Source organism: Acinetobacter sp. B-6 (assembly GCF_056930735.1).
This window is the reverse complement of the sequence record NZ_JBXPBY010000012.1, coordinates 112,699-155,396: the sequence shown is the minus strand read 5'-3', so window position 1 is coordinate 155,396 and position 42,698 is coordinate 112,699. Positions and strand designations below refer to the sequence as shown.

General features: G+C 36.6%; 44 protein-coding genes (1 of these 44 running past the window's edge). 34 read left to right on the top strand and 10 right to left on the bottom strand.

Features of this window, described 5'->3' with window-relative positions:
• Positions 1-84 precede the first annotated feature (84 nt).
• Complete coding sequence (locus tag AC1Z3T_RS15630; protein ID WP_100886000.1) at positions 85-555, top strand: hypothetical protein; 471 nt, start codon at positions 85-87, stop codon at positions 553-555.
• Positions 556-563: 8 nt separating this feature from the next.
• On the top strand, positions 564-845 hold the full coding sequence (locus AC1Z3T_RS15625) for a TIR domain-containing protein (RefSeq protein ID WP_100885999.1): 282 nt from the start codon (positions 564-566) through the stop codon (positions 843-845).
• Positions 846-1,215: 370 nt separating this feature from the next.
• Here AC1Z3T_RS15625 and AC1Z3T_RS15620 read toward each other — a convergent pair whose 3' ends face one another.
• Positions 1,216-4,572, bottom strand: a complete 3,357-nt coding sequence (locus AC1Z3T_RS15620) for a DEAD/DEAH box helicase (RefSeq protein ID WP_100885998.1) — start codon at positions 4,570-4,572, stop codon at positions 1,216-1,218.
• Between the two features lie 194 nt (positions 4,573-4,766).
• Here AC1Z3T_RS15620 and AC1Z3T_RS15615 point away from each other — a divergent pair, with 194 nt between their 5' ends.
• The 4 genes from AC1Z3T_RS15615 (at position 4,767) to vapC (ending at position 7,898) form a co-directional block, all read left to right on the top strand.
• A complete protein-coding gene (locus AC1Z3T_RS15615; RefSeq protein ID WP_100885997.1) occupies positions 4,767-5,930 on the top strand; it encodes an acyl-CoA dehydrogenase family protein in 1,164 nt (387 codons plus the stop codon).
• Positions 5,931-6,004: 74 nt separating this feature from the next.
• A complete protein-coding gene (locus AC1Z3T_RS15610; RefSeq protein WP_100885996.1) occupies positions 6,005-7,174 on the top strand; it encodes an acyl-CoA dehydrogenase family protein in 1,170 nt (389 codons plus the stop codon).
• A gap of 74 nt (positions 7,175-7,248) precedes the next feature.
• Complete coding sequence (locus AC1Z3T_RS15605; RefSeq protein WP_435366217.1) at positions 7,249-7,506, top strand: antitoxin; 258 nt, start codon at positions 7,249-7,251, stop codon at positions 7,504-7,506.
• Positions 7,503-7,898: a type II toxin-antitoxin system tRNA(fMet)-specific endonuclease VapC gene (gene vapC / locus AC1Z3T_RS15600; RefSeq protein WP_100885994.1), complete on the top strand. Its 396-nt coding sequence runs from the start codon at positions 7,503-7,505 to the stop codon at positions 7,896-7,898. The genes AC1Z3T_RS15605 and vapC overlap by 4 nt, the downstream gene beginning before the upstream one ends.
• Before the next feature lie 235 nt (positions 7,899-8,133).
• Here the strand turns inward: vapC and AC1Z3T_RS15595 are convergent, their stop codons facing one another.
• Complete coding sequence (locus AC1Z3T_RS15595; protein WP_228153631.1) at positions 8,134-8,466, bottom strand: hypothetical protein; 333 nt, start codon at positions 8,464-8,466, stop codon at positions 8,134-8,136.
• Between the two features lie 90 nt (positions 8,467-8,556).
• Entirely contained in the window at positions 8,557-9,156 is a 600-nt protein-coding gene (locus AC1Z3T_RS15590; RefSeq protein ID WP_034708510.1) for a TetR/AcrR family transcriptional regulator, read from the bottom strand.
• A 167-nt stretch (positions 9,157-9,323) separates the two neighbouring features.
• Between AC1Z3T_RS15590 and AC1Z3T_RS15585 the strand changes: the two genes are divergently transcribed.
• From AC1Z3T_RS15585 to AC1Z3T_RS15555, 7 genes are all read left to right on the top strand, one after another.
• Positions 9,324-11,114 carry an acyclic terpene utilization AtuA family protein gene (locus tag AC1Z3T_RS15585; RefSeq protein ID WP_100885993.1) on the top strand — a complete coding sequence of 597 codons (1,791 nt, stop codon included), beginning with the start codon at positions 9,324-9,326 and terminating at the stop codon, positions 11,112-11,114.
• 88 nt (positions 11,115-11,202) lie between these two features.
• The gene (locus AC1Z3T_RS15580) at positions 11,203-12,114 is read left to right on the top strand and encodes an SDR family oxidoreductase (RefSeq protein ID WP_005031233.1); all 912 of its coding nucleotides are present in this window, start codon (positions 11,203-11,205) and stop codon (positions 12,112-12,114) included.
• On the top strand, positions 12,111-13,724 hold the full coding sequence (locus AC1Z3T_RS15575) for an acyl-CoA carboxylase subunit beta (RefSeq protein WP_004830334.1): 1,614 nt from the start codon (positions 12,111-12,113) through the stop codon (positions 13,722-13,724). Before AC1Z3T_RS15580 ends, AC1Z3T_RS15575 begins: the two co-directional genes overlap by 4 nt.
• Positions 13,725-13,823: 99 nt before the next feature.
• Positions 13,824-14,981 carry an acyl-CoA dehydrogenase family protein gene (locus tag AC1Z3T_RS15570; RefSeq protein WP_100885992.1) on the top strand — a complete coding sequence of 386 codons (1,158 nt, stop codon included), beginning with the start codon at positions 13,824-13,826 and terminating at the stop codon, positions 14,979-14,981.
• Positions 14,982-14,998: 17 nt separating this feature from the next.
• Positions 14,999-15,832 (top strand): enoyl-CoA hydratase/isomerase family protein, encoded by an 834-nt coding sequence (locus AC1Z3T_RS15565; protein WP_100885991.1) that lies wholly within the window; start codon positions 14,999-15,001, stop codon positions 15,830-15,832.
• Between the two features lie 91 nt (positions 15,833-15,923).
• Positions 15,924-17,864, top strand: coding sequence for an acetyl/propionyl/methylcrotonyl-CoA carboxylase subunit alpha (locus tag AC1Z3T_RS15560; protein WP_100885990.1), 1,941 nt, complete (start codon positions 15,924-15,926; stop codon positions 17,862-17,864).
• A 154-nt stretch (positions 17,865-18,018) separates the two neighbouring features.
• Positions 18,019-18,684, top strand: a complete 666-nt coding sequence (locus tag AC1Z3T_RS15555) for an RluA family pseudouridine synthase (RefSeq protein WP_004830330.1) — start codon at positions 18,019-18,021, stop codon at positions 18,682-18,684.
• Between the two features lie 592 nt (positions 18,685-19,276).
• Here the strand turns inward: AC1Z3T_RS15555 and AC1Z3T_RS15550 are convergent.
• Together AC1Z3T_RS15550 and trhA are read right to left on the bottom strand one after the other, a co-directional pair.
• On the bottom strand, positions 19,277-20,587 hold the full coding sequence (locus tag AC1Z3T_RS15550) for an MFS transporter (RefSeq protein WP_009586286.1): 1,311 nt from the start codon (positions 20,585-20,587) through the stop codon (positions 19,277-19,279).
• Positions 20,588-20,724: 137 nt separating this feature from the next.
• Entirely contained in the window at positions 20,725-21,369 is a 645-nt protein-coding gene (gene trhA, locus AC1Z3T_RS15545) for a PAQR family membrane homeostasis protein TrhA (RefSeq protein WP_005031225.1), read from the bottom strand.
• Between the two features lie 101 nt (positions 21,370-21,470).
• On the opposite strand from trhA, the gene AC1Z3T_RS15540 reads away from it, so the two are divergent.
• Complete coding sequence (locus AC1Z3T_RS15540; protein WP_100885989.1) at positions 21,471-22,718, top strand: class I SAM-dependent methyltransferase; 1,248 nt, start codon at positions 21,471-21,473, stop codon at positions 22,716-22,718.
• 148 nt (positions 22,719-22,866) lie between these two features.
• Here the strand turns inward: AC1Z3T_RS15540 and AC1Z3T_RS15535 are convergent, their stop codons facing one another.
• Complete coding sequence (locus tag AC1Z3T_RS15535) at positions 22,867-23,553, bottom strand: hypothetical protein (protein ID WP_009586298.1); 687 nt, start codon at positions 23,551-23,553, stop codon at positions 22,867-22,869.
• A 110-nt stretch (positions 23,554-23,663) separates the two neighbouring features.
• On the opposite strand from AC1Z3T_RS15535, the gene AC1Z3T_RS15530 reads away from it, so the two are divergent.
• The 5 genes from AC1Z3T_RS15530 to AC1Z3T_RS15510 all read left to right on the top strand — a co-directional run bounded on the left by AC1Z3T_RS15530 (position 23,664) and on the right by AC1Z3T_RS15510 (position 26,825).
• Entirely contained in the window at positions 23,664-24,095 is a 432-nt protein-coding gene (locus AC1Z3T_RS15530; protein ID WP_009586291.1) for a GNAT family N-acetyltransferase, read from the top strand.
• 26 nt (positions 24,096-24,121) lie between these two features.
• The gene (locus tag AC1Z3T_RS15525; RefSeq protein WP_058968524.1) at positions 24,122-25,030 is read left to right on the top strand and encodes a pyridoxal-phosphate dependent enzyme; all 909 of its coding nucleotides are present in this window, start codon (positions 24,122-24,124) and stop codon (positions 25,028-25,030) included.
• A gap of 71 nt (positions 25,031-25,101) precedes the next feature.
• Positions 25,102-25,761 carry an HAD family hydrolase gene (locus tag AC1Z3T_RS15520; RefSeq protein ID WP_009586285.1) on the top strand — a complete coding sequence of 220 codons (660 nt, stop codon included), beginning with the start codon at positions 25,102-25,104 and terminating at the stop codon, positions 25,759-25,761.
• Complete coding sequence (locus tag AC1Z3T_RS15515) at positions 25,758-26,441, top strand: hypothetical protein (protein ID WP_100885988.1); 684 nt, start codon at positions 25,758-25,760, stop codon at positions 26,439-26,441. Before AC1Z3T_RS15520 ends, AC1Z3T_RS15515 begins: the two co-directional genes overlap by 4 nt.
• On the top strand, positions 26,442-26,825 hold the full coding sequence (locus AC1Z3T_RS15510; RefSeq protein ID WP_058968519.1) for a hypothetical protein: 384 nt from the start codon (positions 26,442-26,444) through the stop codon (positions 26,823-26,825). It begins immediately after the preceding gene.
• A gap of 12 nt (positions 26,826-26,837) precedes the next feature.
• Here AC1Z3T_RS15510 and AC1Z3T_RS15505 read toward each other — a convergent pair whose 3' ends face one another.
• Together AC1Z3T_RS15505 and AC1Z3T_RS15500 are read right to left on the bottom strand one after the other, a co-directional pair.
• A complete protein-coding gene (locus AC1Z3T_RS15505) occupies positions 26,838-27,704 on the bottom strand; it encodes a patatin-like phospholipase family protein (RefSeq protein ID WP_100885987.1) in 867 nt (288 codons plus the stop codon).
• Between the two features lie 7 nt (positions 27,705-27,711).
• The gene (locus tag AC1Z3T_RS15500) at positions 27,712-27,975 is read right to left on the bottom strand and encodes a hypothetical protein (RefSeq protein ID WP_100885986.1); all 264 of its coding nucleotides are present in this window, start codon (positions 27,973-27,975) and stop codon (positions 27,712-27,714) included.
• 421 nt (positions 27,976-28,396) lie between these two features.
• Between AC1Z3T_RS15500 and AC1Z3T_RS15495 the strand changes: the two genes are divergently transcribed.
• The 13 genes from AC1Z3T_RS15495 to AC1Z3T_RS15435 all read left to right on the top strand — a co-directional run bounded on the left by AC1Z3T_RS15495 (position 28,397) and on the right by AC1Z3T_RS15435 (position 39,755).
• Entirely contained in the window at positions 28,397-31,036 is a 2,640-nt protein-coding gene (locus AC1Z3T_RS15495) for a type VI secretion system Vgr family protein (protein WP_100885985.1), read from the top strand.
• Between the two features lies 1 nt (position 31,037).
• Positions 31,038-31,586, top strand: a complete 549-nt coding sequence (locus AC1Z3T_RS15490) for a DUF4123 domain-containing protein (RefSeq protein WP_100885984.1) — start codon at positions 31,038-31,040, stop codon at positions 31,584-31,586.
• Complete coding sequence (locus AC1Z3T_RS15485) at positions 31,586-32,191, top strand: hypothetical protein (RefSeq protein WP_100885983.1); 606 nt, start codon at positions 31,586-31,588, stop codon at positions 32,189-32,191. The genes AC1Z3T_RS15490 and AC1Z3T_RS15485 overlap by 1 nt, the downstream gene beginning before the upstream one ends.
• Before the next feature lies 1 nt (position 32,192).
• Positions 32,193-33,497, top strand: a complete 1,305-nt coding sequence (locus tag AC1Z3T_RS15480; protein ID WP_100885982.1) for a hypothetical protein — start codon at positions 32,193-32,195, stop codon at positions 33,495-33,497.
• Positions 33,498-33,517: 20 nt separating this feature from the next.
• Complete coding sequence (locus AC1Z3T_RS15475; protein WP_100885981.1) at positions 33,518-34,237, top strand: hypothetical protein; 720 nt, start codon at positions 33,518-33,520, stop codon at positions 34,235-34,237.
• A gap of 54 nt (positions 34,238-34,291) precedes the next feature.
• Positions 34,292-34,900 (top strand): transporter, encoded by a 609-nt coding sequence (locus AC1Z3T_RS15470; protein ID WP_100885980.1) that lies wholly within the window; start codon positions 34,292-34,294, stop codon positions 34,898-34,900.
• A gap of 20 nt (positions 34,901-34,920) precedes the next feature.
• On the top strand, positions 34,921-35,643 hold the full coding sequence (locus AC1Z3T_RS15465; RefSeq protein ID WP_483396769.1) for a hypothetical protein: 723 nt from the start codon (positions 34,921-34,923) through the stop codon (positions 35,641-35,643).
• A 34-nt stretch (positions 35,644-35,677) separates the two neighbouring features.
• Positions 35,678-36,361: a hypothetical protein gene (locus tag AC1Z3T_RS15460; RefSeq protein ID WP_463719777.1), complete on the top strand. Its 684-nt coding sequence runs from the start codon at positions 35,678-35,680 to the stop codon at positions 36,359-36,361.
• Positions 36,362-36,645: 284 nt separating this feature from the next.
• The gene (locus AC1Z3T_RS15455; RefSeq protein WP_228153628.1) at positions 36,646-37,134 is read left to right on the top strand and encodes a hypothetical protein; all 489 of its coding nucleotides are present in this window, start codon (positions 36,646-36,648) and stop codon (positions 37,132-37,134) included.
• Positions 37,112-37,837 carry a hypothetical protein gene (locus AC1Z3T_RS15450; RefSeq protein WP_100885979.1) on the top strand — a complete coding sequence of 242 codons (726 nt, stop codon included), beginning with the start codon at positions 37,112-37,114 and terminating at the stop codon, positions 37,835-37,837. The genes AC1Z3T_RS15455 and AC1Z3T_RS15450 overlap by 23 nt, the downstream gene beginning before the upstream one ends.
• Positions 37,838-37,864: 27 nt before the next feature.
• Positions 37,865-38,458 (top strand): hypothetical protein, encoded by a 594-nt coding sequence (locus AC1Z3T_RS15445; RefSeq protein WP_100885978.1) that lies wholly within the window; start codon positions 37,865-37,867, stop codon positions 38,456-38,458.
• A gap of 43 nt (positions 38,459-38,501) precedes the next feature.
• Entirely contained in the window at positions 38,502-39,209 is a 708-nt protein-coding gene (locus tag AC1Z3T_RS15440; RefSeq protein WP_100885977.1) for a hypothetical protein, read from the top strand.
• 168 nt (positions 39,210-39,377) lie between these two features.
• Positions 39,378-39,755 carry an SseB family protein gene (locus tag AC1Z3T_RS15435; protein WP_009584712.1) on the top strand — a complete coding sequence of 126 codons (378 nt, stop codon included), beginning with the start codon at positions 39,378-39,380 and terminating at the stop codon, positions 39,753-39,755.
• Here AC1Z3T_RS15435 and AC1Z3T_RS15430 read toward each other — a convergent pair.
• Positions 39,744-40,670 (bottom strand): tRNA dihydrouridine synthase, encoded by a 927-nt coding sequence (locus tag AC1Z3T_RS15430; RefSeq protein WP_174762195.1) that lies wholly within the window; start codon positions 40,668-40,670, stop codon positions 39,744-39,746. The two genes, AC1Z3T_RS15435 and AC1Z3T_RS15430, sit on opposite strands and share 12 nt — an antisense overlap.
• Positions 40,671-41,038: 368 nt before the next feature.
• Here AC1Z3T_RS15430 and AC1Z3T_RS15425 point away from each other — a divergent pair, with 368 nt between their 5' ends.
• Both AC1Z3T_RS15425 and AC1Z3T_RS15420 read left to right on the top strand, forming a co-directional pair.
• Complete coding sequence (locus tag AC1Z3T_RS15425) at positions 41,039-41,671, top strand: hypothetical protein (RefSeq protein ID WP_100885976.1); 633 nt, start codon at positions 41,039-41,041, stop codon at positions 41,669-41,671.
• A gap of 1 nt (position 41,672) precedes the next feature.
• Entirely contained in the window at positions 41,673-41,873 is a 201-nt protein-coding gene (locus AC1Z3T_RS15420) for a hypothetical protein (RefSeq protein ID WP_100885975.1), read from the top strand.
• 86 nt (positions 41,874-41,959) lie between these two features.
• On the opposite strand, the gene AC1Z3T_RS15415 is transcribed toward AC1Z3T_RS15420, so the two are convergent.
• Positions 41,960-42,698, bottom strand: partial view of a cytochrome C assembly family protein gene (locus AC1Z3T_RS15415; RefSeq protein ID WP_004830303.1) — the 3' portion only. It continues 71 nt past the right edge of the window; the window shows 739 of its 810 coding nt (coding positions 72-810); the start codon falls outside the window, past its right edge; the stop codon is at positions 41,960-41,962.

Genomic DNA, 42,698 nt, shown 5'->3' with positions numbered 1-42,698 from the left:
GTCATCGCCAGCTTTTAATTCTTAAAACACCCTCAACTTAGTTGAGGGTGTTTTACTGTTATAAGAAAAGAAAGGAATAGCTATATGCTTCTTTTTTATAAAAATACAAAAAAAAGAGATAAAGACAAAATAAAATATGAAGATGAATTAGATAATCAACTTATTAAACAATTGCATGAATCTACACTGAAGATTAGTGAGCAATGTTTCGGCTACAAAAAATTATGTGTTGGTTTAATTGGAATAGTATTAACAGCTTTATTGAAATTGGGAAGTAGTACTTCTTGGCTAGAAAATAGTATTATAATTTTTGTACTATGTACAGGTTTTTGGATTTGTGATGTGATCGCATACTATTATCAAAAAGTTAATCGGTATAAGATGGCTAAACTTAGTAAAAATATCAAAAGTAGAAATGAAATCAATGATACCGAAATTTTGCAAAAGCAACCTGCTTGGGTTGATTCATTTTTTAATGCATCAATGGGACTATATTATTATATTATGATTATTGTAATATTATTTTCAGGTTTTAATTTGTTTAGGTGTGTCTAAAAGTAATAATGAATATTTTTATTAGTTATACTACTAGGGATGTCTATGTTACAAAGGCTTTCCTAAAAAAAATAGAGACTTTTTTTTCTAATTATGGAAAGGTATATATTGATATTTTGCATAATCAATCTGAAGATAAACAACACTATGTAGAGGAACAACTGAAGAATTCAGATATTCTTTTTATATTAGAAACAAAATCAATTAATCAATCCGATTGGGTAAAGCGAGAACTTTTACTTGCACGACAATTAAATATACCAATTATAAGTTTAAAATTTCATAGCTAAAAGTTAATTCCGAATATCTAGTACTTTTTATAAGTAAAAGAAAACCCCATCATCCTGATGAGGTTTTCTTCGTATTGGTGAGTTAGATATGACTCCTGTCGAATCTCACGTTCCTGATGCTCAGACGTTTTGTTATTGTTATTTTGTCTGGGAAACTTCCTGTTCCCGATAACAATAGAATAGGTGACTTTTGATTGGTCGCATATTCGCTAAGTTCGGCAGGAGTTGTAGGTAAATGCTTACATTGAACGGATTAGAAAATTGCTGTTAACCATTTAAATAAGCATTTACTCGTGGATATTATGCAAAATTCCATGCTGAATGAAAGCATTGGCTAGATAAAAAGTAATGCTTAACTAGGTATTTAGCTTCAATCCAACAAGCTCATGACATCATCTTCAGACAATTTCACTTCATTTTCATGATCAATACTCAGTACAGATTTGGCAAGATCAGCTTTATTTTTCTGTAAGGCTAAAATCTTTTCTTCGATACTTTGGTTGGTAATCAGTTTATAAACAAAGACAGGTTTGTCTTGACCGATTCGCCATGCACGATCTGAAGCTTGATCTTCAGCAGCAGGGTTCCACCATGGATCAAAGTGAATTACAGTGTCCGCAGCAGTCAGGTTTAGTCCAACGCCACCCGCTTTTAAACTGATCAGGAAAACAGGAATTTCTCCTGATTGGAATGCAGTAATCACTTCATCACGTTTTTTGGTTTGTCCTGTCAATTTTACATTTCGAATATTTAATGCTTTTAAATGTTCTTCAATCAGTTGAAGCATGGTTGTGAATTGAGAAAAAATTAAAATCTTGCGTCCTTCTTCAGCCATGCCTTGGACCATTTCTAATAAATGATCCAACTTAGCAGATTCGACATTTTGATTTTTAATTTGATCAAGCTGTAAAAGGCTAGGATGGCAACATACTTGTCGAAGTTTGAGTAAGGCACTCAAGATCTGGATTTGACTACGATGAAAACCTTTGGCTGCAATGAGTTCTCGGATATTCTTTTGCATTGTTGCACGAACAGCCTCGTAGAGTTTAGATTGCTGTTCATTCATGTCAATATTGACTTCAATTGTGGTCTTTTCTGGAAGTTCTTTGGCAACTTCTGTTTTTAAGCGGCGCAACATAAATGGTTTAATACGTGAAACAAGCTTAACTTTTGTTGGAATATCAGCATGCTTTTCAATAGGATTTCGATATTTTTTATTAAATAACTCTTGGCTATAAAGAAAACCAGGCATAAGGAAATGGAATAAAGACCATAATTCACCTAAGTGGTTTTCCATCGGTGTTCCAGTCAAACACAGACGATGTTTAGCCTTAATTTGACGAACTACTTGAGATGCTTTAGCCCGTGGATTTTTGATGTTTTGTGCTTCATCCAGAATCAGTAAATGGTACTGGTGTGGCAATAAAAATTCTTCATCACGACCAATTAATGGGTAGGTACTTAGTACCACATCCGCATTGTTAATATCTTGAAAATATTCCAAGCGATCTTGACCTTGAAGGACTAAAACCTTTAATTCAGGGGTGAATTTTTCAGCTTCTTTACGCCAGTTATGCATTAAAGATGTGGGTGCAATAATCAAGGCTGGGCGTTGTTTCAATCGCCCCGCTTGTTTTTCTATCAGGATATGAGCAAGTGTTTGAGCTGTTTTACCTAAGCCCATGTCATCGGCGAGGATACCGCCATGTTCAGTTTCACGTAAAAACTGTAACCATGCTAAACCTTGCTGTTGATAAGGGCGTAACTCTCCTTGAAAGCCTTCAGGTGTCGCAATTTGATGTTGATAACTACTTTGCAACTTCTCAGCAAATATTTGTAAACGTTCGCTACTTTGCCACGGCATGCCCAAATGATGTTGTAAATCCAAAAATTGTGCAGCATCGTATTGGTCTAATGAGGCAGACTCAGGATGGCGTAAAATTTCTTTCAGATAAATCAAAATAGGTTTGATGTCCTGAACCTTTAACGCCAATTGAGACTGAGCTTCTTTTAAATGAACAATGAGAAAACTTTCATCCTTCATTTGCACAATATAATCATCTTCTAAGAGATGAGGATTATGTTGAATGGCGTAGCCCAATAAGTCGATTAGATTATAAGTTTGACCATGTACATCTTGAATGGTTGCACCAACATTAAACCAATCTTGCTTTTTTTCAGATTCGGTTAAAGATAACTGCAAATTTTGTGTGGCGCGTAAGTTGAATTGGCTATCGGCAGTGTGCTCCACTTTCCAACCGAGAAGTTCAATTTTATTTTCAGGAATCAGTTGATCAATCCATGCTGTAGGATCTGCACAAATAATTGATTTTTCAGTAATGTTATCAAACGCAGGTCTCTTGCTTTTCGGTATTTTGGTGATCCATTGTAGGGATGGAATAGCGTCCATTAAGGTCGCAATATATTGTTTTTCTATGACAAGATCACGTTGTTGTCGTACCGTTTTTTGTTGGACGTTACTGACAAAACATTCATCTGGAAAACCAGCTTTGATTCTTCCAGCTTGGTATTCAAATTCGATTTCTGCAAAAGCATAGTGGTGCATATGACCTAAGCGATCATATTGTGGATGCGTACCAAAGCGTAAAATTGGCGTTGGTTTGCCAGTTAGGATATCTACATTTTGTGTAGATTGAGCTTGTGGAAAATCTTCAAAACATGAATAAGGTTGGATGGCTTGTTGAAATTCAGGCATAAGTTCAACAGGCATCTGAGGCATGTTCAGCAGTTCTTCAATCATTTCACTAGAATATGAAGATTCAAGCGCACCCACTTGGTTTTTGAACAAATCTAAATAGCTTAAAGGGTGAGAATGAATAATATAAATATGTTGTGCATGTTCATCGGTAATTTCTAATTGTTGATCATCAAAAAAATGTGCTTTTAATTTTTCAGTTTGTTGCTCAGGTTTAGATTGCCAATTAAATTCGATTTTATAGTTCTGTTCAGACCAAGTTAATGCGGGTCTTTGTACATCCAGTCCATAACAATCACCACTCAAAATTGCAGTTTTAAGATGTTCCTGATAAATACCCGAAATATCCCATGATGAAGGATAAAAATGGGCATTATTGAAATTTAACTTTGCAAAAAAATAGAGGTGACTAAAGATTTTCTTTTCTTCTGGACTGACTTTTAGGCGTTCATTAAGCACATTGTCATAACTGGTATACAGAGCTGTATCACGAATTTTTCCATCTTTATTATGGCGAGCTTTATATACGCAAAGTTGCAGTTGAGCCGAATTATTTTTGGCTTGAAAAATATATACCAGTTGATGCGGTATTTTTTTTGTGGCTGGCTGAATCTGAGCCAATTGTTGTTTAAATTGATTTAACCAAGCTTTTGCTGTGCCATGTGCAGTTTGATTGGCTGTTGCTGAAGTTTGCTCTGAATGGTTTAAATTTTGTCGACTCAGTGCATTCGACATTTCTTGATCATAAAAATAACGGGCTAATGCTGCCGCATGTTTACAATCATAAGCTACAGGACAACTACAGTCGGTATCGACGATCTGATTTTTTAACGGATTATAAATAACTGCCGTCTCATAATAGTCGGTCCCTTGAACTTGTGCCTCTATCACTAAATTGTCACGGTCAGGATAAATTTCTAGAGATTTAAGATCAATTTTTTTGACATAACTCAAGCTTCGTTGAATAGTTGCCGGGCTAAAACGAGATAAAAATTGATTCAGTGTCGCCATTATTTCTAGAGCTAAAAATTAAAATGAAATTATTAAGAGTGTAACGGATTTTTGAAATGGAAGCTGAAATTAATACATGAGTTTTCAGCAAAATTGACATGTTTTTAATTATAAATTGATCATTTCTGCAACTTTAAATGCTTTAAAATCTGTCAGTATAAGTTTTTAAAAATAATGCTGGGAAGCACATCAAGATGAAACATAACCTAATTTACTATACAGATCAGCATTTTGCCTTTGCAGACTCAGTTCGTAAGTTTGTTCAAAAGGAGTTAATGCCACATATCAATGAGTGGGAAGAAGCTGAAATATTTCCAAAAGAACTTTATCAAAAAGCAGCTGAAATTGGTTTGTTAGGTATAGGTTTTGATGAACGCTATGGTGGAATACCTGAAACAGATGCTTTTCATGTCCTTTTATCTTCCATTGAACTTGCTAAAACTGGTTCAGGCGGTTTGTGCGCTTCTTTATTGTCACATTCAATTGGCGCACCGCCGATCAATCATTTTGCTTCAGACGAAATTAAAGAAACGGTACTGACGCAGATTTTAGCAGGTGAAAAAATCTCTGCTTTAGCCATCACTGAACCATCTGGGGGCTCAGATGTCGCGGCGTTGAAAACCAAAGCACTACGAGATGGTGATGATTATATTGTGAGCGGGGAAAAAACGTTTATTACTTCGGGCATTCGTGCAGATTACTATACGGTCGCTGTACGTACGGATGTAGATGCCAAAGGTCCAAATGGTATTTCTATGTTATTGATTGATGCGCATAGCAAAGGCATTAGCAAGTCAAAATTGGACAAAATGGGGTGGTGGGCTTCAGATACTGCGCATTTACATTTTGACCAAGTCCGTGTTCCAGCACATCATTTATTAGGTGCTGAAAACATGGGGTTTTTGGTGATTATGAATAACTTTAATATGGAGCGTTTTTTTCTTGCTGCAAGTAGTTATGGTTTTGCACTAACTTGCTATGAGGAGGCCTTGGAATGGGCACGAGAACGTAAAACCTTTGGCAAGCGTTTGTTAGATCATCAGGTGGTTCGTCATAAACTTGTGGACATGGCGACTCGTCTTACCACCACACTGGCTTTATTGGAAGATACAGCTTATCGTCTGGGAAAACCTGAAATGCAGGGCAATGAATTGATTGCTCAAATCTGTATGCTAAAAAATGTGGCAACGCAGACCATGCAATTTTGTGCAGACGCAGCTGTACAAACTTTGGGTGGGATGGGGTTTATGCGTGGAACGAAGTCTGAACGTATTTATCGTGATGTTAAAGTGAATATGATTGGTGGAGGCGCAGAAGAAATCATGAAAGATCTCGCCAGTCGTCAATTGGGCTATTAGAATTTGAGTAATTGGTTAAGATAGTATTGTATGGAAAATAAAGTGTTATAAAAATAAACAGGGAACAACAAGAGATGGATCATTTAAATAACCCGATTTACTACACCGCTGAACATCGTGCATTTGCTGATAGTGTGAAGAAGTTCGTGGAAAAAGAAATTAGCCCTTATGTCAATGAATGGGATGAGGCGGGAAGCTTTCCACGAGAACTTTATCAAAAAGCTGCATCCATAGGACTACTGGGTTTAGGGTTTGATGAAGATCATGGCGGAATACCAGACGCAGATGCATTTCATGTGTTCCTTGCAGCAGTTGAAACAGCTAAAGCGGGTTCAGGCGGAGTACATATCTCACTGATGATTCATACCATTGGAACGCCTCCGATCCATTATTTTGCACAGCCTCATATTCGTAACCAAGTGATGCCACAAATTATTGCAGGCGAGAAAATTTCTGCGCTGGCAATCACTGAACCTACTGGTGGTTCAGATGTTGCTGCCTTACAAACTAAAGCGATACGAGATGGTGACTTTTACCTGCTCAGTGGAGAAAAAACCTTTATTACTTCAGGCATGCGAGCTGACTATTACACCGTTGCTGTAAGAACCAATCCAGAAATAAAAGGTGCCAATGGAATTTCGATGCTATTGGTGGATGCGCATAGTGAAGGTATTAGCAAATCTTCGTTAAAGAAAATGGGGTGGTGGGCTTCAGATACTGCCCATTTGCATTTTGATCAGGTCAAAGTACCTGTAGAAAATCTTCTAGGAGAAGAAAACGCAGGTTTTAAAGTAATTATGAAAAACTTTAATATGGAGCGTTTTTGGTTAGCTTCTATGGCATATGGTTATGCGCTGGTATGTTATGAAGAAGCTTTACAGTGGTCGAAAGATCGAAAAACTTTTGGTAAACGCTTGGTTGATCATCAAGTGGTACGTCATAAACTGGTGGATATAGCAACGCGTTTAACCTATACACGTGCACTGTTGGAAGATACAGCTTATCGTATGGGTAAAGCTGAATTACAGGGAAGTGATTTAATCGCACAGATTTGTATGTCGAAGAATGTTGCAACACAATGCATGCAATTTTGTGCAGATGCCGCGGTACAGACGCTTGGTGGAATGGGCTTTATGCGTGGAACGAAGTCTGAGCGAATCTACCGTGAAGTGAAGGTTAATATGATTGGCGGTGGTGCAGAAGAAATCATGAAGGATTTGATCAGTAAGCAGTTGGGGTTTTGATAACTGGCTTTAAATGATAAAAACTTACAACTAAAGGCTTTGATTAAAAAACAACCATGTTATGATATATATCAATGGTTGTTACCAATTGGAGTTGTCTTATGGAAGTTGCAAAAATTTTTCAATCTGGACGTAGTCAGGCAGTTCGGTTACCTAAAGCATTTCGTTTTGAGGGAAAGGAAGTTGTGGTTAAACATTTTGGCAACGGTGTTTTATTATTACCCTTAAAGAATCCTTGGGAAATTATGCAAGAGGCAGTATTGGAATTCGAAGATGATTTCCTACTAGAACGAGAAGAACAAGGTGTCCAAAATAGAGAGGAGTTATTGTGATTTACTTGCTGGATACCAATATCTGTATTTATGTTATCAATAATAAACCAGCACAGGTTTTTGAAAAATTTAAACAATATCAACTAGGTCAATTAGTAATTTCCAGTATTAGTGCTTCGGAGTTGGCTTTTGGGGTAGAAAAGTCTGGATCCCTTCGAAATAAAAATGCTTTGGACAAGTTTTTAGCACCTTTAGATATTCTTCCTTATGATGAAAATGCAATTTGGCATTATGCAAAATTAAGACAAACATTGCATGCTAAAGGACAACCCATTGGTAGCTTAGATATGTTAATCGCAGCACATGCATTAGCCTTAGACACTATTTTAGTGACAAATAATATGAAAGAATTTGAGCGGATTGAAGGACTAAAATTAGAAAATTGGATTTGATTGTTTGTATTCTGAGATCATTATTTTTCTCTGTAAGTTCAATAATATGTCTGTTATGATTCATTATTATCGCGCTAAAATCGAAAGCAGTATATTGCGGATCCGATATAGCTTTTTGTATGCCATACTTGTTTTAAATGTATTGAAAAAGATTTTTGCTTTGTAAACCTAATCTGATGTTTTGAGTTAAATGACTAAAATCTATGAATGCATGGTAAATGTTCTAATTGAAAATTTAACCAATGCTGAATCCCCAATAACAAATCGTCGTTGCATGAATGTCGAGGTTATCTTCTAAAAGCTGAAGAATTGTGTTCCATTGCTGATCTGAATCAAGCGTTTTAGAAGATTCCTCAAACGATTGTAAGATCGTTTCCATCAGTGCAAATTTTTCGTCTTCATTGAGTTCATTTGAAAGATAAGCATCTATAAATTCATCAATACGATTTGGGTCAGCAACCTCATATTCCCAATCTTGCATAAAAGCATCATAGGGTAAATTAAAGCGTTGAGCCAATGCGTGAATTGCCGAAGCGGTAATGTATCGTTGAGAGTATGTTTTAAACATTATTTTTGTCGGTTTTATCATGAAAACAAAACTTATTTTATTTCGAATTTCAAAAAAATAAGAAATTGACGCAGAGAAATCAACCAATATTTATTTCAAAGCCATACTTAAAACGGTTTCAGTCAATTCATCCATTGTCATTTTACCGTTGGGTTTATACCACGTCACTGTCCAAGCAATTGCACCTCCCAATAAGCGACGCCAAATAAAAGCATCATGTTGGACTTTATTGAGTTCACGTAGCTTTTCAATCACAGTCAGCCAAATGTCTTCATAAGCATTGCGAAGTTTAAGCAACTCATCCTGTCTTGATTTAGATAAAGCAAACCATTCATAAACCAGAACAGCCATCGCTGAACCTGTATCGCCGCTAATAGAGATCAGTTCAGCTTTGATTAAGTGTTTCAATTGTTGCTCAGGATCATCTGATATTTTAATCGCATCCAGCAGACGAGCATGATTATAAATAATGGTCTGTTGCATCACATGGGCAAGAATATCATCCTTACTTTTAAAATGATGAAACAAGCTACCTGATTGAATTCCAATAAAATTGGCTAACTCACGCACAGTTGTTTTGGCATAACCTTGTTTGTGAAAAAGATAGGCAGCACCCAGCAATAAACGACCTCTAGGGCTGTCATCAAAACAGGCAATGGGTTGAATATCATTGATTGAATTAGCGATCATCGGATCATTTTTTTCCATAAAGTTAAGCCATTTTTTTATTGTTTGAAATGCGTTTTAACACATTTGCCAATTCAGGATAACATTTTGCACTTTACAAACCAAGCGCTTGCTTGGTAAATTGATGCATAAATTTTATTCAGAACAATCAAAACAAGATAGGTGTGAAAATGGACGATCAGCGTATTGTGAAAATTGGATGTGCCTCAGGTTTCTGGGGCGATACCAATACTGCCGCATTTCAACTGGTACATATGTCTGACATTGATTACCTTGTGTTTGATTACCTTTCTGAAATCACGATGTCAATCATGGCAAAAGCGATGATGGTCAATCCTGAGCATGGCTATGCTTTAGACTTTGTTAGTCGCGTGATGACACCATTACTTAAAAAAATCAGCGATAAAAATATTAAAGTGATCAGCAATGCAGGTGGTGTGAATCCTTTGGCTTGTCGTGATGCTTTACAAAAAGTGATTGATGCTCAAGGCTTAAATTTAAAAATTGCTGTGGTATTGGGAGATGACTTACTCGCTCAACAGACCACTTTAAAAGCACAAAATATTCAAGAAATGTTTAGTGGAGAAAACTTACCCGATCAGCTTGCAAGTTGTAATGCCTATCTCGGTGCAATTCCAATTCGCGATGCTCTTGATCAAGGCGTAGATATTGTGATTACAGGACGGGTGGTGGACTCTGCTGTCGTACTTGCACCCTTATTGCATGAATATCAATGGTCTTTTGATGATTATGACAAACTTGCCCAAGGTGCTTTGGCTGGTCATATCATTGAGTGTGGTGCGCAATGCACAGGGGGGAATTTCACCGATTGGCGTTTGGTCCAAGGTTTTGACAATATGGGATTTCCGATTGTTGAAGTTAAATCCGATGCCTCATTCATTGTAACTAAACCCAAAGGTACAGGGGGGCTGGTTTCGACTGCGACAGTTGCTGAACAAATTGTTTATGAAATCGGTAATCCTCAAGCCTATTTGCTACCCGATGTCACTACGGATTTTAGCCAAGTAAAATTACAACAACTGGAACAGGATCGGGTTTTGGTTATTGGTGCAAAAGGTAGAGCGCCCACTCAGCAATATAAGGTCAGTGCAACTTACCCAGATGGATATCGGGTGTTGGTAAGCTTTTTGATCGCAGGGCGTGAAGCACCAGAAAAAGCTCAGGTGATTGCAGATGCGATCCTTAATAAATGCGAACGTGTTTTAGCTTTACGTTCAGTGCCGCCATTTTCTGAAAAGTCTGTTGAGATATTGGGCACTGAAAGTACTTATGGGGGCAATGCAAAACCTATTCAAAGCCGTGAAGTCGTGGTCAAAATTGCAGTAAAACATATGTTTAAAGAAGCATGTCTGTTTTTTGCTTCGGAAATTGCACAAGCATCTACAGGAATGGCACCTGCACTGGCAGGCATCGTTGGCGGTCGCCCTAAAGCCTCACCCGTGATCAAACTCTTTTCATTCTTAGTGGACAAATCAACACTCAATATAGAAATAGATATTGCTGGACAGCGCCATAAAGTTGAAATTCCATCAGGTTCAAATGAACAGACCTATGATGTATCGCCTGTTGGAGACATTGCCCAATTCTCAGGTCAGGAAATAACGGTTCCTTTGGTTGAAATCGCTCATGCGCGTAGTGGAGACAAGGGTAACCATAGCAATATTGGGGTGATTGCACGTCAACCTGAATATTTGCCTTGGATTCGTGCCAACTTGACTGAAGAAAATGTCAAAGCATATATGCAGCATGTGTTAGACCCAGAAAAATCTCAAGTGATTCGTTATGAAATCCCCGGATTGAATGCGCTGAATTTTATGCTGGAAAATGCACTGGGTGGCGGTGGAATTGCCAGTTTACGTATTGATCCGCAAGGCAAAGCTTTTGCACAACAACTGTTGGATATGCCTGTCAAAATTCCTAAACATTTAAAGCCCGTATAAGTTTCTGGCAAGGTGGAATTCTTTGCCTTGATCAAGCAGAGGCTAAGGAAATAAGCAATCTAAAAGAAAACAAATTGGAAATAAAACAATGCATTATCACTCAATATTTAGATCGGATGCTTTTCAAGATAAAGTCATTATTGTGACAGGTGGTGGCTCTGGTATTGGTCGCTGTACTGCGCATGAGTTGGCATCTTTAGGTGCTCAAGTTGTTATTACTGGGCGGAAAATTGAAAAGCTCAATAAAGTGAGTCAAGAAATCATTGAAGATGGTGGGAAAGTACATCAGATCGTTTGCGATAACCGTGAAGAACAACAAGTCAAAGACATGATTGCTGAAGTGATTGAAAAATTTGGCAAACTTGATGGTCTGGTGAATAACGCAGGTGGGCAATTCCCTTCAAACTTAGAAGGTATTTCAGCCAATGGATTTGATGCCGTGGTACGTAATAACTTGCATGCCACTTTCTACTTAATGAAAGAAGCATATAACCAGTGGATGGCAAAGCATGGTGGCAGTATTGTCAATATGGCAGCCGATATGTGGGGAGGCATGCCGGGGATGGGACACTCAGGTGCAGCCCGTTCTGGTGTGGATAATTTGACCAAAACAGCGGCTGTAGAATGGGGACGTTCAGGTGTTCGAGTGAATTGTGTTGCACCAGGATGGATTATCTCTTCGGGAATGGATAATTATTCAGGTGATTTTGCCAAATTTATTATTCCAAGCTTGGCTGGTAATGTGCCACTCAAACGGATGGGAACAGAGTCCGAAATTTCTTCAGCAATCTGTTATTTGCTCTCAGAAGCGGCAGGTTTTATTTCTGGAGTTACACTCCGTATCGATGGGGCAGCTTCTTTAGGGACGCGTATGTATCCATTGGCGGATGCTGTGAATAGCGAATCATTCAATGGCTTCCATCGTGCTTTTATTCCAGATGTACTCAAAGAACAATTAGGCAATTCATCAAATAACTCAACAATAGGAGAAAATACATGACGGTTCTCCAATCCGAAATTGCAGTTGGCAGTGAGCAATTTGAACAGAATAAACAAGCATTACTGAATCAAATTGCTGAAGTGCGTGCAGTTCAAAATAAGAATATTGAAAAGTCTTATGCTGCCAAAGCTAAATTTGATAAAAAAGGCAAAATTTTACCACATGAGCGTGTTCGTCTAGCCTTAGATGCGGATTCCCCTTTTGTTGAGTTGTGTGGTTTAGTCGGCTACGGCATGCATGATGATAAAGATGGATCTGATGCAGGAGGGGGCATTATTTCAGGGATTGGATTTGTCAGTGGTGTTCGCTGTCTGATTTCTGCAAGCAATAGTGCGATCAAAGGTGGGACGATGTCTCCGATGGGCGTTCAAAAAACCTTACGCCTACAAGCGATTGCTTTCGAACAAAAATTACCGATGCTGACCCTGACCGAAAGTGGCGGTGCAAATCTCAACTACGCGGCTGAAGTATTTACCTATGGTGGAATGACCTTTGCCAATCAAGCCCGACTTTCTGCGGCAGGTCTCCCCCAAGTCTCAGTAGTACATGGCAATGCAACAGCAGGTGGGGCATATCAACCGGGCTTATCTGATTATGTGATTGCTGTGCGCAAACAAACCGAGATGTTGCTTGCAGGTCCTCCTTTGCTTTTGGCCGCTACAGGTGAGGTTGCCACTGCTGAAGAACTTGGTGGTGCGGAAATGCATGCACAGGTTGCTGGAACGGCTGAATTCTTGGCTGAAAATGATGCAGATGGAATTCGTATTGCACGTGATGTATTTGAACATCTCAATTGGAAAGAGCAAACGCAAAAACTCAATTTAAATTATCAAGAGCCACGTTACCCTGCTGAGGAATTGCTCGGCATTATTCCTGCAAATCCCAAACAACCTTTTGATATGAAGGAAGTGATTGCACGGATTGTCGATGATTCTGATTTCTTCGAAGTGAAGCAAGAATATGATGCATTGACCGTGTGCGGTTGGGCAAAAATTGGTGGATTACACATTGGTATTATTACCAATAATGGACCGATTACTCCTCAAGGGGCAACCAAAGCCGCTCAATTCATTCATCTCTGCGAGCAAACCAAGCGTCCTTTACTGTTTTTACATAACACCACAGGTTTTATGGTTGGAACAGATGCAGAACAAAATGGCATCATCAAACATGGTTCGAAGTTGATCCAAGCAGTAGCAAATACGACGGTCCCAAAAATCTCAATTGTTGTTGCGGGGTCATATGGCGCAGGAAATTACGCCATGTGTGGTCGTCCACTGTCACCACAATTTATCTTTGCATGGCCAAACTCACATGTGGCAGTCATGGGTTCTGCTCAAGCAGGTAAGGTGCTACGGATTGTGGCTGAAGGCAAACAGAAAGCTTCAGGCATGGAGCCGAATGAACAGATGTTAGACTTTTTGGAACAAAGTACAGCCGCGAAATTAGAACAACAGTCTACCGCTTTATTCAATACGGCAATGCTTCATGATGATGGAATCATTGATCCAAGAGACACACGCAAAGTATTGATTTTTTTGCTTGAAACTATTTACGAAGCTGAACATCGAAAATTGAATCCAATACGATTTGGAGTGTCAAGGCTTTAAAAATTCCCCATTGTGGAACTCAACATACCTCACCTTTAAAAAGGAACAATGTCCCACCTGATCAAAGAAAGGTTGGGGAAATTAGATTAAGGAAAAACAATGAAATTTACACCAGAACATGAAGCGCTACGCCGTACCACACGCCAGTTTGTTGAGACCGAACTCAATCCAAATATTCCGACATGGGAGACCGAAGGGCGTTTCCCAATTCATGATGTTTTTAAAAAGCTGTCTGACTTGGGGTTATTGGGAATTTGTAAACCTGAAGAAAATGGAGGGTTGGGCTTAGATTATTCATATAACCTTGTTGTGGCTGAAGAACTTGGGCGTGCAGCTTGTGGTGGCGTACCATTGGCGATAGGTGTGCAAACAGATATGGCAACCCCTGCTTTGGCACGTTTTGGAAGCAAAGAATTACGTGATGAATTTTTAACCCCAGCAATCGCAGGTGATTATGTTGCCTCTATAGCAGTATCAGAAGTTCATGCGGGTTCAGATGTTGCGGCAATTAAAACCACTGCTAGAAAAGACGGTGATGATTATGTCATCAATGGCAGTAAAATGTGGATTACGAACTCATTACAAGCAGATTTCTTTTGCTTACTTGCCAACACCTCTGATGACAAACCGCATGTTAACAAATCAATGATTATTGTTCCTGCAAAATCCGCAGGCATCTCATTCTCAGAACCTTTAAATAAGCTAGGCATGCGCTCAACCACCACCGCAGAAGTCTATTTTGACAATGTTCGTGTACCACAGCGTTACTTGGTGGGTGCTGAAGGCATGGGCTTTATGATGCAGATGATGCAATTTCAAGAAGAGCGTATGTGGGCGGCTGCCAATGCCATTGGTGGTTTAGAGAATGTCATTCAGCAAACCATTCAATACACCAAAGAACGTAGCACATTTGGACAACCTTTGATCAACAACCAATATGTACACTTTCGTTTTGCAGAGTTAATGACAGAAGTCGAGGCTTTACGTGCTTTAACCTATCGTGCATGTGAAATTCATATTGATGGTGGCAATGCAACTGAAATAGCGTCTATGGCAAAACTCAAGGCAGGGCGTTTAACCCGTGAAGTGGCTGACAGTTGTTTACAATTTTGGGGTGGCAATGGCTTCATGTGGGATAACCCTGCTTCTCAACTGTATCGAGATGGGCGTTTAGGCTCAATTGGTGGAGGCGCTGATGAAATCATGCTTGGTATTATTTGTAAACTGATGGATATTTTACCGTCTAAGCGTAAATAAATAGGGAGAATATCGATATGACACTTTCAGCATCTCTAGTAGCGCATGTATTTGATTCAATTATAGAACTTGAGCAAGAGGGCAGTATTTTAACTTTATGGCTTAATCGACCTGATAGTCGTAATGCGATGAGTTTGAATATGGTCAAAGCGATTCAGCAGGTATTCCAAGTCATCGAACAAGATTTATCAATTCGTGCGGTCATTTTACGTGGTAAAGGTGGGCATTTTTGTGCAGGTGGTGACATTAAAGATATGGCACAACTGCGTGGCGAGGCAATGAATCTAGGCTCTCATCAACCCTATGTCGATTTTAATCGTCAATTTGGACATATGATTCAACAAGTTGATCAAGCTCCACAAACCGTAGTTGCGGTATTAGAAGGTGCAGTGCTGGGTGGCGGTTTTGGCTTAGCCTGTGTTTCAGATATTGCAATCAGCCTTGCGGATGCCAAATTTGGTTTACCTGAAACTGGTTTAGGTGTGATTCCTGCGCAGATCGCACCTTTTGTAGTCAAGCGTATTGGCTTAACACAAGCACGTCGTTTGGCGCTGTTGGGATCTCGTTTTGAAGGTCATACCGCATTGAAAGTTGGTGTGGTACATGAAGTCGTCGAGAATGAAAAAGCATTGGAAGTGCTATTGATTGAAACCATTCAGCAAATTAAACGGACTGCGCCACAAGCCTCTCGTGTGACCAAAGCATTATTGCATCGAACCTTAAATGAGCCTTTAACGGCACTTTTGGATGATGCTGCACAGCAATTTGCGCAGGCTGTCGGTGGAGAGGAAGGCATGGAAGGGACTATGGCATTTATACAAAAACGGAAACCGAATTGGTTTGATGGATAGCCAAGATATCAGGGTTGATTTTAAGTGAGTGATTTATCATTAACATCCAGATAATCAACGCAATAGAATATAAAAAATAGGAAAAACGAGAATGGCATTTTCAAAAATATTGGTGGCGAATCGTGGTGAAATTGCTGTTCGCGTAATGAAAACAGCAAAAGCAATGGGCTATCAAACAGTCGCTGTGTATTCAGATGCAGATCGTCATGCACGGCATGTACAGCTTGCAGATGAAGCTGTCTATATCGGTGCCTCAAAGGTTTCAGCATCCTATCTTTCTATAGAGAATATTATCGAAGCATGTCAAAAAACAGGAGCAGATGCCGTGCATCCTGGTTATGGTTTTCTTTCTGAAAATACTGACTTTGCCGCAGCATGTGCTAAAAACGATATTACTTTTATCGGACCGCCTGCTTCCGCAATTGAATTGATGGGAAGTAAACGACTTTCAAAGATTGCCATGATTCAGGCAGGTGTGCCTTGTGTGCCTGGTTATGAAGGTGATCAGCAAGATATTGACTACTTAGAACAACAAGCCAATAAAATTGGCTATCCATTGATGGTCAAAGCATCCGCAGGGGGCGGTGGACGAGGCATGCGTCTGGTTCAACAATCAGCCGATATTGTCGAAGCCTTAAAAACAGCACGTTCTGAAGCTGAAAATGCATTTGGTTCAGGTGAGCTCATTCTTGAAAAAGCGGTGATCGCCCCCCGTCATGTTGAAATTCAGGTTTTTGGCGATACACATGGCAATTATGTCTATCTGTTTGAACGCGATTGTTCGATTCAACGCCGTCATCAAAAGGTAGTTGAGGAAGCACCTTGTCCAGTCATGACTGAAAACTTACGCCAACAAATGGGGGAGGCTGCTGTAGCCGCAGCAAAATCTTGTAATTATGTCGGGGCGGGAACAGTCGAATTTTTATTGGATCAATCGGGTGAATTTTACTTCTTGGAAATGAATACACGTTTACAAGTTGAGCATCCTGTAACTGAATTGATTACTGGACTAGATCTCGTGGAATGGCAACTCCGTGTTGCCAATGGAGAAATCCTACCACTTCAGCAATCTGAGTTGAGCTTAACAGGACATGCAATCGAAGTTCGTTTATATGCAGAAGATCCTCGTCAGGATTTTTTACCTCAAACGGGGCGAATATACCGTTGGCAAGCTGCGGAGCTGCCTCATGTACGCATTGATCATGGTTTGCTTGAGCAGGATGAAATTAGTCCTTTTTATGATCCAATGGTGGCGAAAGTCATTGCCTATGGTAAAACCAGACAAGATGCTATTCGGCTGTTGGCGCGTGCTGTAGATGACTGTGTTCTTTTGGGAGTAAACAGCAATAAACAGTTTTTGGTAAATTTGCTTAGACATCCGATCATTGTCAAAGGTGATACCAATACGGCGTTTATTCAAGAGCATTTTCAAACGGATCCAAGTCTACATCCACAAACATTAGCTTTAGAGCATTTGGCTGTCGCAGCAGCACTATTCACCAATGCTGCCAGTCAAAGCAGTTGGAATACAGGGATTGCTTTATCTTTACCGTTGAAATTGAAACATGACGATCAGCATATACAGGTACTGGTAAAACGTGATCAAAACTTAGTGGGTGTTGAAATTTGTGGACAGACCTTTGACATCCACTTGATTGAGCAAAATGCACAACAACTGATTTATGAAACACATTCGGTACGTCGTTTAGTCAACTATGTCTTAGATGGAAATCGATTATATTTAGATGCCGTAAATGGCAATATTGCGGTTGAAAATGTTACTTATGCACCACCAGAAAGTACAGATATTGTTGGGGATGGTAAAATCCGTGCTCCAATGGATGGTGCAATCATCAATATTCTTGTCAATCCTGGAGATACTGTTTCTAAAGGGCAGACTTTATTGATTTTAGAAGCAATGAAAATACAACAGCAGATTAAATCTGATGTGGATGGTGTGGTTGAAGAGGTCGTGGGGCAGGTTGGGCAACAGGTGAAAAAACGACAACTGGTTTTAAATATTCAGGCTTGAGCTATTTTAGGTTGAATGATGTTGGTTTGATATAAAACTTCAATATCGTAGGAGATTGAAGTTTTATTTTTGCAAAGTAATCTCTTTGTTGTTCCCTTGACAGCTTTTCAGTCTGTTGCTATTTTTCGGCAATTCTTATCAACACACAATCCACATGCCCATTGATGATGGCTTTGTTTATCAGCCACCTTTAGACCCACTCGAAATTATTTTTGAAGATGATGATTTTGTCGCTATTCATAAACCTGCAGGTTTATTATCTGTTCCCGGACGTTTAGCTGAACATCATGACAGTGCTTACTTTCGAATATTAGCACTATATCCAAATGCCAAAATCACGCATCGTCTGGATATGGCAACTTCAGGCATTTTGCTTTTTGCTAAGCATCGTGATGCTGAAGTGGCAGCCAGTAAAATGTTTCAAGCAAGAACAGTCAAAAAGAATTACATCGCTTTGGTCCAAGGGGAAATCAATAGTAATGGTCAAGTTGATGTGCCACTCATTACTGATTGGGAGAATCGTCCCCGTCAGATTGTGCATTTTGAATTGGGAAAGCCTGCACAAACTTTGTTTGAATCAGTAAGCTATGATGCTGAAAAAGATATCAGCCGAGTATTACTCACTCCGATTACAGGACGCTCACATCAATTACGCGTACATATGCAGTATATCGGACATCCGATTATCCGAGATAAGTTGTATCATCCTGAACCCTTCAATACTGATTTAAATCGTATGGCGCTACACGCAAGTTATTTATCATTTTTACAGCCGTTTACCAATCAGCTTGTGGAAATCGTCTCTAAGCCAGATTTTTAGCCACATTAAATTAACGTGAATTCGATGCAATTAAATATTCAAATCATTGAAAGATAATAAATTTATGTGGATTTTTTCTGGGTTTTCATCCGATTTTGGATGAGGAGCGGAGCTCCGCAAGGGTTCGCCATACTTGTTTTGGCATGAGGAGCGAAGCTCCGTAAGCGCAACCATCAATATAGCTTCATTTCTCTTGATCAATAAAATGAAGGCGATCAATAGATTGTTTGATGATCTAAAGCTTGCACTGCCACGCTTTAGTGCTAAAGTTTAAATTCTTTTGCGTAAGCGATGCCTCACTTTTCAGAGATGAAAAGTGACAAAAATCTTTCGTTGAGCGAGGGGTACATCCTTTACCCCTGCTCAACATGGCGACATTCATGTCGCCTCACGATAGCAAGACCATCAATGATTCAAAAAGTACAAAATAAATGAACCATCCAAATCACTTGTATGAATAATCAGGCGGTTTGACTGTATCATCTTTCATCAATGATTTTTATCGAACTCAGGTTAAATTAAATTTGACTAAGCTCAAAAAATCAATGAAAAAGCCTGCAAAATTGCAGGCTTCTTTGATCTTATCGCACGATTAAACTTGGTTGTTTACATCATCATTTTTAGTTTCACGAATTGCCAAGAATGCCAAAAGCGAAAGAATAGATGCAGCTGTTAAGTAATAACCAACAGCTTGTAAACCGTACTTGGTCGCAAGCTCTGTTGCGATTAAAGGAGCAAATGATGCACCTAGAATACCCGCCAAGTTAAAAGTTAATGCTGACCCTGTATAACGAACAGAAATCGGAAAGATTTCAGATAAAACAGTCCCAATCGGTCCATATGTCATGCCCATTAGTGCTAAACCTACACATAAGAACAAGAACACAATCACTGTACTACCTGACTCAAGCATACTTGCAAACACTAAACCAAACAGTGCTGAGACAACACATACCCCGATTGAGGTTGCTCTACGTCCAAATTTCTCAGCAAATACAGCCGACAGTGGAATAAAGGCAGCAAAACAAAGGGTCGCAACAAGTTGCATTTCTAAGAATTGTGCACGAGAGTAACCCAGTTGTTTGGTTCCCCAGTTGAGCGCAAATACAGTGGTCAGATAGAACACAACGAAAGTACAAACCGCAGCAATTGTACCAAGGAATAACATTTTATAATGTTTGGTCACAACTTCTTTAAACGGTACGTTTACTTCTTTCTGCTTGTTCAACACTTTTTGGAAAGCAGGAGTTTCATGCAGTTTTAAACGAATATATAAACCGACAATCACCAATGCAGCACTTGCAAGAAATGGAATACGCCAGCCCCATTGCATAAAGTCTGCTTCAGACATTAATGCGCCAAGACCAAGAAAAGAACCTGTTGCAAGAATAAAACCAATCGGCGCACCTAGCTGTGGGAACATCCCATACCAAGCACGTTTGCCTTCAGGCGCATTTTCAGTAGCAAGTAATACAGCACCTGACCATTCACCACCCAGACCTAAACCTTGACCTAAACGGCAGAGAGCAAGTAACAGTGGAGCAGCAATACCAATTTGAGCATAAGTTGGAAGCAGACCAATACACACTGTTGAAATACCCATAGTCAACAAGGCTGCGACCAGTGTTGCTTTACGACCAATACGATCACCTAAGTGACCAAACACAGCAGCACCAATTGGACGTGCAATAAATGCAATGGCAAATGTCGCGAGTGATTGAATGGTTGCCGTCATCGGATCTGTACTTGCTGGAAAGAACAAGTGTGGAAAAATCAGGACTGCGGCAGTGGCATAGATATAAAAATCGAAGAACTCGATTGTTGTGCCGACAAGACTTGCGAAAAGAACGCGAGTTTTTGAATTTGTTTGAATTTCTGGAGTAGCAATAGTTGATGACGCCATGGTGAACCTTACACTTTTAAAAGTAAAACGAGTCTTTAAAGCGTAATCTTTTTAAAAAAGGCGTAATTTCTTAAAAAAACAACGAGATCAACTCAAATCCACTCCATCAGGGTCACTGAATTTTGAGTGTCTATGAATTAAATGACGTAAAGATAGATTGCAAGGAAATGTGATCCTGCACCGATCAGAACAAAGATATGCCAAATAGCATGTGTGTATCTTACGCTTTTTAAGGCATAAAACAATGCGCCTATTGTATATGCTAAACCGCCAATGACCAATAATTTTAATGCTTCTGGTCGTAAAAACTGTTGCATATCATCCATAACAAGCACAGCAAGCCATCCCATAATTAAATAGGCAGCCAAGGAAATTTTTTCAAAACGATGGATGAATATTAACTTGAATAGTGTTCCAATAGCAGCGATCACCCAAAGTGCAATCAGTAAGTAATGAGCTTTAGCTGTTGGAATTGCAATCGCCAAAAATGGTGTATATGTTCCGGCGATTAAATAATAAATCGCCGTATGGTCAAGTTTTTTATACCAATGTCGCTTTTTTTCATCGACAGCAAAGTGGTAAATTGCTGAACTTGAGAATAATAGAATCATACTCAATCCATAAACAACCAACCCAAAAAATTGCCATCCGTGTAGATCATGTCCCTTAATCAGCATAAATACAGTCGCAATTGCAGCCAAAATGGCACCAAATGCATGACTCAAAGCATTGATGCGTTCTTCGTGTGCGGCATAAGTATGAATCATTTGATCATTCGACATTAGATATTATGACCTTAAAAATACACTTGTATAGTAATGCAGTTTTACCTTTAAAGTAAGACGTTTTAAAATAGGTAACTTAATTAATACGAGTTTTGATCATGTCTGATGTCGCGAGTTTATCTGTGCAAGAACAACAGTTTTTTGATAGCGTACAGCAAGCTATTGATAATCAAAATTTAGATCGTTTAATTTTAAGTCAGTATAAAGGTGAATTGACTGATTTGGAGAAAATGACCTTTCGAGTCATCCAATTACAACAAGAGTCTGTTTTGAGTTGTTTATATCGTTATAAAACCAATGATATTACAAAAAACTATCCTTTATCCGATGCTTTAAGCACGATTCAGCAGTTGGCAGAACAGTGTAAACAAGCCAATTTATTTACCGATGAAGCAGAGATACAGCTTAAAAAGAATAAGAAGAAAGCCTTACTCACAGTAAGCAAAAACAAAGCGGGCAAATCCCCTAAAACCGAACAGCAAGCACACGACCGTAGTAAACAGCGTTTTGTCGATCAACAGAGTTATTTCCTACAACCGCTTGGAATTACCGATGCCAATGCACAAGTGATTCCAAGCATGGCACGTAAATGGAAGCAGATTAATAAATTTATTGAAATTTTCTCAGGGGCATTGACCCAGATACTGCCACAAGAACTACGCGACCAGACACAATCTCAAGAACAGCCATTAAAGGTGGTAGATTTTGGTTCAGGCAAGGGGTATTTGACCTTTGCTTTGTATGATTATTTGACTAAACATCATCAAACTGCTGATGTGACGGGGGTAGAGCTGAATGATAAAATGGTGAAGTTCTGCCAAGATGTGGCAAAAGCCTCAGGTTTTGAGCAATTGGACTTTTTCCAAGGGGACGTAAGAACCTATCATCCTTCACATCTGGATGTGATGATTGCCCTACATGCCTGTGATGTTGCAACGGACTTTGCGATTCATACGGGGATTCGTTTAAATGCACAAATGATCATGTGCGCGCCATGCTGCCATAAAGAATTACGACCACAGTTGAAAAGCCCACAAGTTTTACAACCGATGTTGCAGTTTGGTATTCACGCTGGACAACAGGCAGAGATGTTAACAGATACGATTCGTGCTTTATTACTCAAAGCCTATGGCTATGAAACCAAAGTTTTTGAGTTTGTTGCTTTGGAACATACCAGTAAAAATAAAATGATTTTGGCAACGAAACGTAAAGATTTTGTTGAACCAGACCCTGCCGTTCTGGCACAGATTCAAGCCTTGAAAACTATGTATGGCATTCACAAGCAATCCTTGGAATTGTTGCTGAATAATCAATGGGATCAACAAGATATTGGAGAAAAGTGCTGATTAGAGCATAGCTGAGAAGTGGATTGATTTTGTACAGATTGAAACACCTGATACTTTGTATGGGCTAGGCGTAAGTTTATACGCTTAACCCATAGTGACCTGATATTTAGGTACAAGGAAATACCAAGATCAGGTCAAAGTTTACATGCTATTCTTGGTTGGTTTTATTGAGTTCAGCTTCTGTTTCACCTGCTGTTTTTTGAGCAACAGTATCAGGGAAATATTGTGGATTATCCATTTCTGGAATCAATTGTCCGTCTATCTTATGAATCAAGATACTGGTTGCGAATACTTCACGTGGTGCTTTATTGATGAGATCAGTTAAAAAGTCTGTACCTTTCGCAACGGATTTTGCTTCACTGTCTTTACTGTCTCGTACAGGCATTTGAATATTATCAAAATTAATGACCGGAACTTTACAGCTTAATGGAACTTGAAAATTGTCATTATTTTCAATGATCTTGCCGCTTTGTTGACAGCTTTTATATGCAGAGCCTTGCGCTTTTAAGTGACGTTCAAATGCAGGCGCAACAATTTTAAAGTCATCAGCATTGAACTGTTCTTTAAGAATCTCCTTCATTTGTTGAGATGCCGTTAATTGCTTTTCAGCACTTTCATCACTGTTCTTTTTTGCTTCAGCTTCTGAAATACCTGCCATTGCCGCAGCCATTTTTATATTGAGTTGGTCTTGGTGATCTTCTTGAGAAAATAATCCGATCATACTTTGTGTGATCACTTTGACACGATCTAGTTCGGATGCTTTAGCGTAAATACTTTGAGTGGAGAGTAAAATTGCGCTATAAAGAAATACTTTAAATTTTTGATTTAGAAACATAATTATTCTACAGGTTTTGTTAAGTAAGTGATAATGAATACATTGTCAGCATACAGTAGCATAATTTGAAACAATCAATGATCAATTTATTGGGTATTAGGATTTAACAAATGAGTCGATTTGAAATTCAATCAGGACCTTGGAGCCAACTTCAACACGATGCACAATTGATTCGTAGAAAGGTTTTTATTGAAGAACAAAATATCAGTGAAGCGGAAGAATGGGATGATCAAGATGCTGTTTCATTGCATTTTGTCATGTATGAGCAGAATCAACCCATTGCAACTGCGCGGTTATTACAAAATGACAGTATTGGGCGTGTTGCGGTATTAAAAACATACCGTGGTGCAGGGATCGGTAAGCTGCTTATGCAATATATTATTGATGTTGCAAAACAGGAAAGTAGAACTGTACTTAAACTATCTGCGCAAGTCTATGCGACAAAATTTTATGAGAACTTGGGTTTTCAATTACAAGGTGAAACATATCTGGATTGTGGAATCCCACATATCGATATGTACCAAAATTTAAAAAATAGTTGAAATCAAGCAAGAGAATATCATCATCAATGCTCAGTATAAAAACCCCGTTAATACAGTCACTCGTTTTAAGTCAACTCAATCAATGTCAGGTATGGCTGAAAATGGAGGCTTTACAACCTGCTGCTTCTTTTAAACAGCGAAGTATTAGTTATGCATGTCAAAAATATTTTGAGCAAGGCGCTCAGCGATTTGTCAGTTCTTCAGGGGGAAATGCTGGTCTAGCGGTTGCTTATACAGGACGACAACTCGGTGTTCCTGTAACAGTCGTTGTTCCTGAGACTACAGCACAACGCGCTCGAGAATTGATTGCTCAACAAGGTGCTGAAGTGATTGTACATGGTGCTTCATGGGTTGAAGCAAATGCTTTAGCACAGTCTTTAATAGCACAAAATGATGTTTTTATTCACCCTTTTGATGACCCACTGTTATGGGAAGGTATAATCCCAATGATTGATGAAGTGATTGCTGAGGGAGTTATACCTGATGCCGTCGTTTTATCAGTTGGTGGTGGAAGCCTACTTTCCGGTGTGGTTGCTGGTTTAAATAAACATGAGCTAGGGCATGTTCCAGTCTATGCCGTTGAAACACAGGGCACAGCATCTTTAAATGCATCAATGATGGCTAAGCAGCATATTGAGTTGGATTGTGTAAGCGGTATAGCGACCACTTTGGCTGCAAAAAAAGTCTGTCAAAATGCATTTGAACTGAGTCAACAATTTGATGTACACAGTCGAATTGTTTCAGATCAAGAGGCTGTCAATGCATGTCTAAAGTTTGTTGATGATCATCGTCTTTTGGTTGAACCCGCATGTGGCGCAACACTATCTGTACTTTATGATCAAAAAATTCAGTTTAAATTATCTGATCAGGTTTTGGTTATAGTCTGTGGTGGAGCAGGTATCACCTTAGAGACATTACAAGGATTTAATGGATAAACTGATTGAATCAGGCATAAATCTTAGATATTTTTTGAATGGAATATTTTGATTATTGAGTAGACGATAAAATGATACAAGCTGTATTATTTGATTTAGATCAAACACTTTTAGATCGAACTTCTTCACTTGTGCAATTTTTAAATTGGCAACTCAATACATTAACCCTTGTTCCACTGTCACAACAGCAAAACTTTATTCAACGTTTTATTGCTCTCGATGCGAATGGTGCTGTGTGGAAAGACAAAGTTTATGCACAACTCATTCAAGAGTTTCAGATTTCCAAATATACAACACAAGATTTGCTTGCGAGTTATATTCAAGATTTCAACAAGTTTTGTGTGGCTTTTCAAAGTGTTGATTCGGTACTTGATCAATTGGTTAAGGCTAATTTTTCGCTTGGGCTTATTTCCAATGGTCGGAGCCCATTTCAAGAGCGTAATTTTCAGGCATTAGGATTAGAGAAGCTTTTCTCTAGCATTATCGTTTCAGAAGCCGTTGGGTTAAGAAAGCCTGATCCCAAAATTTTCCTGTTGGCGTGTCACCAACTTGAACTTTTGCCTGAGCAATGTATTTTCGTGGGTGATAATGAAGTTGTTGATATTGTGGGGGCAAAATCTGTCGGTATGCAGACCATTTTATTTGACCCAGAACAAAAAGTAATATCGACACAAGCAGATCATCGTGTAAAGTCTTTTCAAGACATACTTAGTATTTTAAAAATAAAATGAACAGATTATATAAGCATGGCATGGTACGACTTCAGGTTTTATTTTTATTTGGAGTCGTATTTCAATTCAGTGTATTTACACATGCCGAAACACAGCAATCAGCACCAGTACCTTATGAGGTGCAGGTGGAAACAAAGCCAAAAATTTATGACCCAGCGACACAGTCGCGGATTCGAGTCTATCGAAAGGGTGCGACAAAAACTTTAATTCAACATTCATTTGATTGTGCAGGAAGAAAAGCTGGGATACGGGATTACTTAAGTGGAAATGGTGCATTATCTGCGCTCAAAGCGTATGCGAGAATCGCCTTTAATATCGAAGAAGGGATGCCACGTAGTGCAATGCAGAAAGAAGCTGAAAGCAATGCGATGCGAACCTACCAACTGATTTCCTATAAAGAGTTTATTTTAAATGCAGATCAACCTGTGAATTTATATGGTTTTGTATTTGGAGCGACTGATTCATCTCGGACGAAAGCACAAGTGATTGATCAATGTGTGGATGCTGTTGCTTCTTTTAGACCTCAGGCTGGGCATGATTACGAAATTTTAGGTCAATATCAAAATAACCAATGCCAATTTCAAGTATTTGATCTCAAAACCAATGCTCAAATCTCAGTTTCTGACAAACTTTATACTTGCCCTGAAAAGTCATGGAAGTTTTGGAAAAAGGACCATTAGATGAAGTGTTTGATTCATATTTTGGGATTGATGTTGACTGTGACTGTTCCTAATTTTACTTGGGCATCTTATGTCAACCACTGCTTATTGAGTGCTAAAGTCTTAGATGTGAAAGCCCCAACAATAGATAACATCAACAATCAATACCAAGATAAGCTTGTTAAAAGTCAATTATTCATCAACATAAAAGTGCTTAAAGCAGAAAAGCATGGAAGAGCGGATAGTGGATGTCAAACATTCGTCAATCAAACCATGAAAACAAAAATTGAACATCCACTTCCAGTGACTTTAAGAAAAGGTCAAATCATTGAGATAGAAAGTATCACCAAAGATGCATTTCCTCGTGAAGGGTATGACACAACATACTTGTTGAAGACAAACTAAACTAAAAAGACTTTATGCTTGTTTGGAAAATCTTTCCCAATCTTCGATGGCTTTGCGACCACAATCCAAGCCAACTTCATAGGTATATTGCAATTTTCGTTTATCCTTGCATAAACGACCAGCTAACATTTTATCGTCAGGTGGACAAACTTCTAAAATACCTTGCTGATTATTTTGACGCATAAAATCGATAGTTGCGTTATAACGTTGGCAACGTTGCTTAAGACTATCTGAAAATCCAGCATATTGATTCATTAAATATTTGGCAAAAAATTGGTCTGCTTTGCTACTGGCTTTGAAATAGCTTTGGGTTCGAGTACGTATAACCAATAAGTTTTTAATATTACTTTGCTGAGCTGCCCATTGCACTGGAAGAGCATCTGCGACACCACCATCAAAATAAGGCTCATCAAAAATATCAACAGCTTTCCTTGTAAGATAGGGAATAGAGCTTGAGGCACGTAACCCGTCAATAATATTGTCTTTCCCTGCACGTAAATATTCGGCATGACCAGATCGAGCATGAGTCAAGACCATGTAAAAATCAGGATTTTGTGCAAATAGCGTGTTTTGATCTAAAGGGTTTTCCTTTTCAACAGTATCCCACATCCACTGCATATCTAATAAATCACCGCCTTTAAAAAAACGACCATAGCGGATAAATTCAGGACGCAGTGAATGGTCGAGGTATAGTTCAATATTGCGACCGTGTTGCTTGGCAAGATAATTAGCAAGATTGGTTGAACCTGATGAAACACCCACAAATAGATCAAATGGATTGAAGTTTTGTTGTAGAAAAGCATCGAGTACGCCACAGGTAAAAGCGCCACGCATACCGCCCCCTTCTACAACAAGGGCATTACGTAAATTAGTCATCATTGATTACTTAACGAGAAGATTCTGTATGGCTATCATTATGAGGCATATTTTTCATTTGTTGATCAGACATTTGCCTATCATGGTTTGAGTGTTCAGATTCTGTGTGTGCTGTTGTATGAGAGCTTACTTTGTTTTGTTGACTCGGCATGTAATCAGGTTCATTACTTACAGCCATATAGAAAAACAATAGGAAAAGACAACTAAAAATCGTAGCAAAAATAACAGCTTTCGATTTCCATAACGGTTTTTTGGGAGTTTTTATATCGTTCATAGGAAAATGCCTAATAGAATGAACTATAGCAATTATTTTATCTCAAAAATTCTATTGATAGTGTAGCTTGAAGAAGAAAGACATAAAATAAATATGACTTTCTAGTTAGAGAAGAATTAACAATGATTAGCGCTAAGCATTAGCCTATGGTAGCTCAACTTTCCATCCTTCAAATCATATCAATTCCTATCATTTTTTTTAACTTATTTCTCAATGTTTATAACATCACCATTCAAATTAAAACTTAAAATATCAAAATAATAATGAGATTTAGTTTCTTTATTTTTATTTAACTTTTCAACAAATAATAAAAAAATGTATTTGAATTTAAGGACTTTAGTGTATGAAATTGTTTCTTTGAATAGAAAAAAAATGATTTTGATTTATAATAAGCTCAACTAAAAATGAATAAATTATTAAAATGAATAGCTTAGTAAATAGTATTTATAAAGTATTGGATCAATTAGGATTAACCGCTCAAAAAAGAGCTTTGCATATTCAGTTTAGCAATCCTGATTTGACCGCCCAAGTGTTCTTGCAACGCATTGATGGACAACATGCCATCAATCAAGGCGTGTCTGCGGAACTGATCTGTCTTGCAACATCTGCAAATATTCAACTCAAACAGTTTATCGGTTGCCAAGCTGCAATCGACCAAGTCACCGACCGCGGACAACTGTTCCGTACCACAGGCATCATTACCGAAGCTGCACAGGGACAAAGTGATGGTGCACTGACGGTCTATAAGCTCAAACTTGAAGATGCGACTTCACTGTGGCATAAACGCCGTAATAGCAGAGTGTTTATGAATAAGTCAGTGATTCAAGTCATTGAAATATTGCATAAAGAATGGCAACAAAGAAGTCCGCTGTTTGCTGCTAGTCTGAGTTTAGATAAAACTGGGCTGACCAAAGACTACGATGTTCGTCCATTGATTATACAGATGAACGAAAGCGACCACGATCTACTTACTCGTTTGATGAGAAGTGAAAATTTAAGCTGGTTGATTGATGAAGCCGAACTCAATGTTGCCAACATTTCAGCACCGATCCAAGCCCAAAAACTACGTTTAATTGATGACAACAGCCAATACACTGCGCTAGAACGCAGAAGCATCCGCTTTCACCGCAGTTCCGCGGTAGAACAGCAAGACACGATTACATCATTTACAGGTATACGTTCACTCCAACCGACTTCAGTACATATTCACCGTTGGCAAGCCGATATTCTTGAAACCGAAGAAGGTGCAGGCAATGTACAAAGCAAACATCAGCACAGTGACCAGTACGACAATGCTAGTCTAGGCTTAGAACAAGTATGGCACTTTAGCCCTGCATGGATACCTGACCTGAATGGGGAAGATGGTGCAACGGCATCAGGCAATAGTCAGATCGAACGCTTTAACCAAAACCTTAGCAACTACTACGATGCCCAAGCCAAACAATTCACGGCAATATCGACGGTACGAGATGCACAAGTCGGCTATTACCTTGAGCTAAAAGGGCATCCTCAAATCGATCAAAAAGATTCTGCCGATCAGCAGTTCTTGATCATCTCCAAAACCTTTTATAACCAAAATAATTTACCCAAAGACCTCAACGAACAAATCACTCGTTTAGTTGAACAAAGCCATTGGCAGCTCAACAGTATCCCCACAAACAACAGTGAAGAACGCCAAGCCAATCAGCTGATCTTACAACGCAGAAACATCAGTACAGCGCCAGAATACAACCCACTCAAACACCGTCCAGTGGCGTATCCACAACGCGCCAAAGTGGTTGGTCCGAGTGGAGAAGAAATCCATGTAGATGAATGGGGACGTATCAAGGTTCGCTTCCTCTTTACCCGCAATGAAGACCATAGCCATGATGGTGGTGCAGGCTCGAATGACAATGATACCGACTCAGCTTGGGTTGATGTATTGACGCCATGGGCAGGTGAAGGTTATGGAGCTCGCTTCCTACCGAGGATTGGGGAGATTGTTGTTATCGACTTCTTTGATGGCAACATTGACAGACCATTTGTAGTAGGTCGAATCCATGAAGCACAACGCAGCCCGAGCAAGTTTGATGACAAAGGCAAGTTGCCCGATACCAAGAAGTTGGCAGGGATTAAAAGTAAGGAATATCAGGGTAGTGGCTATAACCAACTGAGATTTGACGATACCAGCAACCAGATCAGCAGTCAGTTACACAGCAGTCATGGCGCAACTCAACTCAACCTTGGCAACCTCAGTCATCCAAAAGAGACAGATAGTAGTGAAGGGCGAGGAGAAGGCTTTGAGCTAAGAACGGATCAATGGGGTGCGGTACGTGCAGGTCAAGGCTTACTGCTGAGTACGCATGCACAAGATGGGGCATCAGGTAATCATCTAGATACAACCGCAGCCAAAAGTCAGCTAGAAAGTAGCCTGAACAATGCCAAAGCCTTAAGTGAGGTTGCTAAGAACCAACAGACCGATCCTTTAGAAGTCTTGAATGAGTTAAAACAATTCCTGAATCAAATAGAAAAAGGTGAAAAAGATAAAGCCGATGCATTTAAACAAGCCTTGATGGTTTTAGCCTCGCCGAATTCAATTGGCTTGTCGAGCAATGAAGACATTCATATCTCTGCGGATAAACAAATTAGTCATAGTGCAGGGGATAGCATCAATCTGAGTACACAAAAGAATTTCTTGGTGCATGCACAAAACAAGATCAGTGTGTTTGCAGCACAGGAAGGTGCAAGGCTTTATGCTGGAAATGGTAAAGTGGAGATTCAAGCCCAAGGAGATGGTGCGGATTTGATTGCTCGTAAAGGTATTCAAATCATTTCGACTGAAGATGTAATTGAAGTCAAAAGTCTAAAAGAAATTATTCTTACATCTGGCACTTCACAATTAAAAATTAATGGCTCAGGCGTATTTGTGACGACTGGTGGTATGTTTGAGGTTAAGGCTGGACAGCACAGTTTTATTGGTGGAGCAAAAGTAGATTATTCATTGCCTACTTTCTATGAAAATATCTGTAAGCCATGCCTTTTAAATGCCGCAAAGTTTGGAATGGCATTTGTAGATAAATAAAATGAAAAGAGAAATTATTCCATTTAAACAGATACAGCGCTGCATCGAAGATTATCAACATGACTTGAATATGTATTTAATCTTGGATGCCGCACAAGTTTCAGATCAAGCCTTGTCATTTATTCATGAGTTTCAAAATGACTCAAGGATAGAATTCTATTCCTTATTTTCAGGTACCACAGAGGGGAATGCACCTTTTGAAGTCGCACCTGTTCTTTTACTCATCCATGATTTAGATCTTTTCAATGATCAGAGATTTAACTTTATTCATCAAACGTGGAAAGATGAACAGGCGCTCAATATTGTATTGAGCTCATTGGAGCTGACTCAATTTGTTAAGAAAATGAAAAGTTATTTAACGGTTGAGTTTCCTGATGGAACCCAAAAATTATTTAGATGGTTTGACCCAAGAATTATCAAGAAAATTCATAAAATACTGCAAGATGAACAGCTTGATGAATTTTTTCAAGGCATTGAGCGTTGGGTGATTGCAATTCGAAATTATCAGGATGTGCATACGAATCAATTAATGATATTGGAGCATGATTGATGTTTGTACTTAGCCAAGAAAAACTATTTGAACTTGATGTTGAACAAAACAAAGAGTTTTTATACGACTTAGTTTATGAAATTATTAAGGAAAATCCAGTATTAAAGCTGAATGGTCAATTCGATCAGTTATTAGCACCTATCCAGACGCTAGTTGATCAATATCTTGAAAAAGGAATCAACCAAATCAACACACTCAAATATATGGTGAAAAGCCATGTGTATTTGGGAATGGATTATCCAACTGATCCGCAATTTGTTTGGATTGAAAATGAAATGCAGCATCACGATATTGGGGAGCAAGTCACTTATGTCGAGGCTTTCGATAAACTTTTAGAAGACTATAAGAAACGTGTTTTAGGGCAAGATTTCAACTTTTTTTTAACAGCAATAGATCAATTAAAACAAAATCTTAGTCAAATAGATCATCGAGAAAAATTTTCAATTCTTTATCCAGAGAAAACTGAGTTTTTAAAAGAAAAAGGTGTATTTGATTCTCTTCAAGATCATTATTCAAATGATCTTCAATCTTATAGCGCATATGTGCTAGGAAATGAGTTTGATCAAAATGTCTTTATAAAAAATATAACGTATTTGGAGGTGTAAGATGGGTGTGGGTGGCGCAAGTCCGACAGTAGGTACTTCATGTACAACGTGTTTGAAAAAATTTTTAGTACATTTTCGTAGACCTCAAGACTATAGTGGTAACTATGGCTTTGATTGGTTGAGAGATGACTATATTTATGCGAATAAATTTATTGCGGAAGCAAGTAATGCGAAAAAACCTCTTTGTGTTGACGTACAAAAATTAAAAAATGAATATAAAAATGATGTTAAAAATCCAATCTCACCTTATGGACAAGAATACTTTCCTGCTTGGTTAAGTCTATTTTCTTATATTGAGGATTCTAATAGCCCACATATATCAAAGATGACAAAAGATGGAGTAAAATTAGATTTATTTATAGAAGAAATAGAACCTTTAAGTAATGATGGAACAGAATTGATTTTTGAATGTCAAAATAACTTTATTCAACTATCACCTAAACAAATCCCTTTAGTAAATGCACTTAAAAAGAAAGTAAAAGATTCAGATGGAAAAAAACAATACTATCATCTGGCTCGTAGTATTTTAATTAAATGTCAAGGTGGATGGTTAAATGACCATGAGGAAATTAAAGTATTTGCAAAGAAAGGAAGTGTGAAAGTTGAAGTAGGAAAATTAATGCTCTATAAGAATAGCATTGTGAAACATGCAGATATTATATTGATTCCAGTTGTTACTGAATATAGAGGTGGAAAACCAGTTCTACCTGATCGTGTAGATGCTTATGAATATCTGATAAAACGTATAGCATTTAATCAGGCATTGATTCGTGCAGAAATTAAAAGAGAGGCGGTGTTAGACTTAACAAAGTATCAGAATGATCCTTTAGTAAATTTTATTCAAGGAGCAACTAGCAAAACACAAGCTTCTAATTTCGCAAGAGTTTTACGAGAATTATATAATAAGTATGGTCCAATACAGGTTAATGGTGGAATTGATCAAAATGGAAATGGAATATCAAATAGTAAGAAAACATTCGTTTTCTTAACTACAAAGCAGACAGAAGCTGGAGGTGTTTGTACACTTGATGGTCATGTCTGGGGGGATATGGTTATTGTTTTTAAATCAAATTTGAATCATGCACATTCTTATCCACATGAGCTTGGTCATTCATTTTCATTACCTCATACATTTCAAAAGGGAAGTATGGCAAAACACACTTTTTATCGTGGTTCGACTGAAAACTATATGGATTATATGACAGATAGTTTGGGAAATAACAACCCTTTTCATACTGATAAAAAGTCATTTACATTTTTTAAATGGCAGTGGGATATCATGCGCCAAGACAAAAGTATGAATTGATAAAATGATGGAGAATCGTTATGAATATTTATTTTAAGATAAGTTTTTTAATATGCTCTTTTTTTATTTCATCTTGTAGTTCTGGAAATAACTCAGAGAAGAAATTCATTAAAAGAGAAAAATCTGTTTATGTCTTTGAAAATAAGAATGATATAGAGTTAAGTTCTGAAATAAACTACTCAAGGTTTGCTCCAGTAAATCAACTTAAATTAAAAGAGATACCAATCAGTTTAGGTAAAATAATAAATGATATTGAAAAGAAAGGATATAAAAATAGTGATGAATTAATAAATGAAAAACATTTCGAAGTTATTGATTATGGCTTAACTATGAAGAAAATATACTTTTTTAATAGTGGGGGGGATGTGCCAGATTTTTTTTCTGAAATTTATGCAACAAATTCTAAATTTAATCAACTCAAAAGTGTTAGATTGAATTTGAGTATGGGATATAATGGAAATAAATTTGAAGAAATAAATTTGGATACAGAAATTCCTGTGTCTCTGATTTCGTCGTTGGATATTGCTGATGAAGATGAGTCGAGATATATATATCAAACAATTTTGAATAAGCATGTTTTAAATATAAGAAATAATATAAATGAATATTGTAAGTACTTAGTGACAACAAGAATAAATTTTAAAGATTATTGGTTGGAATTAAATACAGAACGTATAAAAAATAATACTTACTTTAATATTTATAAGAGTGAAGATAATCCTAAGAAGTGTGATTTCTAATAAATTTAGTAATTTAAAGAAACAAATTCCTACATTTAATGGAGAATATGAGTTTTGAAAGAGAATTTTTTTTTAACAGTTTTTTTTATTTTGTGTGTGTCTTGTTCTTCTGAAAATAAAGGGGATACTCAATTAGAGGCTCATAGTGTCAATAAAAAGAATATAAATGATCCATGTTTTAATTCAGATTGTACACCAGAGAAATTTAATTCACCTTATTATAAAATTCCATATGAGAAGTTAAAGGATCTTGAATTTTTAAATTATGAAAATTTTGGTACTGTCTTATTAAGCAAAGATGTCTTGAGTAGTGAAATTTTGAAGGGATATAGTTTTAAAGATAAAGATAACTCGAATTATATAGATCTTGAAAATCAAGCTATGTTAACAATTAATCCAAATCCATCAACAGGCAAGGTTAAATCGATAGATTATGAATTTTTAACGTGTTCATCAATTCAATTAATAGATAAAGATAGAATAAAAAAAATTATAAACATTTTTAAAGATACTAAAGTTGATGAAGGTTTTTTTAAATTTGATATTAATAACATTAAGGATGGTTTTTCAACTAATACAATTTACAATGAAGATAAGATTGTTTATGAAATTTCATGTGATATTAAGTCACAGAATGGTCAATTTCATATTTATAGAAAATAAATTTTAAGTGATTTAAAATAATGATTTTTAATAAGGGTAATTACAAGATATATTTAGGGTTGGTTCTAGCTTTTACTGTTGGTTGTGATGGTAAAGTAATAACGAATGATAGTAAAGATATAGATTTGATAAATAAGTTCTGTCTAAATAAAGAACCTAATGTAAATCTGGATATAAACAAGTATTTACCTTCGGAAAGTTCAATGGAAAATCCTGTAAAGAAGAATTTAGGAATAAGTGTAGTGAATTTTTTTGATAAAATTCAAAATGCAAAAGCATTGGATAATATGAATATATATGAAAATCAGGGGTATATTGATATTATTGATGATAACTATGACTCAATAGGCAGGATTATAATAATTCCAGATAGAAAATATGTCAAATATATTAATTTGGAAGTTAGATCTGCTCCTGATATTTTTAAAAAAGAAATTTTAAAGAAAACGATAGTAGATGTGATAAATGTGTTGAATAATCATGGTGATTCAGAGATTGCCTACAATAAGATGTTAGAAGACTTGTTGGTAAATATGAAAAATGGTGTGTTTAATTTAAAAAATGGTATCTATTCAGGTTCTTTTAAAGATAATGAAATTGTATATGAGATTTCAACAATTAATAAAAAATTTATTGCTTCTAAAGTTGCTAATGGTGAAATTAAGGATGTTAATTGTGAAACTAGAAAATACCATGATTATAGTGATATAGAGCTTTCGCTTTTTTCAATATATAGAAAATAATTTATATATTTTATGGTTTTTAGGCAGTGTTTTTATGAATTTTTTAATTTTGATATTAACGATTTTTTTAATAAGCGTATTTACTTTTTTATTTAAGTCGAATAATAATGATTGTAAAGTAAGGAATAGTGAAAATTCAAATGTTGGGAATAGTTACGATGTAAGAGTTGGAAAAAATATTTCTGAATTTGTAGATGAAAATAAATTTTTTTTAAATTATAATCAAAAAGAAATAATTAATAGATATAAGGAATTAAATAGTAATTATATGGTATTAAAGGTTTTAGATAAACTTCCTGTTGAAGTGGGGTTCGCAGATGGTACTGTAGGTAATAATGTGGAAGATAATAAGAATTATATGTCTAATTTAGATGCAAATATAAATATTAAGACAGGTTACATATTCTTTAAAAGCACGAATTATGTACCCTACGATAATGAAATTGAGAATAATATTGCTAAAATGCTAGGTGACCAAGTTTATGTGATCAATGCAAATAAAGTGGATCATAAAAATTTAGATGAAAATATTAAACTTTTTATTAAAAAAATTGAATGCAGTACTTCATCACAAGAAGAAGTAGTAGAGTGGAATATAAATGATATGCATATCATATTAGAAGCATCAGGAAATAAAAATGAAAAACAAAATAGTCTTTTTTTTACAGTTTATTTTACAAAGAAAACGGATAAAAAGTATGAAACATCAATATATTAGTTTTATTTATTTTGTAGTTAATCATGTTTTAATTTGTGTGGTATGTGATGAGGTGAAATATTGATCAAGATAATTCTAACTATCATACTAAGCTTTTCTCTATTACAGGGCTGTTCATCTAAAGAAGTATTAAGTTACCTATGCAAAGTTGATGGTAAAAAAGCCAAACAAGAGAAATATCAAAATATAGAAAAGAATCTGTCTAGAGCTATTAATTTATTTGTTGTGAACAATGATTTGTATTTGGACTATAATTTTAAAAAATATATAACAAGTATAAAGAGATGAACTCAAATTATCTAAAGTTAAAAGTTATAGATCGATTATCTGCTGTACAAGGATTTGATAATGGAGTCGTTCATAATGAAAATTTTGAAGATAATGACCATCATATGTCTACGCTAGAAGTACAAACTACCGGGCAAGGTCCAAACACAAACTTTTACTCCAGTGATAATTTTGTGCCATTTGATGATAATATCCATAAAAATATTAATCAATCAATTACAGACCAAGCTTTTCTAATAGGTATTGCAGCTTTAGACAAGAAAAATATTAATGAATTCATTGAAAGTTTTTTAACCAAAGGGCGCTGTCAAGGTGGAGATAAATATGGAAAAGTTGTTTCTGAAAGAAATTTTAATGGTGTTCATATCATTTTAGAGTCGGAGCCAGAGTGGTTTGTAGGAAAAGGACAAGTCAATAGTTTTGCTTATACTGTTTATTATACCAAGGCGACAGATAAAATTTATGAAAAATCATTGTATTATTAAAATTAAAGCCATATTTTTAATGCTTTTTTCTCTGGCATGCTATGGCTGTAAGAATAATATTGAAGATTCTAAAAAATATTATATTTTTAAGAGTACTACAGAACATCAAGTCGTTCCAGAAATAGATTTCAGTAAAAACTCACCTGTAAATCAACTTAAATTGGAAGAGATTCCTGTTAGTTTTTCTAAAATCGAAAATGCAATCTTAACTTCAGGATACATTGAATCAAATAAAGATGCTTCAATAGTTCATAAACGATATGAAATAGAACCAAACTCATATGGTATAAATAAGATTTTCTTTTATAGTCAAGGTGTTGAACTACCTGAAATTTCTTCTACAGTGTATTCAAATGGAGAAAATTTAAAGTATCAACGTAAGATCGTTATTTATTTGGGTCATGATTTTGACCAATCTACTGGAAAATATAAAAAAATTAATTTGAATCCAGAAGTTCCCATTATTTATGCTAAAGTTTTAGGGCTAAATGAGACAGATTCAAAGAAAGTATATGAAAAACTACTACATGTACATATTGCTGATATAGAGAAAGGAATAAATAAATATGGAGATTTTTTAGTCACAAATAGAATTAAAATTGCTGATTATTGGTTTGAATTCAATACTGAACAAACACATAATAATACTACTTTTTATATTTACAAAACCAATGGTACACCTAGGGTAAATGCGGCTAAATAATTTACTTTTTAATTGTGAAAATTTAAAATGGGTAAAATATTTTTAATTGTTATTCTTGCTTTTTTATTATCTTATGATTTTAATGCGAAACCTAGTATTTACTTAAAAACTATGGGAGAGTATGAGCACAAAATCAATGATCCTTGTTCAAGTGCTGATTGTACACCTAGAGCTTTATCCACACCATATCATCGGATTGTTTTTACTGAAAGAAAAAGAATTGATAAGGTTGTCTTTAAAGATTTTATTGGTGGTTTGGTCTATAAGAAAGTCATAACTGAAAATGATTATAGAAATGTAAATTTTGATGATAATTTTAATTCTTTGACTATTTTAATTAGAAATTCTATTCTAATTGTTAATCCAGATTCAGGCGGTTCAGGTGTTAAATCTATTGAATATAGATTTGAGAATTGTAATCAAATTTCTGATTTTGATAAAAATAATATCAGGAATATTCTAAATTTAATTAATTTTGATAAAACAGATAAAGATTTTTATAATTTTAGCAAGAATGGTGGTGAAATAATGATTAATAATTTTTACGAGAAGGGAGTTGGCTTGGAGGTGAATTGTGATCCAAAGAATAATTCTGGACAAGTAAATATATATCGCAGATAAATATTAATTTTTTTATTTCAAGTGATTTTTTTGGGTTAAGTTTATGAAATATAATATTTTTGTTTGGAGTGGGGTGGTATTTTTAATTAGTACTTCTGTATCGTACTATAGTTATGGAACGAATGTAGATCAGCGTTTTTTTATTTTTGAAGATAAAAATAAATCAGTGTTATCAACAGAAGTAAATTATTCAAGATTTGCACCAGTCAATCAGCTGAATTTGAATGCAATGCCAATAATTTTAGATAAAGTTATAAAAAATATCGAAAAATTCGGATATGTGAATAATGAAGTAGCCAAAAACAGTCGACACTTTGAAGTGATTTCATATGGCGGAACAGTAAAGAAAATCTATTTTTTTGATGGTGTCAGTGATACACCAGAGCTCTTCTCTGAAATTTATGCAGCGAATCCTAAATTCAATAAAATCAAAAGTATTCGATTAAATCTGAGTGCAGGGTATAATGGAAATAGATTTGAAAAAATCAATATAGATACTACTATTCCTATAAGTCTTGTTTCATCATTAAACATAGTTGATGAGAGGAAAGCGAAAAAAGTATATACATCACTGATGAATCAGCATCTTTTAAATATCAAAAACAATGTGAATGTATATTGTAATTTTTTAGTGACGACTAGAGTAAATGTTCAAGATTATTGGTTGGAATTTAATACTGAACGCATAAAAAATAATACCTATTTTAATATTTATCAGAGTAAAGAAGTGCCTGAGAAGTGCGGCTTTTAAAAGTGAATAAGGGCATTAATAAAATTTTGATAATTTTCAAATTTGATCATATAGCACTTAAAATAGTGGGTAGTGTAAGCATCATATGACCCAAGTGATTATTCTGGTCAATTCCATATCTATCGAGAATAAGCTATATTAGCAACACCAGAATAGATAATATATAACATGTCAAATTTACAACAACTTTTTGCTCAAACTCAAGAAAACTACGAATTGATCCCTGATTTCATTGATCAACTTTTAGCATCAGAAATTTATTGTCTAGCGACGCAGGACAAAGACAAGAACGTTGAATTCCGCATTTTGGAAACACCAGAAGGTGATCAAGCCATTCCATTTTTTATTGAACTTGAAACCATCCAAAATGATATTGGTGCTGATGTTGAATATATTGCTTTGAATACACGTCAGTTTTTTGAAATGACCAAAGGGGCAACCTTAGTATTGAACCCAACCTCAGCATTATCAAAAGAATTCCAACCTGAAGAGATCAAAGCTATTTTAGAAATTGATCAAATAGACTCTAATAATTTAAGCATTTAATTTTTCGAGTACTTCATCAATTTTTTTCATACGCTTAATTTCATCCCACAATGCCTTGGCTTCGGGGTAATGCTTAGACATCATTCCAAGCCATTGTTTATAACGCCCAACCATATTCATTTCTTTTTTATAGGTGCCGTTCAAAAAACGAATCTGTAAATTTAATAATTCTGACCATGTAATCAGCGGCTCATCTGTATTTTTACGGATGCATTGTGTTAAGTCTGGTGTCGTGACTGCACCACGCCCAATCATTAGATCTTGGCATCCTGATTCAAGTTGGCATTGCTTGGCATCGGCATTGGTCCAAATTTCACCGTTGGCAATCACATTGATTTTAATGGCTTCACGAATAGGTTGAAGTTGATCCCAAAAAGCAGGTGGCGTATAACCGTCCGCTTTGGTTCGAGCGTGTACTGTAAGCCATGAAGCGCCAGCATCTTCTATGGCATGCGCATTTTCAAGGGTAAAGTTTCGATCCATGTAACCCAAACGCATTTTGGCAGAAACTGGAATGTGTTGTGGAACAGCATCACGTACTGCTTTAACCAACTCATGTACAACCTCAGGCTCATCGAGAAGTACGGAACCTCCTCGATGACGGTTGACTGTTTTTGCAGGACAACCAAAATTCATATCGATGGCAGGTGCGCCAAGCTCGGCAGCACGTACGGCATTGGCAGCCAGCATTTCAGGATTATTTCCTAGAAACTGTACATGTACAGGTGTTCCAGCAGCAGTTTTCCCTTCATTTTTGAGCTCTGGGCAGTAGCTATGGTAAATATGATCAGGTAGGACAGAGTCTGTTACACGGATAAACTCAGTCACGCACCAGTCGAAACTACCGACATGCGTTAAAACATCACGCATGATGGGGTCAGTTAAGCCTTCCATGGGAGCAAGAATGAGTTTCACAGTGGAGTTACCCGATCAGATAAAAACAGCGTTATACGGTTTTTTTAATTAGATGTCTAGTAAATTAATTGAAGTATAAAGAAATAAGTTAATGAAAATTATTTTTTTATAAATTTAAGAAATATTTATTATAAGTAATAAAATATTATAAAAGTAAAGTTTTTTTGAAACCTTTTGTTAAAAAATAATTTTTTTCTAATATTTATACTTAAAAAATTAAATTTTAAAATGTAATTCAATAATAAGAAAGGGAGAGAAATAATTTTAAAAAATAATAGATTTATATAATAAACTGATAAAGGGAAAATATCATGAGGTGTCTAATATATTTGTGTAGCCTTTTATTTTTAACAGGATGTACGAACCTAGTGACTCAAAAAAGAGCGCTGGTTGTAACTGATATAAAGAATCCTAATGTTAAAACGATGAGTATTCCAATAGATATTCGTTTGTCTCGAAGTTTTACAGCTTCAGATGGAAAAATTTATATTTGTGACCAACCTATGCCAGATGTTGCTAGATCAGATTCTTTTGGATCAAAAGGAAATCTTAGTGCAAAGTTGGCTGATTCAGGAGGAGTATTGAAACAAGATATAGGAGGAGAGGGCAACATTAATTCATCAACTGCGGTTTTACAATTGAATGGACGATCTTCTGCCGTATTATTAGCTCGTGATTTAATGTATCAAATATGTCTTAGTGCAGCAAATGGGACTTTTGCTGCTCAGCAAGAACTCTTTAAAGATATTTTAAAGATCGTGGATAAAGTTGCAGATAAGGAGAAAGCAACAGCACAGTCAAATCAGTTAGCGACACAGGCTCTAATTTTGAGACCAGAAATTGTTGAAAATAATAGGAATGCCTTACTTGGAGTGAGTTTAGTTGGTATTGCCAAAACTTATCATAAATGTTCAGTTGATGCGGAAAAAAATAAAGATCAGTCGAATAGTTGTGATAATGAATTGAATAAGGATATTAAACAAAAAATAGAGGGAAAATGAAATGCAAGCAGAAAATTTATCAAATGAACTCTTAGATTATTTAATGACGCCACCTAAAACATTTTTATATTGGCGCATTAAGGATACTTATCTAATAGTTGCTATTATTGAAAAATGGGATGAAACAACAATCACATTAAAAACTGAAGAAGGAATGGTTTCTAAGGAAAAACGTACAGATGTTAAAATAATGGTTCCTTAACGCGTATGCCTTATTTTTATAATAAAAATAAGGCATACTTTATTCTAGTTGTTTATATCATATTTTCAATAAAATTAGCAGGTGATTTAACGATGCAAAATCATTTCTAAAACGAATTTAGAACCGATAAATCCAATTGCCAGTAAGAAGAATCCAATCATGGTAAAGCGAATGGCTTTTTGACCACGCCAACCAAACTTATAGTGACCGATTAACAATGCACCATATACAAACCAAGACACAATACTAAAAACTGTTTTATGGGCTAAGTGTTGGGCAAAGAAATCATCAATAGTAAAGAAACCAAAACATAAGGCTACAGTGAGTAGAACAAAGCCTGTGATTAACATATCAAAAAGTAAAGATTCCATTGCTTGATAGGCGGGAAGGAAATTCACCCAAATACGTTTTTTCTGTTTCTTTTTTAATTCACGATTTTGAAACCAAATCAGTACAGCTTGTATGGTTGCCATGAGTAAAACTGCATAGGCGGATAAGGACAAGATGATATGAATGTCTAATCCTAAAGAGTGCTGTTCGATGAATTGATCGGGTTTGCTAAAACCAAAACCTAAAATCAATCCAAAAGCAGCAACGGGAATCCCAATCAAATTGAGTGAAAGTACAGGTCGATAGGTGCTGTACAACATACTTAAAAGTAACATTAATGCGGAGGTAAACGACATCAAATTAAAGACGTCATAATTAATCCCTAGTGGTGTAAGTATATCGTTATGCAGTACACTTGCATGTAATATCAGCCCTAAACCTGACACGATGCCAATAAACCAAGGGTTTGCAGGACGTTTAGACATTAAGTGCATA

Coding starts and splice junctions, on each gene's coding strand:
- AC1Z3T_RS15525 (WP_058968524.1), top strand. CDS start 24,122: ATGCTCAGTATAAAAACCCCGTTAATACAGTCACTCGTTTTAAGTCAA.
- AC1Z3T_RS15435 (WP_009584712.1), top strand. CDS start 39,378: ATGTCAAATTTACAACAACTTTTTGCTCAAACTCAAGAAAACTACGAA.
- AC1Z3T_RS15565 (WP_100885991.1), top strand. CDS start 14,999: ATGACACTTTCAGCATCTCTAGTAGCGCATGTATTTGATTCAATTATA.
- AC1Z3T_RS15585 (WP_100885993.1), top strand. CDS start 9,324: ATGGACGATCAGCGTATTGTGAAAATTGGATGTGCCTCAGGTTTCTGG.
- AC1Z3T_RS15490 (WP_100885984.1), top strand. CDS start 31,038: ATGAAAAGAGAAATTATTCCATTTAAACAGATACAGCGCTGCATCGAA.
- AC1Z3T_RS15440 (WP_100885977.1), top strand. CDS start 38,502: ATGAAATATAATATTTTTGTTTGGAGTGGGGTGGTATTTTTAATTAGT.
- AC1Z3T_RS15475 (WP_100885981.1), top strand. CDS start 33,518: ATGAATATTTATTTTAAGATAAGTTTTTTAATATGCTCTTTTTTTATT.
- AC1Z3T_RS15590 (WP_034708510.1), bottom strand. CDS start 9,156: ATGATCGCTAATTCAATCAATGATATTCAACCCATTGCCTGTTTTGAT.
- AC1Z3T_RS15550 (WP_009586286.1), bottom strand. CDS start 20,587: ATGGCGTCATCAACTATTGCTACTCCAGAAATTCAAACAAATTCAAAA.
- AC1Z3T_RS15455 (WP_228153628.1), top strand. CDS start 36,646: ATGAACTCAAATTATCTAAAGTTAAAAGTTATAGATCGATTATCTGCT.
- AC1Z3T_RS15575 (WP_004830334.1), top strand. CDS start 12,111: ATGACGGTTCTCCAATCCGAAATTGCAGTTGGCAGTGAGCAATTTGAA.
- AC1Z3T_RS15605 (WP_435366217.1), top strand. CDS start 7,249: ATGGTTGTTACCAATTGGAGTTGTCTTATGGAAGTTGCAAAAATTTTT.
- AC1Z3T_RS15515 (WP_100885988.1), top strand. CDS start 25,758: ATGAACAGATTATATAAGCATGGCATGGTACGACTTCAGGTTTTATTT.
- AC1Z3T_RS15530 (WP_009586291.1), top strand. CDS start 23,664: ATGAGTCGATTTGAAATTCAATCAGGACCTTGGAGCCAACTTCAACAC.
- AC1Z3T_RS15595 (WP_228153631.1), bottom strand. CDS start 8,466: ATGTTTAAAACATACTCTCAACGATACATTACCGCTTCGGCAATTCAC.
- AC1Z3T_RS15625 (WP_100885999.1), top strand. CDS start 564: ATGAATATTTTTATTAGTTATACTACTAGGGATGTCTATGTTACAAAG.
- AC1Z3T_RS15500 (WP_100885986.1), bottom strand. CDS start 27,975: ATGAACGATATAAAAACTCCCAAAAAACCGTTATGGAAATCGAAAGCT.
- AC1Z3T_RS15420 (WP_100885975.1), top strand. CDS start 41,673: ATGCAAGCAGAAAATTTATCAAATGAACTCTTAGATTATTTAATGACG.
- AC1Z3T_RS15485 (WP_100885983.1), top strand. CDS start 31,586: ATGTTTGTACTTAGCCAAGAAAAACTATTTGAACTTGATGTTGAACAA.
- AC1Z3T_RS15445 (WP_100885978.1), top strand. CDS start 37,865: ATGGGTAAAATATTTTTAATTGTTATTCTTGCTTTTTTATTATCTTAT.
- AC1Z3T_RS15460 (WP_463719777.1), top strand. CDS start 35,678: ATGAATTTTTTAATTTTGATATTAACGATTTTTTTAATAAGCGTATTT.
- AC1Z3T_RS15570 (WP_100885992.1), top strand. CDS start 13,824: ATGAAATTTACACCAGAACATGAAGCGCTACGCCGTACCACACGCCAG.
- AC1Z3T_RS15620 (WP_100885998.1), bottom strand. CDS start 4,572: ATGGCGACACTGAATCAATTTTTATCTCGTTTTAGCCCGGCAACTATT.
- AC1Z3T_RS15540 (WP_100885989.1), top strand. CDS start 21,471: ATGTCTGATGTCGCGAGTTTATCTGTGCAAGAACAACAGTTTTTTGAT.
- AC1Z3T_RS15495 (WP_100885985.1), top strand. CDS start 28,397: ATGAATAGCTTAGTAAATAGTATTTATAAAGTATTGGATCAATTAGGA.
- AC1Z3T_RS15450 (WP_100885979.1), top strand. CDS start 37,112: ATGAAAAATCATTGTATTATTAAAATTAAAGCCATATTTTTAATGCTT.
- trhA (WP_005031225.1), bottom strand. CDS start 21,369: ATGTCGAATGATCAAATGATTCATACTTATGCCGCACACGAAGAACGC.
- AC1Z3T_RS15520 (WP_009586285.1), top strand. CDS start 25,102: ATGATACAAGCTGTATTATTTGATTTAGATCAAACACTTTTAGATCGA.
- AC1Z3T_RS15465 (WP_483396769.1), top strand. CDS start 34,921: ATGATTTTTAATAAGGGTAATTACAAGATATATTTAGGGTTGGTTCTA.
- AC1Z3T_RS15510 (WP_058968519.1), top strand. CDS start 26,442: ATGAAGTGTTTGATTCATATTTTGGGATTGATGTTGACTGTGACTGTT.
- AC1Z3T_RS15505 (WP_100885987.1), bottom strand. CDS start 27,704: ATGATGACTAATTTACGTAATGCCCTTGTTGTAGAAGGGGGCGGTATG.
- AC1Z3T_RS15610 (WP_100885996.1), top strand. CDS start 6,005: ATGGATCATTTAAATAACCCGATTTACTACACCGCTGAACATCGTGCA.
- AC1Z3T_RS15480 (WP_100885982.1), top strand. CDS start 32,193: ATGGGTGTGGGTGGCGCAAGTCCGACAGTAGGTACTTCATGTACAACG.
- AC1Z3T_RS15580 (WP_005031233.1), top strand. CDS start 11,203: ATGCATTATCACTCAATATTTAGATCGGATGCTTTTCAAGATAAAGTC.
- AC1Z3T_RS15615 (WP_100885997.1), top strand. CDS start 4,767: ATGAAACATAACCTAATTTACTATACAGATCAGCATTTTGCCTTTGCA.
- AC1Z3T_RS15560 (WP_100885990.1), top strand. CDS start 15,924: ATGGCATTTTCAAAAATATTGGTGGCGAATCGTGGTGAAATTGCTGTT.
- AC1Z3T_RS15630 (WP_100886000.1), top strand. CDS start 85: ATGCTTCTTTTTTATAAAAATACAAAAAAAAGAGATAAAGACAAAATA.
- AC1Z3T_RS15535 (WP_009586298.1), bottom strand. CDS start 23,553: ATGTTTCTAAATCAAAAATTTAAAGTATTTCTTTATAGCGCAATTTTA.
- AC1Z3T_RS15555 (WP_004830330.1), top strand. CDS start 18,019: ATGCCCATTGATGATGGCTTTGTTTATCAGCCACCTTTAGACCCACTC.